The following is a 57,078-nucleotide window of genomic DNA, read 5'->3' on the forward strand; positions in this document are numbered from 1 at the left end:
GACGGGGACGGGGGCGGGCGGGGACAGGCGGAGGCGGACGGGGATGAGTACGCGTACTCATGCGGCCCCCCGCGGGCGGCGGCACGCTACGCGCATGACCACTCCATCGATACAGCGGCCGACGACCACCGCCTTCTTCGTCCAGTCCGCGATCTCGTTCGGGCTCTCCCTGGTGGCCCTGATGGTGGGCATCGTCAAGCTGCCCGTGGGCGCCTGGGAGCGGGGCTTCCTCGGGCTGGGGCTGGTCTTCGTGGTCTCGTCGGCGTTCACGCTGGCCAAGTGCGTACGGGACCGGCAGGAGGCCGAGGAGGTCACCAACCGGGTGGACAAGGCACGGATCGACAAGCTCATGGTCGAGCAGGACGTCTTCAAGCCCGGCCAGGTGTGACGCCGGGGGCGTCGACGCCGACCGTGTCGGGGCGCTCGCCCAGCAGGTAGCGGGCGCCCGCCCCGCTCCCCGCCGCCGCGTCGCCGGGGTTGTAGAGGCCGCACTTGCGCAGGCTCAGGCAGCCACAGCCGATGCAACCGGTCAACTTGCGGCGCAATTCCTCCAGTTCGGCGATCTGCTGGTCGATGCGGCGGGTCCAGGTGCGGGCGACGCTGTTCCACTGGGCCGCGTTCGGGGCGCGGTCCTGCGGCAGCTTGGCCAGGGCGGCGCTGGTCTCCTCCAGGGAGAGGCCGACCACCTGGGCCGCCCGGATGAAGGCGACGCGCCGCAGGGTGGCGCGGGTGAAGCGGCGCTGTCCCCCGCTGGTGCGCTCGGAGTGGATCAGTCCCAGTTCCTCGTAGTACCGCAGCGCGGAGGCGGCCAGCCCGCTGCGGCCGGCGAGCTCCCCGATCGGAAGGCGGTCATGGGGTGAAGTCATGCCCGAAGATTAGCGCTTGACTTCAAGTGCGCTTGAAGTTGCAAGCTTCCTGCCATGACGAAAACGACCACGGACACGCTCCGGGACACCACCACTTCGCCGGCCGGCGACTTCTCCGCACTCCCCGGCCTGATGAGCCTGATGACCGGGGACGAGAAGCACGGCCCGGCCGCCACCTCCACCCTCGACGCCCTGTGGGTGCTCTACGACCGGGTGCTGCGCGTCTCCCCCGCCACCGCCGAGGACCCGGACCGGGACCGCTTCCTGCTCTCCAAGGGGCACGGCCCGATGGCCTACTACGCGGTGCTCGCCGCGAAGGGCTTCTTCCCCACCGCGTGGCTGCCGGGCTTCGGCTCGTACGACTCGCCGCTCGGCCACCACCCGGACCGGCTGCTGGTGCCGGGCGCGGAGATCGGCAGCGGTTCGCTGGGGCACGGGCTGCCGCTGGCCGTGGGCACCGCGCTGGGCCTGGGCGCCCAGGGGCGCACCGGCCCGGCGGTCTGGGTGCTGATCGGCGACGCCGAGCTGGACGAGGGCAGCAATCACGAGGCCATCGCGTACGCGGGCGCCGCCGGCCTGTCCCGGCTGCACGCGCTGGTCGTCGACAACTCCTCGGCGACACACGGCTGGCGCGGCGGGATCGCCTCGCGCTTCGAGGCCGCGGGCTGGTCCACGACGACCGTGGACGGCCGCGACCACGAAGCGCTGTACGCGGCCTTCACCCAGCCCCACCCGGACCGGCCGCTCGCGGTGGTCGCCCGGGTGGAGCCCAAGGAGTACGCGGGCGATCCGAAGCCGAAGACGGAGGCCACGTCGGAGGCGGAGCCGGAGCCGCGCGGAGAGGCCGCCTGAGCCGCGTCCGTACCTCTGTCCCTCTGTTCTTCCGGCGCCCGTCGCCCGTCGTTCTTGTCCCGCACCCGTATCGCATTCCCTGACGACTTCGAAAGGTCTCCCTCCCATGGACACCATGCGCGAACGTTTCGCCTCGGTCACCACCCGGCTCCTGGACGAGGATCCCCGGCTGGCGGTCGTACTCGCCGACATCGGCGTGGACGGCTTCCGCACGGCCGCCGAGCGCCACCCCCGGCGGGTGGTCAACGTCGGCATCAGGGAGCAGCTGCTCATCGGCGTGGGCGGCGGTCTGGCCCTGACCGGGCTGCGGCCCATCATGCACACCTTCGCCAGCTTCCTGGTGGAGCGGCCCTTCGAGCAGCTGAAGCTGGACCTCGGGCACCAGGGCGTGGGCGGGGTGCTGGTGAGCGCCGCCGGGTCCTACGACTGGCCGGCCGGCGGCTTCACCCACATGGCGCCGGGCGACATCGCCCTGCTGGACAGCCTGGACGGCTGGACCGTGCACGTCCCCGGACATCCGGACGAGGCCGAGACGCTGCTGCGGCACGCCGCCGCGGCCGGTGACGACAAGGTCTACGTACGGCTGTCCGTACAGAGCAACGAGGCGGCACGGCCGGTCGACGGGGCCCGCTTCCTGACGCTGCGCGAGGGCCGGGGCGGCGTCGTGCTCGCGGTCGGGCCGATGCTGGACAACGTCCTCGCCGCCACCGAGGGCCTGGACGTGACCGTGCTGTACGCCTCGACCGTGCGGCCCTTCGACGACGCGGCGCTGCGTACGGCGGTGGCCGGGGCGACGGCGGCGGACGTGGTGATCGTGGAGCCGTACCACGACGGCACCTCGACCCGGCACGCGAACGACGCCCTGGCGCACGTGCCGCACCGCGTCCTCGGCCTGGGTGTCGGCCGCCGGGAGCTGCGCCGCTACGGGCAGATCGACGAGCACCTGGCGGGGCAGGGCCTGGACGCGCGGTCGCTGCGCGAGCGGATCACCGGCTTCCTCGCCGGGTGAGGCCGGTCCGGCAGGACGCCCGGCGCCTACACCCGCTCGTCCAGCCAGGCCAGCAGGTCCCGCTGCACCTCGTCGCGGTTGGTCTCGTTGAGGATCTCGTGGCGGGCCCCGGGGTAGGCCCGCCAGGTCAGATCGCGCAGGCCCAGATAGCGGAAGTCCTCCAGGAGCTCGGCGACGTGCGTCAGCCGCTGGTGGCAGGGGTCCTGGTCGCCGACCGCGATGTGGACGGGCAGCCCGAGCGGCATCCGCGCCAGGTTGCGCGGGTCGTTGACCTTGCGGACCGCCCGTACCCAGTCCAGCGCCAGCCCGGCGCTGAAGGGGAAGCCGCAGTGCTCGTCGGCCACGTAGCGGTCCACCTCGGCGGTGTCACGGGAGAGCCATTCGAAGCCGGTGCGGGGCTCGTACGGGTCGTTGAAGGAGCTGAAGAGATGCGGGACGAAGCCGGAGCGGGCGGCGCGGCCGTGCTCGGCGATCTCCACCTCCAGGGCGGCGGTGCCGGTCTCGATCTCGGCACCGGGCAGGCTGCGGAAGGTGCCGGTGAGGACCAGTCCGGCCAGGTCGGCGCCGTACTCCTGGGCGTAGTCGCGGGCCAGCATCGAGCCCATGCTGTGGCCCAGCAGGACCAGTGGCAGGCCGGGGTGGGCGGCGCCGGCCCGGCCGCCGACGTGCTTGAGGTCGGTGACGATGGCGCGCCACCCGTCGTCACCGGCGACTCCGGGGCCGCCGGTGGAAGCGGCGGTGGCGCCGTGGCCCCGGTGGTCGGAGGCGATCACCGCATAGCCGTGTCCGGTCAGGAAGCGCGCGAACCGGTCGTATCTCCGGGCGTGTTCGGCCGCTCCGTGAGCGATCTGCACCAGGGCGCGCGGCCGGTCCGACTCCGGCAGCCAGGTGTACGTGGCGACGCGGACGCCGTCCGCGGCCTGGTGGAAGTCCTGCTGTACGGGCTGCATGACGCACTCTCCTGACTGCCGGGACGGCGTACGGAAGGCAGCGCGGCGGAGGCGGGCGCGCCGGGCCCCGCCACCGGGAACCGCCATCGCGGGTCTGCGGCCCCATCCTCTCCCCCACTCCCTCCCCCGGGCCCCCGACACCCCGGCCACCTCTGGGACGCACCTCAGACACTCCCAGGTAAGTGTTGACCTCCGGCCGTCCGCGCGTGACACGATCAGTCGTCCCCCCGTCGGCGACCCACCCGCGCAACCCCCCACAGCTGGAGGACCGTTGGACACCACGCACAGATCCGAGGAAGCTTCCCCGGCCGCGCGCCCGCCGCGGCCCTTTTCGCGCCGCAGGTTCCTGCAGGGGACGGCCTCGGCGGCGGCGGTCACCGGCCTGGCCGGGCTGCCGGGCCCGCTGACCGGTGCGGCCCACGCCGCCGACGCCGCCGGCCTGCCCACCCTCTCCTTCACCGCCGCCACGAACGGCGCCGCCACCCTCTCCCCCGCCGGCGACCGGCTGATCGCCGAGATCCAGAACGTCCTGTGGTCCGTGCCGCGCGGGGGCGGCGAGGCCCGCGCGCTGACCCCGCCCGATCTGGAGCCCACCCGGCCCGTCTTCTCCCCCGACGGCAGCCGGATCGCCGTCTGCGCCTACCGCGGCGGCGGCTTCCACCTCTGGACGCTGCGCCCCGACGGCACGGACCTGCGGCAGCTGACCGACGGGCCGTGGGACGACCGCGGCCCGGCCTGGTCGCCGGACGGCACCCGGCTCGCGTTCGCCTCCGAGCGGGGCGGTGATCCGGTGGCGGGCAGCCCGTACCGGATCTGGGTCCTGGACGTGCGGACGCGCAAGCTGACGCAGGTCACGGGGCGGGCCGGGCAGCGGGGCCCCCTTCAGGACAGCGCGTGGGAGGACTTCGACCCCACCTGGTCGCCGGACGGCGCACGGCTGTGGTTCGTGCGCGGCACGGCCTCGGAGACCGCCCTCGACAGCCGTACGGTCGCGTCCGTACGGGCCGACGGCGGCGGCGAGGTCACGGCCGAGCACACCGACACCTCCGGCGGCCAGATCATGGTCCCGGCGGTGGCGCCCGCCGCGAAGGGCGGCGCGGCCCGGCTCGCCTATCTGCGCACCACCGAGCGCCCCGGCGCCACCTGCGCCCTCGTCGTGGACGGCGCGCAGGTCCCGGTCGACGGCGACGTGGAGCCCGTACCGCCGCGCTGGATCTCGCGCGAGGAGCTGCTGCTGACCGTCGGGGGGCAGTTCACCGTGCTGCGGCCCGGCGCGCCGGACGACGCGGAAACGATCGACTTCAAGGCCGAGCTGCCGGTGCGCCGCCCCCGCTACGAGGTCAAGGACTACGGCTTCGAGCGCACGGGCGTCCGGCCGGTCCGCGGGGTGCACCTGCCCGCGCTCTCCCCCGACGGGCGGCAGGTGGCCTTCGCCGCACTCAACTCACTCTGGACCGTGCCCACTTCGGGCGGCCGGCCGCGCCGCCTCGTACGGGCCGACCCCACCCGGTACGTCCTCGGACCGAGCTGGTCCCGGGACGGCCGTTCCCTGCTGTACGCCGACGACCGCGACGGGCTGTTCGCGGTCCGCCGGCACGACCTGGCGACCGGCGCGGAGACGGTGCTGGCCGAAGGCGGCCGGGTACAGCCCGCGCTGTCCCCGGACGGCGGACGGCTGGCCGCGATCGACATGTCGGGCAATCTCGTCGTACGGGACCTGGCGGCCGGTACGGAACGGGTGGCCGCCGAGCCGCTGGGCGGCGGCGGTGTGCCGGGCCGGCCCAGCTGGTCGCCGGACGGCCGCTACCTGGCGTTCTGCGACCGCAACCGCCTCAACCGGCGCTTCCGCGAGGGCTACAACCTCATCCGGATCGTCGACACCCGCACCGGAAAGGACCGGCTGCACACCCCGGGCCCCGGCACCACGCTGCCGTCCATCGCCGACCGCTACGACTCCGGGCCGGTCTGGTCCCCCGACGGCCGGTGGCTGGCGCTGATCGCCGAATCCGCGCTGTGGGTGTTGCCCGTACGGCCGGACGGCACGCCCGACGGCGCCCCGCGCCGGCTGACCGACGAGAGCGCCGACCACCCGTCCTGGTCCGGCGACTCCCGTACGCTGCTCTACCTCTCGGCGGGCAGGCTGCGGCTGATCGGGCTGCACGGCGGCCCGGCCCGTACGGTCAAGGTGGCCCTGGACCACCGCGGCACGCGCGCCCGGGACACGGTCGTGCACGCGGGCCGGTTCTGGGACGGGACCGGCGAGGAGGTGCGCGAGGACGTCGACGTGGTGGTGCGGGACGGCCGGATCACCGGCGTCGAACCGCACGGCCGGGCGGCGGGACGGCGCGCCGCGCGCCGCGTCGACGCCTCCGCGCGGACGGTGATCCCCGGGCTGTGGGACTCGCACACCCACCCCTGGCAGACGACGTACGGCGGCCGGCAGACCGCGCTCCAGCTCGCCTACGGCATCACCACGGCCGTCTCGTTCGGCGGATTCTCCTACGAACAGGCCCGTATCCGCGAGGCCGTCACCGCCGGCACGCTGGCCGGGCCGCGGCTGCTGGCCTGCGGCGAACTGCTGGACGGCAGCCGCGTCGCATACAGCATGGGCCGCGCGCACAGCACGCGCGAGGGGCTGCGCCGGTCGCTGGAGCGGGGCGCCGCACTCGACTGGGACTTCGTCAAGACGTACGTACGGGCCCCCGGCTGGATCATGGCGGAAGCCGCGCGCTTCGCGCACCAGCGGCTGGGGGTGCGCTCCGGCAGCCATCTGCTGTCGCCCGGCGTGCAGCTCGGCCAGGACCTGACGACCCATCTTCAGGCCACCCAGCGCCTGGAATTCGGGCACGCGGTCTCCGCCACCGGGCACGCGTACGAGGACGTGGAGGAGATCTACACCGCCACCGACTTCCACCTCATCGCCACCCCGTTCACCGCGTCCGTCCTGCTGGGCGCCGACCCCGGGCTCGCCGACGACGCCCGGGTCACGACGCTCATGCCGCCGTGGGACGCCGCGCTGGTGCGGGAGAACGCGGGCCACCGGCCCACTCCGAAGCAGCTGGGCGACATCGAGACCGAAGTCGGCGTCTACCGGCGGGTGCTGCGCGGCGGCGGGCTCGTCGCGCTGGGCACCGACCAGCCGCTGACGGCGGTCGGCCTCCACCTGCATCTAGCACTGCGCGCCCTGCACCGCTACGGGCTCACCCCCGCGCAGGCCCTGCGCACCGCCACCGCGCTCCCGGCCCGCGTCTTCGGCGCGGACCGGGACCTGGGCACGCTGGAGGAGGGCAAGCTGGCCGACCTGGTGATCGTGGACGGCGACCCGTTCACCGACTTCGACTCGCTGGTGCGTACGGCCGCGGTGCTGCGCGGCGGGCGGCTGTACGAGCAGCAGGACCTGGTGGCGGCCTTCCCCGCGCCCACCACCCGCGCGGTCCGGGCCGCGGCGCGGGAAGCGGACTGGCTGGCGGTGGGTCGGCGGCACCGGCGCGATTCCTGCTGCGGGGGCTGAGGCGCCCGGGGGCGGGCGTCCTCACTCCTCCTTGGTCTGGCCCCGCTCGAAGTAGTCCACCAGCACCGGGTCCAGCGGCGGCACCTCACGCGGGGTGCCGCCGTCCCGGAGCGAGGCGGTGGCCAGGGCGCCCGCCGCCACCGCCATCCGGGCCGCCACCGGTGAGGTGTCGGTGCGCCCGCCGTGCCGTACGAACCGCAGGAACTCGTCGACCAGCAGCGGGTCGGCGCCGCCGTGCCCCGCCTCGTCGTCCGTCTCACCGGCCGGCAGCTGGTAGACCGCGTCGGCGTCGGCGCGGTAGCCGGACTGGCGGGAGTTCCACACCCGTACCGAACCGCCCGGCCCGTCCCCGAAGTTCTCCAGGCGGCCCGCATCCCCGATGACGGTGTAGTTTCTCCAGTAATCGGGACTGAAATGACACTGCTGGTAGGCGGCCAGCACCCCGTTGTCCAGGCGCATGTTGACCAAGGAGACGTCCTCGACGTCGATCCGCGGGCTCAGGCCGCGCTGGCTCCTGGGCGGCCAGTGCGCGTCGTGCTCGATCCAGTCCTCGGGGCGGGGTTCGCCCGGTGCCCGCCGCATGTCCGGATCGTCGTACACCATCAGTTCGCCCAGCGCCTGCACCTGGCGCGCATAGCCGCCCGCGAGCCAGTGCAGCGCGTCCAGGTCGTGCGCGCCCTTCTGGAGCAGCAGGCCGTTGGTGTGGCGCCGCTCGGCGTGCCAGTCCTTGAAGTAGTAGTCGCCGCCGTGCCCGACGAAGTGGCGTACCCATACGGTCTGCACGCGGCCGATGTCGCCGCGGGTGATCAGTTCCCGCATCAGCCGGATGACCGGCATGTGGCGCATGTTGTGGCCCACGTACAGGCGGGTGCCGGTGTCGTGGGCGGTCCGCAGGATCGTGTCGCAGTCCTCGACGGAGATCGCGAGGGGTTTCTCCACGAAGACGGGGCGGCCCGCGCCTAAGGCCTGGCACGCCAGGTCCGCGTGGGTGTGGTCGGGGGTCAGGACGAGCAGCGCGTCGAGATCCGGGTGGTCCAGGAGCGCGCGGTGGTCGGCGAACGCCTCGGCGCCGGGCAGGCGCCGGGTCGCGTACGCCAGCGCGTCCGGGTCGGTGTCGGCCACCGCGGCGACCCGGGCGCCGTACCCCGGCCGGTGGGCGGTGAGCGCGAGGTCGCCGCGCAGGCCGAATCCGATGACGCCCAGACGCAGGTCGTCGGTCATGAGGTGCCTCCTCGATCGGACGGACTCCATGGTCGGCGGGGTACGGGACCAAGGAACGGCGGGTGGGGAGGGGCCCCGGGCCCCGCCTTCGCGCCGACCTTCGCCACCCTCCGGAGAACACCGCCGGACGTGCTCCCCGCACCGTAGACCACAGGGGTGGTGAATGTGTTCTTCGCACTCCTATTGCTCGCATAAATGCACGGAGTTGATGTTTTATGCGCCGTGCAGCAGGTATGCCAACGGGTATTGCACGAGGTAAGCAACCGATGACGGTCCGGAACGGCACGGCAGGGGACCAGGCGACCGGCGGCGTACGCCCGGAGCGCGCCGTCCGGCGAAGCAAGCAGCAGCACCGCGCGGGGGCGTTCAGCCAAGGAGGCTCGTCTTGCATCGCTACTTCACCGACCAGCGGCACGAAGCGCTCCGGCGCCGGGTGCGGGACTTCGCCGAGCGCGAGGTCCGGCCCCGGATAGCCGGGATGGAGGCGGCCCGCACGGTGTGCCACGACCTGTCGCGCCGGATCGCCCGCCAGGGCTGGATCGGCGCGACCGTGCACCGCGCCTACGGCGGGATGGGCGCCGGACACCTGGCCAAGACCCTCATCATCGAGGAGCTGTCGCGGGTCAGCGGCGCCATGGGCGCCATGGTGCAGGCGTCCCAGCTCGGCGCCGCGAAGATCATCCACTTCGGCAGCGAGGAGCAGAAGAAGACCTGGCTGCCGGCCATCGCCGCGGGCGAGTGCCTGCCGACCATCGCGGTCACCGAGCCGCAGTCGGGCGGCCATGTGCTCGGCATGACCGGCACGGCGGTCCGCGACGGCGACGCCTACGTCCTCAACGGCCGCAAGATCTACGTCGGCAACAGCCACGTCGGCGATCTGCACGGCGTCGTCCTGCGCACCGGCGAGGGCTCCGCGGGCCTGTCGGCGTTCCTGGTGGAGGCGGACCGGCCGGGCGTCCGGGTCGGCGCGCAGCGGCCGGCGATGGGGCTGCACGGCTTCGGCTTCGGCGAGCTGTTCTTCGAGGACTGCCGGGTGCCGGCGGCGAACCTTCTCGGCCGCGAGGGCGACGGGCTGGCCGTCGCCTACTCCTCCAGCGTGCTGTACGGCCGGCCGAACCTGACCGCGGTGTCGCTCGGCATCCACCAGGCCGTGCTGGACGAGACCTCGCGGTTCTGCACCGAGCGGGAACGATACGGCAAGCCACTGGCGGACCTCGGCACCGTCAAGATCAAGCTCGGCCGGATCCAGTCCCGGCTGCTGCTCGCCCGGCTGGCCGCGTACCACGCCGTCCACCTCCTCGACCAGGGACTGCCGTGCGACGCGGAGCTGATGAACGCCAAGCTGGTCAACGTCGAGAGCGCGCTGGAATCGGCGCGCGACGCGATGGACATCCACGCCGCCTGCGGGCTGTTCACGGACCGGCCGGTGGAACGCTACCTGCGCGACGCGCACCACATCCTCGCCCCGGCCGGGACCTCCGACATCCAGCTGCTGCGCCTGGGCGAGCTGGCGCTCGGCACCGCCAAGGGCGAGTGGTCCACCCGACTGGCGGACGTGGTGCGCATGGAAGCGGCGGAAGAAGACACGGACGAGGGGGCAGCGTCCGCTGCCCGCTCGTGGGAGCGGACAGAGTTGCAGCCGGCCGGTTAGCGCCCCGTGGGGCCACTCCCCGGTCAGCGCCCCGTGGGGCCACACCGTACGCCGAAGCCCGTGCCGCTCCTCCCGGCAGCTGCGTCCGGAAGGGGCGGTACGGCCTTCGGTTCCGTGGTGCGCGGTCTCAGCCTTCCTCGGTGTGCTGCCGCTCCATGCGGTGGATCTGCTCGACGAGTTCGGCCGCCATCGACTTGATGGTCTCCAGGCCCTCGCGTCCCCACGGGCGGCGTTCGAGGTCCACCACGCAGACCGTGCCGAGCCCCATGCCCGTACGGTCGATGAGCGGGGCGCCCAGGTAGGAGCGGATGCCGATCTCGTCCACGACCGGGTTGCCCGCGAAGCGCGGGTAGTCGCAGACGTCCTCCAGCACGAGCGCCTTGCGGCGGACGATGACGTGCGGGCAGTAGCCGTGGTCGCGGGCCATCACCCGGCCGGGCTGCGCGCTGGGTGGGGCGGGGCGCAGTTCGACGGGCGCCTGGTCGCTTTCGGGCGTGTAGAGCCCGGCGAAGTACTGCCGGTGCTCGTCGATGAAGTTGACCATGGCGTACGGCGCCCGGGTCGTCCGGGCCAGCTTGCGCGCGAACTCGTCGAAGGCGGGCAGCGGCGCGTCGCCGATGCCCAGTTCGCGCAGCCGGGCGACGCGGGCCGGCGCCTCGTGGTCCTCCGGGGTGAGCAGCAGATGGCGCGTGGGGTCGTAGGAGGCGTACGACGCGCGCGGGACGGGACGGGTCACGGGAGCTCCGGGGTGGCGGCGAGGGCGGGGGACAGCAGGTGCTGCACGAGCGAGACCAGGACGTGGGTGGATGAACTGCACTGGCGCGCGTCGCAGAGCACGACCGGGGTGCCGGGGTCGAGGTCCATGGCGGTGCGTACCTCGTCCGGCTCGTAGTGGTACGCGCCGTCGAACTCGTTGACGGCGACGACGAAGGCGATTCCGCGCCGTTCGAAGAAGTCGACGGCGGCGAAGCACTGGTCCAGGCGGCGGGTGTCGGCGAGGATGACGGCGCCGAGCGCCCCGTTGGACAGTTCGTCCCACAGGAACCAGAAGCGTTCCTGGCCCGGGGTGCCGAAGAGGTAGAGGACGTGCTCCCCGCGGCCGAGGGTGATGCGGCCGAAGTCCATGGCGACGGTGGTGGTGTTCTTGTCCTCGACGCCCGCCAGGTCGTCCGTGCCCACACCGACCTGGGTGAGCAGCTCTTCCGTGCTGAGCGGTTCGATCTCGCTGACCGCCCCGACGAAGGTCGTCTTGCCCACGCCGAAGCCCCCGGCGACGAGGATCTTCAGCGCCAGCGGGAAGGGGTCGGCGGCGGGGGCCGGCACCGCGAGGGCCGGGCGGCCGGACGTGCGGCCGGCGGACGGGAGCCGGGCATCGGCGGACAGGGCGTCAAAGCCGTTTGCGTAGTCCATGCAACACCGCCTCCAGCAGGGCTCGGTCGGTACGGTTCGGGGAGTCCGGCACGCAGACGCCCACCGGTACGGGCGCGCGGGCGGCGAGCGCCCCGCACTCGACGAGGTCGGCCAGCAGGACCTTGGTGATCACGGCGGGCAGACGTATGTGCGCGGCGATCTCGGCGACCGACACCGGGCCGCCGCACAGCCCGAGCACCTGCGCGTAGTCGGGTCCCTGGCAGGTGGCGGGCCGTTTGCCGGTGGCTATGACCATGGTCAGCAGGTCGAAGTGCGCGGTCGGCCGGGTCCGGCCGTTGCTGACCGTGTACGGACGGATCAGGCGGCCGGCCTCGTCGTCCAGCCACGGGATCTCGCGGCCCGCCCTGCGGCGGCGCCGTACGCCCATGCTCAGCGACCGCCCGCGCGGGTCTGCTGTCGCACCGGCGTCGCGAGGTAGGGCCGCACGCTCTTGACCAGCATCCCCATCTCGTAGCCGAGGACCGCGACATCGGCGTCCCGGCCGGCCAGCACGGCCAGGCACGCGCCGGACCCGGCCTTGGAGACGAACAGGAAGGTGCTCTCCAGCTCGACGACGACCTGGAGCACGTCGTCGCCGTTGCCGAAGCGCACCCCCGCGCTGCGGGCGAGGGAGTACAGGCCGGAGGAGAGGGCGGCCAGGTGGTCGGCGCTGTCCGGGTCGAAGCCGTGGGCCGCTTTGACCAGCCCGTCGGAGGACAGCAGAAGCGCGCTGGTCGCATGCGGTACGCGGTTGACGAGTCCGGTCAGCAGCCAGGACAGGTCGGTGTGCTGGCTCCCGTGCAGGGCATGGGCCTGCGTGTGCACGTCACTCACCATGGTCGCGGTCGTCTCCTCGGCGGGGGTCGGTCCTGTCGTGGCCGGCTTCGGTACCGGCCCGGTAACTGTCGAAACCGTCGTGGTCGGCGGGACTGCCGTAGCTTTCGTCGGCGAGGCTGATGCCGCGCCGGAACGCGGCCATCAGACCGGGGTCGTGTTCGGGTTCGGGCCTGCCGTCGCGGCGCCCGGCGGAGGGCAGGATCGGGTCGCCGCGCAGCTGCGGCACCAGGTGCTCCTGCTTGCGGCGGCGCGGCAGGCTGGGGCGGTCGCCGTCGTCCGCGGCGGGCGGGGCGGGCGGCATGAGGAGCGGGCCCGGGTCGGCCGCGGCGGGCGGGACGGGGTGGTGCGGGTCCGGGTGCCGGTCCGCGCCGGTGAGGGGGTCGGGGGCGCGGTGCGCACCGGTCGGGTACGGTCCGTCGGCCGGTGCCGCGGTGGCGTGCACGGCGCGCGTCCCGGCGTGCGGGGTGTCGGTGGCGCTGGGCCACACGCCGTCGCCGTACACGATGTCCGGGTACGCGCCTTCGGCGGTCCCGGCCACGGGCGCACCGTGTGCGGCCTGGACGAGGCGCCGGCGCGGACCGCGCGGGGCGTCGCCGTCCTCGTCGTACGGGCTGCGGTACCCGGACGTGTCGGCGCCGACGAGGGTGCGCGGCTCCGGGACCGTCAGGTCGACGTCCCCGGCGTCCGCGAACGGCTCGTCGCCCTGCCCCCGCTCGGTCTCCGGGCCGAGCAGGCCCTTCGGTACGACGAGGACGGCCTGTACGCCGCCGTAGATGTTGCTCTGCAGGCGGACCACGATGCCGTGCCGCCGAGCGAGCGAGGAGACGACGAAGAGCCCGATGCGGCCGTCGCTCAGCAGCTCGGCCACGTCGACGTGGTCGGGGTCGGCGAGCAGTCCGTTCATCCGGGTCTGCTCGTCCAGGGACATGCCCAGGCCGCGGTCCTCGACCTCGACGGCGAGGCCGGCCGTGACCAGCTGGGCGCGCAGCAGGACGCTCGTCTGGGGGGAGGAGTAGACGGTGGCGTTCTCGACGAGTTCGGCGAGCAGGTGGATGACGTCGGCGACGGCGTGGCCGCGCAGTGTGCCCTCGATGGGCGGCACCAGCTTGATCCGCGGGTACTGCTCGACCTCGGCGATGGAGGAGCGCAGCACCTCGGTCATGGTGACCGGGCGGCTCCACTGGCGGCGGGAGATGGCGCCGCCGAGGACGGCGAGGTTCTCGGCGTGGCGGCGGATGCGGGTGGCGAGGTGGTCGACGTGGAAGATCGACTTGAGCAGGTCGGGGTCCTCGACCTGGTTCTCCAGCTCGTCCAGCAGCTCAATCTCGCGGTGGACCAGGGACTGCAGGCGCCGGGCGAGGTTCACGAAGACCTCGACCTTCTGCTCGTTGCCGCTGGCGTTGCCGCGGGCGATGGCCACGCCCTCCAGGACCGCCGCCTCGGCCGCCCGGCCCGCCTCTGCCACCTCGTGGGCGAGCAGGTCGAGGGCATCGCCGGCGGGCGGCACCGCGGCCGGTTCGCGCTCGGGCTGCTGCAGCCACTCGCCCTCGCGGACGTGGTCCAGCAGGTCGTGGAGGTCGTGGCGGCCGCGGGCGCAGACCTCGCGCAGGCGCGCGTAGCGGGCGACGGCGGCGCGTGCCTCGTTGTTGGCCGCGGTGCCGGCGGCCGTCACGACGGCGCAGACCACGGCGCAGGCGCCGAGCAGTACGGTCCAGTCGCGGCCGGTCAGCTCGGTGCCGCCGACCCGTACGACGAAGGCGGTGGCGGCCGAGCAGGTGGCAGCGACCAGGAGGCAGGGCACGGCGGCAAGCCGCACCAGGCGGGCCCGTATCGCCGAGTCGGCGGCCGTTTCCGGGAACGCGGCCCGGCCGTGCCGCCCGCCCTCCCGCTCCCGGCGCCGGGGGCCCGCCGGCGCGGACTCCGCCCCCTGGGGGGAGCCCGGGGAACCCTGGATCTCCTGGATGGCAGGAGTCCCCTGGGGGAATGCAGCAGGCATCGGCGCCCTCCGGATCGGCCGTCGGCTGTTCGCGGAGCACGCACGCTAGTTGTTACGGGGGTGGGGCTTGGGCGCACTTCAGCGTTTCGCTACCCCACGCCACCTCCCCCCGAGGGGCGCCACCGCACGCCAGTACGCATTCGCCCGAACTCCCGTTCAGCCAACCCGGTTTGCGCCGACGCCGCGGCGCCCGGCCGACGGAGCGTGCGCCGGCCGCGCACGCTCCGGCCGAGTGTGCCCCGTTGCCCCGACGTCACGTGATCAGACGCCGCCCGCGGCCGGCTCCGGCCGGCGGGCGCAGCGCCCCGCCGGATGCCGGGGAGATCACGCAGACGGGCAGGCAGCCGGCGGCCCGGCCGGGCGGTCCGCCGTGACCAGCCACGACGTACTGAGCAGCCGTACGGTGCCGTCCGCCGCCTCGTGGGCCCGCAGGTGCTCGGTCAACGTACGGCGGGCCCGGGTGCGCGCGGGCGCGTCGGCCTGCTCCATCAGGTGACGGCCGGGCCCGGTGCCCAGCACGAACTCCGCCGCGTCCGCGGCCCCGTGGCCCCACTCGCCGTACGCCTCCACCTGCCTGATGGCGACGCCGGTGAATCCGGCCGCGGTGAGGACTTCGCGGATGCGGTCCGGGGCGGCCAGGGAGAACATGCCGGGCAGCCCCGGCCGCCCGAAGTCACCGACCGGCACGATGTCGCGCAGCGACGCCACGGCCGCCACCCACTCGTTGAGCGCGGCGTCGGCCGGGCAGACGAACGCCAGGCGGCCGCCGGGCCGCAGCGCCCGGCCTACGTTGCCGAACGCCGCGACGGGATCGGCGTAGAACATCACGCCGTAACGGCTGATCGCCGCGTCGAACGCGCCGGGCCCGAAGTCGTATGCCTGCGCGTCACCCTGTACGAACGCAACGTTGGCGACGCCCTCCCCCTCCGCGCGGGCCCTCGCTCCGGCCAGCATCGGGCCGGACAGGTCGAGCCCCACCGCGTGCCCCTCGGGCGCCCGGAGCGCGGCGAGGCGCGTGGTCTGTCCCGAGCCGCAGCCGAGGTCCAGGACCCGGCTGTCTCCGGCGATCCGCGCGGCGTCGAGGAGCGGGGTGTTGAAGCCCGCGTTCACGGCGTTCCAGCGGTCCTGGTTGCGTGCCCAGTGGGCACCTTCCGGACCGTTCCAGGCCTGCGCCTGCTCGGTGTTGACGATGTACGACACGGGTGCCTCCGCTTCCGGACGACGAGAATGGGCGCGTGCCCAAACAGTATGGGCACGCGCCCAAACCCGCAATCTCCCGTATCATCGACGCAGTTGACCGCCTCGGAAACGGGGCGACGGCCGGGCGACGGAAGCGAGGACCGAGGACCATGTCACCGCGCGGAGTGGCGACACCGGACGTGAGCGAGCGGCTGTTCGCGGCCGCCGAACGCATCGTGGAACGGGACGGCCCCGGCGCGCTCACCAGCCGGGCCGTCACCACGGAGGCGGGCTGCGCCAAGGGGCTGCTGCACGCGCGCTTCGCGGGGTTCGACGAGTTCGTGGCCGAGCTCTGCCTCAACCGGTTCGCGCGTACGGCCGCGAAGGCGCGGGCCCTGTCCGGGCTCGTCGGCCAGGGCACGGTGGCCGGAAACCTCGAAGCCGTCACCCTCGCGCTGTTCGAGTCCGGCGGCCCGTCCCTGTCCGGCCTCGCCATGGCCCGCCCCACCGCCACGCTGCGCATACGCGAGGCCCTGGAGAGCGGAGCCCCCGGCTTCCACGCGATCCAGGAGGCCGTCACCGGCTACCTCAGGGCCGAACAGCACCTCGGCCGCGTGGCGGAGACCGTCGATCCGGACGCCGTGGCACTCGCCGTCGTCGGCGCTGCCCACCACCTCCTGATGACCGGCTGGCCGGGTGCGCCCGCCCCACAGCCCTCGATGTCACGGCTGGTGAAGGCGTTGGTCGGGGGATAGAGCGGTTCCGCCGGGCCGCCCGTGTACTCGGTACACCGGCTTCGTGTACTCGGTACACCGGCTGGCCGTGTACTCGGTACACTGACGGCATGGCATGCCGTATCAGCGAGTTGGTCATCGAATGCGCCGACCCCGAACGGCTCGCCGCATTCTGGAGCGAGGTCCTCGGCTACGTCGAACTCGGCCGGGAGGACGACGGAAGCATCGAGATCGGCCCGCCCGGCACCGGCTTCGGCGGCCCGCGGCCCACCCTCGTCCTCAGCTCCGGCAGCGACCCGCTGCCCGGACAACTCCGCCTGCGCATCGACGTCAACGCCACCGACCGCGACCAGGACGCCGAGCTGGAGCGCCTGCTCGCCCTCGGCGCCAGGCCCGCCGACAGCGGCCGGACCGGCACCGGGAGCCGGCGCGTTCTGGCGGACCCGGAGGGCAATGAATTCTGCCTTCTGCGTGGCCGGGTCCGGTCCGAGTAAGCGGGGATTGCGTAGTGCGCTACGTACCGCCACCACCGCTTCCGCCGCCACAGGGCGTGTACCGCGTCCCCACCCCCGCGCGCGAACCCCATGGCAGAGTGAGCCGCATGCCCAAATTCGCCTGCGCGTCCATATCCGCATCCGCGACCCGGCAGCGAAGACGGCTCAGTGCCGCGCTTCTTCTCGCGAGCGCCGCCGTTTCCCTGACCGCTTGCGGAGAACAGCGTGTCGTGGTCGGCGCACCGAGTGCAGCGCCCAAACCGGCCACCAGTGCCGGCCCTAATTCCACCCTCGGCGTGCCCCCTTACGTGGAACCCGGTTCCCATGACGGCGCTCCGCACTACAACGACAATCACGCCGGGCGCCGCCCCCGCGCCATGTCCCCGGCGAGCGAGAAGGACGCCCGGAAGGAAGCCGACCGCATCGAGCCCGTTCTCGAACGCCTCCGGACGCAGAAGAAGTGGGATGCCGAGAGTGTTCGCGCGGCCGTGCTCGGGCTCGGGTACCAGGAGCGGCGGGCCGGTGCCACAGGTCCGCCGCACGACATGACGCTTGAGGTACGCGGTATGGAACCGCGCTTCGACACCGACCATTACGTCACGCCCGAAGGCGCCCGGATCGGCCTGCGCGTACGTGAAGACGCCTGCGTCACCGCTTTCGTGCAGAAGACCAATTACCAGGTGAGCGTCAACGGGCCGTACCTGGAAACCGGCTGCTTCGAGCCGCCCTTCGCCCACTGACGCCGGCGGCCACCCACCGGTACGGCACCGGGCCCGCCGGTACGGCACCGGGCCCACCGCCCGGCGCCACCACCGCGGTGCAGCGACCGGCTCAGGCGCTGTCGGTCCGCAGGTCCGCCTTCTTCCGGGGGCGGGCGACGGTGGGCTCGCCCATGATGCGGCTCCCCGCCGCCACGTCGCCGAGCACCAGCGCGTGGGCGCCGATGAGGGCGTCGTCGCCGATGGACAGCGGGCCGAGGACGGTCGCGTTCACACCGAGCGTGACCCGGTCGCCGACCTCGGGGTGGCGCCGGTCGCCGCCCGGCCGCAGCTTGTCCCGCCACCATCCCACCGCGCCCAGTGTGACCTGCTGGTAAATGGTGACGTCGTCGCCCAGGACCGCGGTCTCACCGATCACCACGCCGGTGCCGTGGTCGATGAACAGCCGGCGGCCGATCCGTGCGCCCGGGTGGATCTCGATGCCGGTCAGCACCCGCGCGCAGCTGGTCAGCACGCGGGCGGCTATCCGGTGCCGTCGGCGGTACAGGTGGTGCGCGACGCGGTGGATCCACAGCGCGGGCAGCGTGGAGTGGAAGACCGCTTCGGCCCGGGAGGTGATCGAGGGGTCGCGGGCCAGCGTCGTCTCGATGTCTTCCAGCATGCGGGACAGCGGGCCGGCTCCGGTACGCCGGCCGCCGAATGGGACGGCGGCCGCTTTCGCTTTCCGGTCGGGAGGCTGCGTCCGGCCGGGCTGTGCCCCGTCGGGCTGCGGCTGAAGCATGGCTCAGTTCCCCATGCTTTCTGCCTTCTCCCAGTCCTCCTTCGACCCGGCGTCCGCGAAAACCGTGACCACGGTGTCGTCGGGGCCGAGGTTCTTCGCCTTCTCGCGCGCGATCAGCCAGCTCGCGCCGGCCGACGAACCGATCCTGGTGCCGGTCTCCTTCCAGAAGTCGTACATCGCCGTGAGCGCTTCGCGGTGCGAGACCTGGGCGCTCTCGAATTCCGGGATCAGTTTCTCCACGAACGGCTGGCGCATGCCGTACGTCAATCCGCCGGCCCCGGCGAATTTCGGCTCGGCGTTGGGCGGTTCGGGCGTCCCGTAAGGCAGCTCGGCCGGAGTCACGCCGATGACGCAGAGCCCGGGGGCGATACCCCGCAGCGCCCGGGCCACACCGGCGATCATTCCTCCGCTTCCGACCGCCCCCACCACGGCACCGGGGCGCACACCGTCGAGCTGGCCCACGATCTCCCGGCCGGTGAAGAACTGGTGGGCGGCGACGTTCGCCATGTTCCGGTGCTGGGCCAGCAGCGTCCAGCTGGGGTCCTCCGCCGCGATCTCCGAGGCGCGCTGCATGATGGCGAGCGGGAATTCGGATGCCGGCACCAGGTCGATGGCGGTTCCGTGTTCGGTCAGGTGGGTCAGCAGGCTCTGCGGTACGGAATCCGGCATCACGGCCCGTACGGGAATTCCGGTGACCGCGTTGAGCCCGGTCAGCGCGCGGGCCATGTTGCCGCCCGAGCAGTCCACGACCTTCAGCGGACGGTCCTGGCCCACGTGCGCGTTGATGGCGCGGCAGAGCATCGAATACGCCGGGCGGTCCTTGGCGGAGCCGGACGGGTTGCGGAATTCGTACTTGGCCATGATCTTCGCCCCGCCGGGCGGCCCGGGCACCTCGACGAGCGGGGTACCGCCCAGCGTGGCCCGGAATTCCCGCAGCCCCGGGTACTGGGCCAGCGCGGTGGTCTCGTCGACCGCCGCCTCCAGCGGCTCGGTTACGGAGAGGTCGATCTGAGGCGGTTGTGTCGCCATCGGGCTCACGATCCCTTCGCCGATTCGCGGCGTGCGCGGCCGGTTCCGCGCTGCCGTGGCACCGTGCGGGCGAACGCACGGCCGGGTAGATGCTCAGGGAGGCCGGGAGAGGTGTCAACGAAATGGGGGTGTTCAAGTCGACAGGGGCGTAACGGCAGTTCAGCAGCGCGCGCTTTTGCGTGCGCCGCTCCCGGCGTGCTCGCGCATTGCGGTGGCTGACACGGCTCCTGGAGGGCGGCCGGATCAGCTTGTGGCAAGAGGAGGTGCGGTGCGGCCCGCAGCGGCGGCCGGACGGCCCGTACGACCGCTTTCCGGTACGCGTACGACCGCTTTCCCGTACGCGTACGGCCCCGTTCCCGTACGCGTACGACCGCTTTCCTGCTCAGCCTTCCGACGCGCGTCCGGCCATTTCCCGGGCGAACTCCTGCCAGATACGGGCGCACTGGTCCGCCATGTCGGCAACGGCTGCGGCGCGGTGCGGCGGAACCCCGTCGACGAGGGATTGCCAATGGGCCATCGGAATTTCATGGGAACTGAGTAGCCGCAGCAGTGCGCGCCCCATGTCGGTGGAGCGCAATGCGGGGTCCTGTTTCAGGGGGCGTAGCCGCTCGGGCCACGTCGGGTGCGGTATCTCCGGGCCGGTGCCGCGCTTCCCGGTGTCGGCACAGGGCTCCACGTCACCGGAATCAACCACCCGCCGTACCCCGCCACGCGCCCCCGGCACCGGGTCCTGCCCATTCTTCAGGCGTTTGCGCACGTCCTGGGCCGTGCCCAGGGATATCCCCGCGCGGCTGGCGATCTCCCGCAGCGACGCGTGCGGCCGCTCGCCGATCAGCTTGACGGCGTGGAGCCGCCCTTCGGCGACGCTGGTGGGGTACGTGCGGCCGTCCCGGCCCAGCCGTCCCCCGCCGTCGTTCAGGCGGGGATTTTCCTCAGCTGAACGGCGCCGGACGGCGCCCACCGTCTTCGGGGACAGGCCGGACACCTCGCCGATCGACCGGTCCGACCACTGCGGGTAGGCGCGCAGGATGCGGGCGGCCGCCGCCTTGCGGTCGGCCAGTGGCAGCGGAAGGCCGTGTCCGACGTTCGACCGGACCGCCAGGACGAAGCACTCCTCCTCCGTGCCCTCGAAGAACTCCACGCGGATGTGCGTACCGCCGCGCAGGAGCTCGGCCTGCACCCGGTGCGCCCCGTCGAGCACGCGCATCGTCGGGTGGTGCACCAGGATGGGCGGCAGCAGCGAGGCGTCCAGCATGGCCAGCGTCCTGACGTGTTCCGGGTTCTGGCCGCCGCTGCGCAGGGGGCAGGAGACGTCCAGTGCGCTGATCGGCACGGTGACAGCCCGGCCTTGTCGTACGGCACCGGGCCCGGACGCGGCCGGTGCGGCCCGTAAGACGGACTCGACGGTCATCCCACCGCTCACCTTCCCCCTGGCCGGCAGTCCCGTGCACCCATCAAAGCCGGACGCCCGGGACACCAGAAGGACGGGCAGCGGTCAGCTGGGTCAGGTCACGGTCAGAATGGTCAGTGTCGATGCTGACCGGGGTAGGGCGGTCAGACGCCGCGGGGTGCCAGCCGGTGCGCGTCGTGGCGGGCCGCTGCCGCCACGGGCCGGTGCGGATCCTCTCCGGGAATCCGCACCGGCCCGGTTCCCGGTCTCGGGCCCCGGCCTCTCCGCGCGTCAGAACTTCAGTTCGTGGTTCTCCAGCCAGCTGTTGAGCTGCACCATGAATTCCAGCCCGATACGGTACGGCCAGCCGTCCGCCTTCTGCTGCCGGACGCCGCCGTGGTCGATGAGGGAGTGCACCGGCGCGTTGGAGTCGGCGGCCAGTTTCTCGAACTCGGCGCGCAGCGCGGCATCGTAGCGCGGGTCGTGGCTGATCGGGTAGGCGCTCTTCTTGCGTTCCACGATGCTTTTCGGAAGAAGGTCGCGGGTGGCCGCCCGCAGCAGGCTCTTCTCCCTTCCGTCGAAGAATTTCATCGACCACGGCACGTTGAAGGTGTATTCGACGAGCCGGTGGTCGCAGAACGGCACCCGTACTTCGAGGCCGACGGCCATGCTCATCCGGTCCTTCCGGTCGAGCAGCAAGGGCACGAAGCGGGTGACGCTGAGGTAGCTCACCTCCCGGATCCGCCGCTCCCCCGCGTCTTCGCCGGGCAGGACGGGCACCTCGGCCAGGGCTTCGCGATAGCGCTGGGCGCGGTATTCCCCGATGCCGAGGTCGGCGATCAGTTTCGGGTCGATCAGCCCGGACAGCATGGGGATCAGGTCGTATCCCGCGGCCACCCAGGGGAAGGTCTTCGCGTCGCGCAGTTCGGGAGCGTGGAACCACCCGTATCCGCCGAACAGTTCGTCGGCCGCCTCTCCGGACAGGGCCACCGTCGAGCGGGCGCGGATCGCCCGGAACAGCAGGTGGAGCGAGGCGTATCCGTCACCGAGCATCGCGGCGGGCGAGTCGTACGCCTTCGGTACCAGGGCCCGGGTGCGCGGGTCGGTGAGTTCCTCCAGGGAGATCACCAGATTGGTGTGGTCGGCGGCCACATGGCCGGCCATTTCCGCGGCGAAGGGGGCGTCCGGGGAACTGTGGACCACGTTGGCGGTGAAGTCCCGGTCGTTTCCGGCGAAATCGACGGAGAACGAGCGCACCGGCCCGGCGCCGCGCGCGGCGAGCGAACGGGCGGCGAGCGCGGTCACCGCGCTGGAATCCAGCCCGCCGGAGAGCAGGGTGCACAGCGGGACATCGGCGATGAGCTGGCGCTCGACGATGTCTTCGAGCAGTTCGCGCACCGTCCGTACGGTGGTGTCCAGGTCATCGGTGTGTTCACGCGCCTCAAGTGCCCAGTACCGCTGGGTACGCAGTCCCGCGCGGCCGAAGCGGAGCAGGTGGCCGGGGCGCAGCTCGTACATGCCGTGGAAGATCGCGTGCTCCGGGGTTTTGACGCAGGCCAGCAGCTCGCGCAGTCCGTCCTGGTCCACGACGGGGCGTACCTCGGGATGGGCGAGTATCGCTTTGGCCTCGGAGCCGAACAACAGCCCGCGCCCCGTCGGGAAGTAGTACAGCGGCTTGATGCCGATCCGGTCGCGGACGAGCACCAGTTCCTCACTGCGCGCGTCCCAGAGGCCGAAGGCGAACATTCCGTTCAGTTTGTCCACCATGCCCGCGCCCCATTGCAGGTAGGCGTGCAGAACGACCTCGGTATCGCTTTCGGTGCGGAACCGGTGCCCGAGCGCGCGCAGTTCCGCGCGCAGTTCGCGGTAGTTGTACACCTCGCCGCTGTACGTGACGGCCGCCAGCGTGCGCCCGTCGTGCTCGACGGTCATCGGCTGGACGCCGCCTTCGAGGTCGATCACCGCGAGGCGCCGGTGGCCGAGGCCGATGTGGGTGCCCGTCCAGTATCCCTGCGCGTCCGGCCCCCGACAGGCCATCGTGTCGGCCATGCCCCGCAGCACGTCCCGCGCGCCGTTCATATCACGCTCGAAGTCCACCCAGCCCGTTATGCCGCACATGACATCCTCACTCTCTCTTCGGTTCGGAGTTGGGCCGGCCGGCTGCCGGATGCAGCGCCGGTCACCAGGTGACCGGGAATTCGTGGATACCGTAGATATCCGCGTCGTGCTTGAACGGCAGTTCGCCGGTCGGTATCGCGGAGCGCAGTGTCGGTATGCGCCGCAGCAGGGTCGAGTAGACGATCTCCAGCTCCATACGGGCGAGATTCTGGCCCAGGCACTGGTGGGCCCCGAAGCCGAACGCCAGTTGGTGACGGGCTCCGCGTCGCAGGTCCAGCGCGTCGCCGTCGGGGAACACCGCAGGGTCACGGTTGGCCACGTTGCACAGCGCCACCAGGACATCGCCCGCTTTGATCAGGCTGCCGCCCAGTTCCACGTCCTCGGTGGCCACGCGCGTGGGAATGAACTCGGCGATGGTGAAGTACCGCAGGAGTTCTTCCACGGCGGCCGGGATTTTGCCGGGGTCCGCGCGCAGGGCGTCGGCGTCCTCGGGGCGGTCGAGCAGGGCCATGGTGCCGAGCGAAATCATGTTCGCGGTGGTCTCGTGTCCGGCGACCAGCAGCAGAAAGGCCATACGCGCCAGGTCTTGGTGCCGGTACGTCCCCGCCTCGCGCAGTTTCACGATCTGGCGCCCGAGGAGGTCGTCGGTCGGCTCGGTCTCCTTCTCGCTGATGAGGTCGCCGAGGAAATCGATGAGTTCGTCCAGTGCGCGCAGCCGCTCCTCGGCCGAGGCGCCACGCAGCAACAGCATGTGGGACCGGCTCTGGAAGAAGTCGTGGCCTTCGTAGGGCACGCCGAGCTGCTCGCAGATCACCAGCGAGGGAACGGGGAGGGCGAGCGCGCTGACCAGGTCCGCCGGTTGCGGGCCGGCCAGCATCGCATCGATGCAGTCGTCCACGATCTGCTGGATCCGTGGCTGCAAAGCCTTCATCCGCTTCAGGGTGAATTCGCCGGTCACGGAACGGCGGACTTCCCGGTGCTCCGTACCGTCCATGGAAATCATCGTCCGGCGGAAGTTGCCCGGCTGCCCGTCGACCTGGAACGGAAATCCCTGCTTCTGCCGGTCGGCGCTGAAACGGGCGTCGTTGAGCATGGTGCGGATGTCGGCATGGTTGCTCACCGCCCAGACCGGCGCACCCGGCGCCAAGGTCGCAAGGGTGACCTTGACGGGGTGCCCGTGGTGCTGGAACGCGATGTGCTGCGCATTCGGTGAGTAGGGGCAGCCGCGGGAGATTTCCAGTTCCTCTACGGCTTCCGGTACTTGTACGTGTACTTGTTCTTGTACCTGTACCTGTTCGTGTACCTGTACCTGTCCGGGTACCTGTACTTGTCCTTGTCCTTGCTCGGTCACTGTCGAGGCATGTTCCGTACTGGTCACGGGTTTCCCCTTCTCGGTTACGCCGGGGGACACATTGCCGGGAACGCGGCGCGCTGCGCTCAGTCCTGGCCCGCCGGCTCGCCGTGGCCCTGCCACGGCCGGGCGAGCGCGACCAGGGCCACCGCGGCGATCAGGACGCAGCCCAGGACCACGACGGCCGTCGACATGGCGGTGGTGTTGCCCAGCACGCCGGGGAGCGGCGCGGCCGCGGCGCCGAGTACGAACTGGGCGCCGCCGAGCAGGCCGGAAGCGGCTCCGGGGGCGTCGCTGCCGACCGCGAGGATGATGGTCGTCGCGGCGGGCAGCAGCAGCCCGAACCCGGTGGTCAGGCCGAACAGGCAGGCCCAGGTGGTGGGGAACGTGCTGATGCCGAGGGCGAGCAGTCCCACCAGGACGGCCAGGGAGACGACGCTGACGGCCACTCCGACGGCGAGCAGACTGTTGATGCGGACGCGCCCGGCCAGGCGTCCGAAGACGGTGCCGGCCACCACGGTGCCGACGGCGTTCACGGCGAAGACGAGGCTGTAGCCGGTGGGCGACAGGCCGTAGATGTTCTGGAAGACGAAGGGCGAGCCGCTGATGTACGCGAACAGGGCGCCCAGTCCGCACCCCATGACGAGCAGGTAGCCGACCAGTTCGCGGCGCCGGAGCAGGCCGCCCATCGCGGCGAGAACGGCCCGCAGGCCGCCGGTCCGGCGCCGCTCGGCGGGCAGCGTTTCGGGCACCCACGACCGGATCGCCAGCAACAGCAGCAGCCCCGTCAGGGCCAGCGCCACGAACACCAGGCGCCATGAGCCGATATCGAGGATGAGGCCCCCGATCACCGGCGCGAGCACCGGCGCGGTCGAGCCGATCACGCTCAGCGTGGTGAGCCGGCGCGCCGCGTGGGTTCCGGAGAACCGGTCGCTGACGACCGCCCGTCCGATGACGATCCCCGCGCCGCCGGCGATCCCTTGCAGCAGCCGGGCCAGGTCGAAGATGGCGATGGTCGGGGCCACCGCGCAGACCAGGGAGAACACGGTGAACATGCCGGAACCGGCGAGGAGTAACCGTCGGCGCCCCATGGCGTCACTGACCGGGCCGAGGACGATCTGGCCGATGGCGAGCCCGATGAGGCAGGCCGTCAGGGAGAGCTGGACGGCCGTCTTGGAGGTTCCGTACGAGCTGACGATCTCGGGGAAGCCGGGTGCGTACATGTCGATGGCGAACGGCGAAACCGCTGAGAGCCCGCCGAGGACGATGATGAGTCGCCCCGTTCCGGTCCGGGCGGGCGCGGACTCGATGCTGACAGTCATCGGTCTCCATCCGAAGTGCCTGAGGGATATCTGAAGAGTAAGGTAAGCCTAACCTTACTTCTACCCCGACTGACGATCCGGCCACGCCCGGAGCCGGCTCGCCGACACCTGCCGGGCTCGCGCCAAGTCATCGCGCCTATACGGAACTTGGCAGCGAGAAGACAGCGGTCAGTGCGGTGCCGCCGATGGCACTCCACAGGGCGGCACCGCCGGAACCGACGTGCCGGCGGTGCGAACGCTCCTCGCCATACCTTCCGCCCCGGGACATCGCCATGGTGTGGAGCGCGGAGCCTGCGGATGTGGAGCGCGGTGCTCATCCGTAACGGAAGCGCGGTCCGCACCCGCCTCGGGAACCTGTCACTCCCCCGCCGCCGGACGTCCTCCCACCCGATCGTCCGCCTACCCGATCGTCAGGAGTGCGCCCGCCTGAACCGTGCCGGACTGGTGCCCCGGTCGCGCCGGAAGGCGTACCCGAAATTGCTGGGCGAGGCATAGCCGATCTCGTGGCCGATCCGGGCCACCGGCCAGTCGGTCTCCACGAGCAGCGCGGCGGCCCGGTCGAGGCAGCGGCGCCGGTGGTACTCCATCACCGACGTCCCGTACAGCGCGCGGAACCCGGTGGCCAGACGCCGGACCGACATCGACGACGCGCGGGCCAGCTCGGCCAGCGTCGGCGGTGCGTGGCGTGCCCGCCACAGCAGGTCGGGGACGCGGCGCAGCGCGGCCACCTCGTGGTCGTCCAGGACGAGGGATTCCTGGACGTCCGCGGGCGGCGCGGTGACGGTGAGCCCGTCGATCAGCGCGGCCATCGCCGCCACGACCCGCGACTCCATGAACAGCAGCCGCCCCGGGGACGAGCGCCGGTGCAGGAAGATCTCCTCCAGCGGCCCGGCCGCCGGGCGCAGCGCGGCGGACCGGCCCAGATACCGTTCGCGCGCGACGTGGTCCGGCCCGACGGCCGGCAGGGCGCCCGCGCCGAGACCGCCGAGGTGGGACTCCAGCCCGGTCCAGGTACCGGTGATCGACACGGCCCGGTACCGCTCGCCGTCGCCGTGCGCGATGACGCCGTCGGTGGCGCACCGGGGGCTCAGCGACACCGAGTCGGCCCGCAGGTCGCCCGCGCCGGTGCTGGTCTCCGTGATGTGCATGCGCCCGTCGACGCAGTGCTCCAGCTCGAAGTGGTCGCCCGGGAAGGCGAACCGGACCTGGTGCCCGCCGGCGAACGCGACGTCGTACCGCAGGATGTGGAATCCGCTCCGCAGCGGCGTCACCTCGATCGTGCCGTCGCCGACCTCGGGACGCAGCCGGTGCCGTACGGTGCCGTCGCGGCACGCGTCGGACTGGGCGATCGACGCGAAGTACGCCGCGTACGCCGCGTCCAGCGCGCTGGAACCGGCCGCGCCGGCGATCTGGTGAACCGGGGTCACAAGATCAAGGTTAGCCTTCCCTCAGTACTTTGCCCATGTTCAAGAAGCGGGCTTCCCGGCCGCCCGCCGTCTCGGCAACCTCATCCGTGGCCGACGGCACCCGAGCCACAGCGCGGGCCGGGATGCGTCGGCGGGGTGTGGCGCGGAGGCGGTGCGTACAGCAGCCTTCGAGGGGCACGCGGACAGGTGTCCGAGGGTGCACCATCAACGGAAGGAGTCGTCGTGTCGTTCCTGTGGGCCGTCATCGCGGGGCTCGTCATCGGGCTGCTGGCCAAGCTGGTCGTGCCCGGGCGGCAGCCCGTCCCCCTGTGGCTGACGATCATTCTCGGCATGGTCGGCGCCGTCGCCGGCAACGCGCTCGCCACCGCCTTCGGCGTGCGCGACACCGGCGGTATCGACTGGATCCGCCATATCTTCCAGATCGGCATCGCAGCCGTCCTGCTCGCCGTCATCACCCCGCTGTGGGTCAAGCGGCGCGCCTGACACGCCGTACGGGCCGGCTCCGGCGGGCATCACGCCGACGGGGCCGGTCCGTTCCGGTGCGGGCACGGTGACTCCGGCCGTACCCGCGCGGCATGACCGCCTACCGACGGGCCCCCGTCCCCCACACCCGTCGCACCCTTCTCACTCCCGACTCACCCCGCCACCTCGAACGCCTCGGCGGCCGGCGTTCGGGCGGGCCAGGACGGCCAGCCGTGCACCGGCGGGAGGGCCACGGCCCGCCACCACGGCTCCACCACGGGCTCGTCGGCGGGCTCGAAGGGGCGGCCGGGATGCGGAACGGCGCAGGGGAATCCGGCGGCGCGGGCGGCGTACATGGTGCGTTCGGCGGGTTCGGCCCAGGGGTGGGGGGCGAGGTTGAAGGTGCCCCAGTGGATGGGCAGCATCAGGCCGGTCGGCCGGCCGCCCTGGAGGTCCAGGTGGGCCCGGGCCCCCTCTTCGGGGGTCATGTGCACGTCCGGCCAGAACTCGCTGTAGGCGCCGATCTGGATCATCGTCGCGTCGAACGGGCCGTGTGCCGCGCCGATTTCGGCGAAGCCGGGGAAGTAGCCGGTGTCGCCGCTGTGGAAGATCCGGTTCGCGGGGCCGGCCACCACCCAGGACGCCCACAGGGTGTGCTGCGGGCCGCGCAGCCCGCGACCGCAGAAGTGCTGTGCGGGGGTCGCGGTCAGCGTCAGGCCGCCGACCTCGGCCGATTCGTGCCAGTCGAGTTCGGTGATGCGTTCCTCGGGGACGCCCCACAGTTCGAGGTCGGCGCCGATGCCGAGCGGTACGACGAAGCGGGTGCCCGTACAGATCAGGGCCTTGACCGTCGGCATGTCGAGGTGGTCGTAGTGGTCGTGCGAGATCACCACCGCGTCGACCGGGTCCAGCCCGCCGAGCGGGACCGGCACCGGGTGCAGCCGCCTCGGCCCCGCCCAGGTGAACGGTGAGCAGCGCTCGCCCCAGACCGGGTCGAACAGCACCCGGTGCCCGTCGATCTCGGCGAGCACGCTCGAATGCCCCATCCACGTCAGCCGGAGCCCGGAGGCGGGCGGCTCGCCCCAGTCCGCCGCGGTGGGCCGGTGCACCGGGATCCGGCCGACCGGCATCCGGCGCAGCCGTCCCTCGCGGGCGAACTGCGTACGGGCCATCGGCAGCGCGGAGCCCGGGAGCAGCTGCCGGGTCGGTGCGGGATTGCGGAACTGGCCGTCCACGAACTGCGGGGACCGGCGTATCCGCGCCAGCCGCTCCCCGGTGGGCCAGGCGCCGAAGACGGCGGGTCGGCGCAGGGTGTACCGCCCGGCGGCGCGCGGGTCGGACGGGGTCTGGCGGCGGGGTCGGTAGCCGGGCACGGCACCTCCATGGTTCGGGGCGGTAACGCTGTCAACGGGTCGCCGCGCAGTGAACGGACCGGCGCGGCGACGGGTTCCGGCGCACCGGCGTCCGGGCACGTGGCACCGGCCGCGGCTGCCGCGACGCCCGAACACGTCACGTGTTCCCCAACCGTTGCCAACCACGCGGCCGGGCGGCGCATTCCGGGACGGGCGGAGTGGTTTCCGGTGCGCCCCGGTTCCCGCCTCACGATGCGGCCGTACCTGTCCATCACCCCTGTGCGGCCGGCCCGTACGGCCCTACCTTCATGTCATGGCCCAGACCTGTCCGCCGGACCACGACGATTCCTCGGGCGGCGGGAAGCCTCCTCCAGCAGAACCGGCCGGGCCGACCGGGCCCGCCCTATCGGCCCAACCCACCCAACCGGCCGAACCCGCCGAACTCCCCCCGCCCGTGGCCCGCGCGGCACCACATCTCTTCCGGCCGGGAGTGCGGCTGGTGGCCGTGCCGCTGGTGGTCACGCTCGGGCTGCTGGTGATCGCCGGACTCGGCACCGGTCTCGTGGGGCGGTTCCGGGCCGCCGAGTCGCCCGAGGCGCGCGCCTTCACCAAGCTGCTGGAGTTCGACCTGTGGAGCGCGCTGGTCGGCGCCTCGATCGCGCTGTACGTGGCGGTGGCGTACGCGATGGCGTACGCGGTGCACCGGCGCTGGCGGCACCCGGTCGACCGGCCCGCCCCCTGGGCCGTGGCCGTACTGGCGGTGGGGGCCGCCTTGTTGATGGGCGCGGTCTTCGGCGTACTGCGCTTCTTCACGCCGCCCGGCACCATGCCCGTACCGCTCGACGGGCTGGCGTGGCGCGTTCCGCTGCTGCTCGTCCTGGGGATGCTGGCGGCGGCGCCGGGTGCGGTGGGCCTGTGGGACGTACAGGCCGGGCTGCTGCGGCTGAGCCGGCGGATGCCCACCGAGCCGGGCGTCCTCGCGCCCGCGGGGGCGCTGCGGGAGCTGGACCGCGCGTGGCGGGACGCGGTGCGCTTCCTGACCGGCGGCAGCCTGATCATCTCGACCGCGGTCGTCGACGCGGGCGCGCTGCGTAACGCCCTGCTCGCCCACGGCGTGCCCGAGAAGACCTTCCCGGCGTCCTCCGTACTGCTCTACGGGGCTTTCTTCAGCGTGATGTTCGCGCTGGTCTTCCTGCCGGTCGTGGTGCTGTGGCGGTCGGTCGCGGGACGCCTGGTCGAGGTGACGGTCCGTATCCCGGAGGCGGACGAGCTGACCGAGGACTGGATCGCGCGCCGGGCCCGGCTGGTGGCCTTCCTGCGCCTGGATCTCTCGCTGCCGAAGGTGCTGGCCCCGGCGTTCGGCATCCTGGCGCCGCTGGCCACCGGCGCGATCAGCCTGTTCCTGCCGAGCGGGGGCCAGTGACACGCGTACGCGCGTGGGGTCCGCCGGATACGGTCAGGCCCGGTCAGGCCGCCCGCCGCAGCGGCACCACGGCCGTCGGCGGGGCGCTGAGGCCGGGCCGGCGCGGCAGCAGCATGGTGCGCAGGACCAGGCGCGGGGCCACCAGGCGGAACGACGGCGCGGTCAGGCAGAGGACGTCGCGGAAGGCGGCGCCGAGGACGGGGTCGGTGACCGCGCGCAGGGCGAGCCGCTGTACGTACCAGGAGCTCAGCCGCTCGCCGAGGCCCGCGCGGGCGTCCGGGCCGCTCGTGAACGGCCGGTCGGCGCCGACCGCGAGGGTCCAGGCGGCGTCGGTGGCGCGCGCCACCGCGCGCTGTGCCTCCTTGGTGAGCCCCGGGCGCAGGCCGCCGCCGGCGTCCAGGGTGCGGCGCAGCGCCAGGGCGCCGAGCGCGGCGACCGACATGCCCTGCCCGTAGACCGGGTTGAAGGTGCAGTTGGCGTCGCCGAGGACGACGAAGCCCTCGGGGACGGCGCCGGACCGCTCGAAGTGCCGGCGGCGGTTGGCGGTGTCGCGGAAGCCGTAGATGGGCGAGACCGGTTCGACGTGCGGCAGCAGGCCGTGGATGTACGGGTCGCCGATCGTGGCGGTGAAGTCGGCGAAGCCCTGGTCGTCGGTGGGCGGGTGGTGGCCGCGAATGCCCGCGGCGGTGAGGAGCCAGGTGCCGTCCTCGACGGGTACGTACACGGCGCCGCGCGGGGACCCCGGCCAGCCGGGGATGTTGATGCCCATGTCCGGGGCGCCGGCCGGGCCGGTGGGGCGGAACATGCGGGTGGCGTAGGCGATTCCGGCGTCCACGGTCTGCTGGCGCGGCGCCGGACGGCCCAGTTCCGCGTACCACTGCGGGGCCTTGGAGGAGCGTCCGGAGGCGTCGACGACGAGCGCCGCGCGGAGGCTCCGCTCGGCCGGGCCCGCTTCGCCGGTCCGGCCGCCGCCTCCCCGCCGTGCCCGTACCCGTACGCCCGTCACCCGTCCCGCGTCGCCGGTGAGGCCGATGGCCTCGGTCGCCTCCAGCACCTCCAGACGGGTCGCCGACGCGGCGGCGGCCCGCAGTACGCGGTCCCGTACGACGCCGTCGATCACCGGGCGGGTGACCGACAGGCATCCGTGGCGCCGTTCGTCGAAGCGGTGCTGCCACCCCACGACCGTACGGGTGACCAGGTCGCGCGGCGGGTAGAGGAGGCGCGCCCCGGCGTCGGTGAAGGCCCGGCCCGTGCCGGGCAGCAGTTCTTCCAGCGCGCGCAGGCCGCCGCTGAGGAAGACGTGCAGGTGGCGGGCCTGAGGGACGCCCTTGCGGAAGGCGTGGCCGGTCGGATAACGGTCGCGTTCGACGACGGTGACCGCGTCCACGTGCCCGAGCAGGGCGGTGACGGCGAGCATCCCGGCGAGCCCGCCGCCGATGACGACGGCATGCCGCTCCGCTCCCCCTGCGACGGCCTCCGGCATCTGCCCCACCCCGTCCCGTACCCGGGTGACCGGGCACGCTCCGGCTGTCACCGGCACCGGTCGCGCGGCCACCGCGCTTCCACCCGTCCGAGTTTTCTCACCTTCAGCGCACCGGGCGGCGGTGTCAACCACCGCCCGGAAAAGGAGGGCCTAAACCCCCCGCGTGGCTGTCGCGGCCCGGCGCCGTTCCTCTCAGCCCTGCTTCCGGCCCACCCCGCCGTAGAAGATGATGTTGTTCAGCTCCTGCGGGCCGGGCGGCGGCCCGTCCGGCCGCCACAGCGGTACCCGTACGACCCCCGGTTCCAGCAGGTCGAACGGACCGAAGAGCGGTTCGACCTCGGCCTTGGTACGCAGGTTCAAGGTGGCCGTGGCGTTCTTGTAGACGTCCAGGACGCCGTCCCGCGCCTGCTCGTCCGTACGGCCCTGCTCGTACGCCTCGTACGGCTCGCCGGTGGCGTGCGAGAGCACCAGGACGCTGCCCGCGGGCAGTGCGCGCGCCAGGGTGGCGACGATGCCCGCCGGGTCCTCGTCGTCGCGGACGAAGTGCAGGACGGCGACCAGCAGCAGCGCCACCGGCCGGTCGAAGTCGATCAGCTCGCGCACCGTCGGGTGGCCGAGCAGGGCCTCCGGGTCGCGCACATCGGCCAGGACGAACCCGGTGTCCTCGGTGTTGGTCAGCCGCGCCCCGGCGTGGGTGGCGACGATGGGGTCGTTGTCCACGTAGACGACCCGGACGTCCGGCGCCGTCTCCCGGGCCACCTCGTGGGTGTTGGGCGAGGTCGGGATGCCCGTACCGATGTCGATGATCTGCCGGATGCCGCCGGCGACCACCTCGCGCACCGCGCGGTGCAGGAACGCCCGGTTGGCGCGGGCGCTCAGCCGCACCTGCGGGTGCACCTCGATGACGCGCCGCGCGGCCTGGCGGTCGACCTCGTAGTTGTCCCGGCCGTCCAGGTAGTAGTCGTACATCCGGGCCGGGTGCGGCCTGCTGGTGTCGATCTCCTCGGGCGTGAAGGCCGCCGCGTCCTGGAGCCCCTGCGAGCCGTCCTCGTCCCACGAGCCGACCACGGCCCGGGAGAATTCCGCTTCCTTCACGCCGTCCTCCGATCGGTGCCGCAGCCGCACCCGCAGGGCGCCGCGGTGAGCAGGAAGTCGGCCGCGCCCGCCTTCGCGCCCTCGATGAAGCTCTTGATCTCGCGGTGGGTGTAGATCAGGGCCGGGCCGGCCGGGTCGGTGGACTGGCGCAGCGCCACCCGGCCGTCCCCGAGCCGCAGCGCCTCCACGCACTCGCCGCCGTTGCCGCCGCTCCACGGCTTGTGCCAGCCGTCGCTGCCCAGGTCGGTGGCGGGCATGCCGTTGTAGATGCGTATGCGATCCATGGTTCAGATCTCCTTGCGAAAGCCGCCCAGAAGGGCCTCGGTGGTCTGTGCCGGCGCGGCTTGCGCGCACATCCGGTCCAGTGCCTCCAGAAAGGTCGAGACGTCGTCGCGCTGGTCGAAGTACACGGCGCCCACCAGGTTCTCGGCGTACGCGATGTCGGGCAGCTCCGGGATCGGGAACCGGAAGATGCTGAACGGCCCGTACATCGAGGGGTGCGGTCCGGCCGCGAACGGGATGATCTGCAGCCGGACGTTGGGCAGGGCCGCGGCCTCGGCCAGCCGCGCGATCTGGTCGCGCATCACCCGGGGGCCGCCGATCGGGCGCCGGAAGACCGTCTCGTCCATGACGACCCAGAGCATGGGGGCGTCCGGGCGGGTGAGCAGCGACTGCCGCTCCATGCGCAGCGCGACCGAGCGGTCGATCTCCTCGCGTGGGGCGTGCGGCTGGCCCGCGCGCAGCACGGCGCGGGCGTACTCCTCGGTCTGCAACAGCCCCGGGACGTAGTGGGGCTGGTAGCCGCGGATGAGGGTGGCCTCGCTCTCCAGGCTCACGTACGCGCTGAACCACTCGGGCAGCACGTCCCGGAAGTTGTGCCACCAGCCCGGCCGGTTGGCCTCGCGGGCCAGCTTCAGGAAGCCGTCGATCTCGTCCTGGTCGGTGACGCCGTAGGTCGCGAGCAGCTTCTCCACGTACGGGATCTTCAGGCCGACCTCGGCCTTCTCCATGCGCCGTACGGTGGCGTGCGTCACATCGAGGGCGGCGGCCGCCTGCTCGTAGGACAGCCCCGCCTTCTCACGCAGGTCCTGCAGCCGCTTGCCGAGCACCACCCGCAGGACGGTCGGAGCGCCACCCGACCGTGCATCCGCCACTTCTGATCCCCTCCAACCAACATGAGTGATCAGCAGTGTGTCATGTCGTCAGCAGACCCGAACAGACTGCGCTTGCGATTCTGCAAATTACACATTGATCCTTGCCATCGGTGAGCAACATCGCACATAGTTGCGGAGTGGCTTCCTCCAACAACGCTCCTTCGTTAGGGCGCTGTGGCGGCTTCGTCGCCGAGCGTCTCCGGGACGCGTTCCACTTGCCGGCGCGCCGCACCTCCGTACCGGAGGCGCGCAGACGTGTTCTCGCTGTGCTGCACGAGTGGGGCGCGGCAGAACAGGTCCGTGATGACGCCGAGTTGGTGGTGTCGGAGCTGTTCACGAACGCCGTACGGCACACCGACAGCGAAAAGGTCGGCTGCGAACTGACGGTCCTCGGCGCGTTCCTGCGCGTGGAGGTCACCGACCAGGGCTGCGGCGGCTCCACGCCGCACGTGCAGCCCGGCAGCGTGGACAAGGAGTGCGGCCGGGGCCTGTTCCTCGTCGGCGCCCTCTCCGAGAGCTGGGGCGTGCGCCCCGACCCCACCGGCCACGGCCGCACCGTCTGGGCCGACCTGCCGTACGGCGCCCCCGCCGCACACTGAAACCGCCGCCCGCACTGGGATGCGGGCGGCGGCGTGGTGCGCGGGGGCAGGCGGGGGATGCCCTACAGAGGGAGCAGATCGGGCCGCTTCGGCTCGACGTGGTCACCGGAGGACTCGCCGCGCAGACGGCGGCCGATCCACGGGACCAGATGCTCACGCGCCCAGTGGATGTTGTCCCGGCGCGCCTCGGCGGCGGTGCGCTCCGCCTCCGGGGGCCACGCCTGGTCCGGGTCGGCCGGCACGTCGAGCCCGAGCACCTGCGCGGCGCGCAGCGCGACCCGCGTGTGCCCGTCGGCCGACAGGTGCAGCCGGTCGTCGCTCCAGGCCCGCCGGTCCTGTACGGACTTCAGCGACCACAGGTCCAGGACCGGGCAGTCGTGACGGTCGGCGATCGCCCGTACGTGAGCGGTGTACGTCGCGATCTTGCCGCGCAGGTGCCGCAGGACCGGGATGCCGCGGGTGTCGAACCCCGTGCAGAGCAGCACGGTGCCGACCGTCTCCCGCAGGTCGGCCACGGCCGCCTCGTACCGCTCGGCGACGGCGTCCGGGTCCGACCCCGGACGCAGGATGTCGTTGCCGCCGGCGCAGAACGTCACCAGCTCGGGCGCGAGCTCCCTGGCGCGCGGCACCTGCTCGGCGATGATCTGGTCCAGCAGCCGCCCGCGGACCGCGAGGTTGGCGTACCGGAAATCCCCCTCCGCACGCCGGTCCGACAGGAGAACCGCCAGCCGGTCCGCCCAGCCGATGTACGCCCCGTCACGGCCGGGATCCCCGACCCCCTCGGTGAAACTGTCCCCGACGGCTGCGTACGACCCGATGGCGCCGTCTGCGCCACTGCTCATCTTCTTCGAATCGTCTGCCACGTCAGGACATACTTCACCCCGGGAAGTGACTTACGCCACCGTAACCAGGGGTTGACGTGGGGTGATTAATGCCACCTGGTCAAATTCTGCTCAAGTCGGAATAAGGAATGGCAAGAGTAAACAGTGTTTTTCGGCCGGTCGGGGGGCGGATGTGGTGGCCGGGGAACGTACCCGGCAGAGCGGGCCGGCCGATCACCGAGGTCGGGCCGACACGGCAGGCCGGAGCGCGGGCGCGACAGGCGGTACGCGGCCGTCCCGGCGCCCCGGACACCCCGCCACCGGCCCGGTTACCGACTGCACCCATGTCGTATCGTCGGAGTGGCCCGCCTCGTCGACGAGCAGCGTCGGCGACCGATTTCGAGGAGCGCCCGTGACGCAGCAGACCCCGGAGGTCCCGTCGACCGACTCCGAGCTCGCGGAGGTACGCAACTTCCGTGACGTGGGCGGCCTGCCGACCGTGGACGGGCGCCGGGTGCGCAAGGGGCGGCTGTTCCGCAGCGGCCACCTGGCGGCGGCGACCGAGGCGGACGCCGCCTTCCTCGCCGGTCTCGGACTGCACACCGTCTTCGACTTCCGCAACGCCGCCGACATCAAGCTGGAGGGCCCGGACGTCACGCTGCCCGGCGTACGGAACGTGAACATCCCGCTCACCGACCCCGCCGACGGCGCCGAGTTCTGGGCCATGGTGCGCGACGGCGAGCTGGGCCACCTGCGTACGGCGCTGGGCGAGGGCAAGGCGGCCGGCCGGATGGCCGAGACGTACCGCCACATCATCACCACCCGCACCGCCGACCACAGCCGCGTCCTGCACGCACTCGCCGAGGACAGCGTCCCCGCCCTCATGCACTGCGCGGCCGGCAAGGACCGCGCGGGCCTGTCCATCGCCGTCGCCCTCCTCGCCGTCGGCGTCGAGCGCCCGGCCATCGAGGCGGACTACCTGGAGTCCAACGCCGCCCACCGCCGCTACAAGGTGCGCCGCTCCGACAACTCGGCGGCCGGCATGTCCTCCGAGATCATGGAACTCCTCGCCCCCCTCTTCGACGCCCGCGCCGAATACCTCTCCGCGGCCTTCGACGCCATCGAAACGACCTGGGGCTCGACGGAGACCTACCTGACCGAGGGCCTGAAGCTGTCACCCGCCACGCGCGAGCGGCTGCGGTTCCAGTTGCTGGAGGACTGAGCGGTACTGCCGGCGTGGGCGGCCGAAGTGAGCCGCCCCCGGCCTTCCTGCCCACGTCCGTGCCCGGCGAAGGACACGACAAAAGGGCACGATGAATGCCCCCATCATCTGGATCCTCCTTTCCGCGCGGCGCATGATGAAAGCAGCGGCAAGGAGGCACAGCCATGAGCAATCATCGCCGCTTCATCACGGCACCATTCATCGCAGCGACGGCAGCCGCCGGGCTCCTCATGACCGCCGCGTGCGGCAGCACCGACAACGGCAGCACACCCGCGCCGGCGGACAAGTCCGCTTCCGGATCGTCGCAGCAGGAGAAGAAAGCGGATTCCCCCGCGAAGAGCGAACGCGCGGATCTCACCCGCTTCCGGCTCGATGACCGCTCGCAAGCCGGAATCACCAATATCTGGATCGTGTGGACGATCAAAAACACCAGCGCAAAGAAGTCCAACTACCAGGTCGACTGGGAAGCGGTCGACTCCAGCGGCACCCGCGTGGCCAACAGCACGGAATACATAACCGACGTTCAGCCCGGCCAGACGACGACCGGCGAAGACATCACGACACTCCGCAGCACACAGGGCATCAAGCTCAACATCACCAGCTTCGACCGCACCGCGGCGTACTGACCGGGGGGGATCATGGGCTTGATCAACAAGACCAAGGCCGAGACGGCGGAGCAAGCGGCGCGCAACGCGATCGAGAAGGGCCGCCACGTCTTCGTCTTCAAGTTCATCGAGGCGATGACCAACAGCATGGCCACCGGCCCGATGACCGGGCTCAACGACCAGATCGAAGCCATCGAGAGTTTGGGCTGGCGCATGGAACATCTGGCGGTCGGCGAGGGCAAAGCGCTCTCCGGCGAGCGTCTGGCCATCGTCTGCCTGTTCCGGCGCTGACCTGCCCGCCCACCCGCCCGGCCGGATGGTCCCAACCGCCCCACCCGGCCGGCGGAAGACCTGTTTCACCCACCCTGCAAAGCCTGCTTCACCAGCGTCCTCCCGAAATCCCACATCAGCCCCCCGCCCCGGTGCGCGTCGTCCATCACCTCCGTGAACGCGGTCACGAAGCGGTCGACCTCGCGTTCGCCGATGGTCAGGGGCGGAATCAGCTTGATGACCTCCAGGTGGTCGCCGGAGACCTGGGAGAGAATGCGGTGGCGTTGGAGGAGGGGGACCACGACCATTTGGGCGAAGAGGCCTTTGCGGGCGGCTTGGAGCATGGTCCAGTGGCCGCGGAGTTTCAGGGAGCGGGGGCGGCCGAATTCGATGCCGATCATCAGGCCGCGGCCGCGGACGTCGTGGAGGAGTTCGTAGCGGTCGGTGAGGGCGGCCAGGCGGGTACGGAGCAGGTCGCCGGTGTGGCGGGCGTTGGCGACGATTTCCTCGTCCTCCATGACCGCGAGGACCGCCAGGCCCGCGGCCATCGCCTGGGCGTTGGAGCCGAAGCTGGCGGAGTGGACCAGGACGCGGTCCATGGAGGAATAGACCTTTTTGAAGATCCAGTCCTTGCCCAGCGTCGCGCCGACCGGGACATAGCCGCCGGACAGGGCCTTGGCCACGCACACCAGGTCCGGTTCGACGCCGTCCTCGTGCTGGTAGGCGAAGAAGTCGCCGGTGCGGCCGAGGCCGGTCTGCACCTCGTCGGCGATGAGCAGGGCCTTGTGGCGGTGCAGCAGGTCCTGGGCGGCGCGCAGGTAGCCGGGGGGTGCGGGGTGGACGCCCTTGCCCTGGATGGGTTCGATGATGAGCGCCGCCACGTCGCCGCGGCGCAGTTCGCGTTCCAGGGCCGCGAGGTCACCGAGTTCGACGGCGGTGTCCGGCAGGAGCGGCGCGAAGCCGTCCCGGAAGCCGTCCTCGCCGTTGACCGAGAGGGACCCGGTGGTCAGGCCGTGGAAGGCGTGGGTGCAGTACAGAACGCGGGGTCTGCCGGTGGCGTAGCGGGCGAACTTCAGGGCGGTCTCGACGGCTTCCGTACCGCTGTTGCCGAAGAAGACGCGGTCCAGGTGGGGGGTGTGGGTGAGCAGCTTCTCGGCCAGCAGGCCGGGCAGGGGCTGGCAGTCGAAGCGGGTGAGGTCGGCGAGCCCGGCGTCGAGGACGTCGTGCAGGGCCTGCCGTACGACCGGGTGGTGGCGGCCGAGGCCCATGACGCCGAAGCCGGCGAGCATGTCGAGGTAGTCCTGCCCGTCGGCGTCCCAGAAGTACGCGCCCTCGGCCCGCTCGTAGACCTTGTCGAAGCCGATCGTGTGCAGCATGCGCGGCAGTTGGTGGTTGATGTGCTTGGCGTGCAGGTCGTAGCGCTCGGCGCCGCGCTCGGCGAGCAGCTTGGTCAGGTCGAATCCGGTCACGGGCCGTTCTCCGTCACGAGTCGTTCTGCATACGGGCGGTGCTCACGGGCGGTGCTTACGAGCTTCGCTCACGGGCTCTGCTCACGGGCTCTGCTCACGGGCCAGGAAGGCGCTGATGCGCCCGGCGATCTCGGCGGGGGTGAGTCCGATGTCGGCCAGCACCTCGCCGCGCTTGGCGTGCGCCAGGAACTGTTCGGGGATGCCGAAGGTGCGCAGCGGTACGTCCACGCCCGCGTCGCGCAGCGCCTGGCCGACCGCGGCGCCCACTCCCCCGCTGCGGCTGTTGTCCTCCACGACCGCCACCGAGGCGTGGTCCGCCGCGAGCCGGGCGAGCGCGGGATCGACGGGCTTGACCCAGCGCGGGTCGACGACCGTGACGCCGATGCCGCGCTCGGCGAGCAGTTCCGCGGCCCCCAGGCAGACCGGCGCCATCACGCCCACGGAGACCAGCAGGACGTCCGCCCGCCCGCCCCGGGCCAGCACGTCCACGCCGCCGATCCGCTCCAGCGCCGGCACCGGCTCGCCCACCGACTCCTTCGGGAAGCGCAGGACGGTGGGCGCGTCGTCCACGTCGACGGCCTCGCGCAGTTCGGCGCGCAGCTGCTCGGCGTCGCGCGGCGCGGCGATCCTGAGGCCCGGGACGACACCGAGGACGGACAGGTCCCACATGCCGTTGTGGCTCGGCCCGTCGGTGCCGGTCACGCCCGCCCGGTCGAGGACGAAGGTGACGCCGCACCGGTGCAGCGCCACGTCCATCAGGACCTGGTCGAAGGCCCGGTTGAGGAAGGTGGCGTACACGGCCACGACCGGGTGCAGACCGCCGGTGGCCAGGCCGGCCGCGGAGACCGCCGCGTGCTGCTCGGCGATGCCCACGTCCCACGTACGGTCGGGGTAGGCCGCCGCGAACTTCCCGAGGCCGACGGGCTGGAGCATCGCCGCGGTGATCGCGACCACGTCCGGGCGCTCCGCGCCGATCCTCACCATCTCGTCGCCGAAGACGGAGGTCCACGACGGCGGGCCGGGCGGCGCGACGGGCGCGCAGGTCAGCGGGTCCATGGCACCGACCGTGTGGAACCGGTCGGCCTCGTCCTCCAGGGCGGGCCGGTAGCCGCGCCCCTTCTCGGTGAGGCAGTGCACCAGTACGGGCCCGCTGAACCGGGCGGCGCGGCGCAGCGCGGACTCGACGGCGGCGATGTCGTGGCCGTCGATGGGGCCGACGTACTTCAGGCCCAGGTCCTCGAACATGCCCTGCGGCGCGAAGGCGTCCTTGAAGCCCTTCTTGGCGCCGTGCAGCGACTCGTACAGCGGACGGCCCACCACGGGGGCCCGCTGCACGATCTCCTTGCCCCAGGCGAGGAAGCGCTCGTAACCGTCGGTGGTGCGCAGGGTGGCCAGGTGGTTGGCGAGGCCGCCGATGGTGGGGGCGTAGGAGCGCTCGTTGTCGTTGACGACGATGATGAGGGGGCGGTCCTTGGCGGCGGCGATGTTGTTGAGCGCTTCCCAGGCCATGCCGCCGGTCAGCGCGCCGTCCCCGATGACGGCGACGACATGATCGCTCAGGCCGCGTACCTGGTTGGCCTTGGCGAGGCCGTCGGCCCAGCCCAGCACGGTCGAGGCGTGGGAGTTCTCGATGACGTCGTGCTCGGACTCCTCGCGGGAGGGGTAGCCGGACAGTCCGCCCTTGCCGCGCAGCTTGGAGAAGTCCTGACGGCCCGTCAGCAGTTTGTGGACGTACGACTGGTGGCCGGTGTCCCACAGGATGCGGTCGGCCGGCGAGTCGAAGACCCGGTGCAGGGCGATGGTCAGTTCCACCACTCCCAGATTGGGGCCCAGGTGGCCGCCGGTCCGTGCCACCGCGTGCACGAGGAACTGCCTGATCTCCTCGGCGAGTGCGCCGAGGACGTCCCCGGGTAGCGCCTTGAGGTCGCGCGGCTCGCGGATCTGTTCCAGCATCGACATGCTTCGTCCCCCTCTACGGGTACAGCCGGTACGGCTCTACGGGTTCAGCCGGTACGGTTCAGCCGACGACGACGTCAGGGGCGCCGGGCACCACTCCCTCGGACTCCAGGCCCGCCGCGATCTTCATGGCCTCTTCGATGAGGGTCTCCACGATCTTCGACTCCGGCACGGTCTTGATGACCTCGCCCTTGACGAAGATCTGCCCCTTTCCGTTGCCGGACGCCACACCCAGGTCGGCCTCACGGGCCTCACCGGGACCGTTGACGACGCAGCCCATGACCGCGACCCGCAACGGCACCTCCATGCCCTCCAGACCCGCGGTCACCTCGTCGGCCAGCTTGTACACATCCACCTGGGCACGCCCGCAGGACGGACAGGAAACGATCTCCAGGCGGCGCGGGCGCAGATTCAGCGACTCCAGGATCTGCAGCCCCACCTTGACCTCCTCCGCCGGCGGCGCCGACAGGGAGACGCGGATGGTGTCGCCGATGCCCTCCGACAGCAGCGCGCCGAAGGCCACCGCCGACTTGATCGTGCCCTGGAAGGCCGGACCGGCCTCCGTCACACCCAGATGCAGCGGGTAGTCGCACTGCGCGGCCAGCTGCCGGTACGCATTGACCATCACGACCGGGTCGTTGTGCTTGACCGAGATCTTGATGTCCCGGAACCCGTGCTCCTCGAACAGCGAGCACTCCCACAGCGCCGACTCCACCCCGGATTGACCCGGACGGCCGCGCACCCCGCCTCGATCGCGGCGAAGACGTACTTCGGCTGGAAGTGGATGTCCGCGATCACCGGGATCTGCGACTTCTTCGCGATGACCGGCAGCGCGTCCGCGTCGTCCTGCGAGGGGCAGGCGACCCGGACGATCTGGCAGCCGGAAGCCGTCAGCTCGGCGATCTGCTGGAGCGTCGCGCCGATGTCGGCCGTGTTGGCCGTGGTCATCGACTGCACCGATATCGGCGCGCCGCCGCCCACCGGCACCGGCCCGACCTGGATGCGGCGCGAGACGCGCCGCCGGGCCAGCGGCCGGGCCGGTATCTCGGGCATGCCCAGTGCGACACCGGCGGCGGACGGACCGCCTCCGGGAGGTTCACCGGTACGCATCACGTCACCCGCGGTTGGCCGCGACGGTTTCGCGGGCGGCCCGCAGGGACTCCTTCAGGGAGCCCATGGTGGCGAGGACGGCGGTGGGCTCGTAGCCGCAGTGCGCCATGCAGTTGGCGCAGCGCGGGTCCTTGCCGCGGCCGTACTTGTCCCAGTCGGTCTCCTCGATGAGCTGCCGGTACGTGGGCACGTACCCGTCGCTCATCAGGTAGCAGGGGCGCTGCCAGCCGAAGAGCGAGTAGTTGGGGATCGCCCAGGCCGTGCAGGGGAAGTCCGCCTTGCCCTCCAGGAAGTCCAGGAAGAGCGGACTGTGGTTGAGCCGCCAGCGGCGCCGGTTGCCGCCCGCGAACGCCTTCTTGAACAGTTCCCTGGTCTGCTCGACACCGAGGAAGTGCTCCTGGTCGGGGGCCTTCTCGTAGGCGTAGGCGGGCGAGAGCATCATTTCGTCGACCTTGAGGTCGTCGTTGAGGAAGTTGAGCACCTCGATGATGGTCTGCGGGGTGTCGGTGTTGAAGAAGGTGGAGTTGGTGGTGACCCGGAAGCCGCGCCGCTTGGCCTCCTTGATCGCCTCGACCGCCTCGTCGAAGACGCCTTCCTTGGCCACGGACTCGTCGTGCCGTTCGCGCATGCCGTCGATGTGCACCGCGAAGGCGAAGTACGGCGAGGGGGTGAACTTGTCCATCTTCTTGCGCAGCAGCACGGCGTTGGTGCACAGGAAGACGTACTTCCGCCTGGCCACCAACTGCCGCACGATCTCGTCGATCTGCGGGTGCATCAGGGGCTCGCCGCCCGCGATGGAGACCATCGGCGCGCCGGACTCCAGGACCGCGCCGACCGCCTGGGCGACCGGCATGCGCTGTTTGAGCACACCGGCCGGATGCTGGATCTTCCCGCAGCCCTCGCACTTGAGGTTGCAGGCGAAGAGCGGTTCCAGTTCCACGATCAGCGGGAACTTCTCCCGCTTGCGCACTTTCTGTTCAAAGAGATACGTACCGACCCTGATGGACTGACGGAGCGGCATGGCCATCTGGCTCACCTCCTGGGGAGCTGCAAAGAACGGTGCCATTCGAAGAAAACAGGAAGGATGGAGCGCAGCACACGGAAGGCTGACATTCCACCGCGCAAAGTGCCGATTCGGACAAGTTCATGTTCTGGAGCGTCCACGATCACCCGGACGGCCGCAACCGGACGGCCGCCGTCCCGGGTCGCGGCCGCCAGCGTCGCGGCGGACTCCATGTCCACCGCTACGGCGCCCCCGGCCCGCAGCCCGGCCCGCTCCGCGCCGCGTACGACGTGGTCGGAGCCGCGCAGCAGGCCGGTGTGCACGGTCACGCCGCGCTCCTTGAGAGCGCGCAGCAGCGGGCCGCCACCCGAGCAGGGCACGTCCGGGTCACCGGGCAGATGGCCCCGGACCGCGTCGGCGACGACCACGTCCCCCGGCCGCATGCCGGGGACGAGGCCGGCGCAGAAGCCGGTGGCGACGACCGGGACCCGCGCGGTGGCGGGCCCGTCCCGCAGGACGTGCCGGACGGCGTCCGTCGCCGCGCGCGGGCCCATGCCCGTACGGAGTGTGACCACGGGCGCGGGCGCGCCGCTGTGGTCGCCGCCGCGCAGCGCGAACCGCTCGATACCGAGCGCGCAGGCGAGCAGCAGCGGCGGCGGCCCGTCCGGCGGGACCCGCAGGCCCTCCCGGGCGGCCTTCGCGCTGCGCGACACGGGCATCAGACCCCCTGGGACGCGCCGGCCGGTCCGCCGTTGACGTAACGGCCGAGGGCCGTCAGCGGGAAGACCTGCCGGTACAGGTGGTAGTTGATCGAGAAGTCCCAGGGGAAGCCCGTACCGGTGAAGTACGGCTCGTCCCAGGACCCGTCGGCGCGCTGCGTATCGGCCAGCCAGCGCACCCCGCGCGCGACCGCCGCGCTCTCCCGCTCGCCCGCCGCGAGCAGCGCCATCAGCGCCCACGCGGTCTGCGAGGCGGTCGACTCGCCGCGGCCCGCCCACGCCTTGTCGTGGTACGAGCGCTGGTCCTCGCCCCAGCCGCCGTCCTCGTTCTGTACGCGCTCCAGCCAGCGCACGGCGCGGCGCACCGCCGGGTGCGAGGCCGGGATGCCCGCGGCGGCCAGGGCCGGGAGGACGGAGCCGGTGCCGTAGACGTAGTTGGTGCCCCAGCGCCCGAACCACGAGCCGTCCGCCTCCTGTTCGGCGAGCAGCCAGCGGATGCCGCGGCGGACCCGCGCGTCGTGCGTCATGCCGAGGTCGGCGGCCATCTCCACGACGTGGGCGGTCACATCGGCCGACGGCGGGTCGATGACCTCGCCGAAGTCGCAGAACGGCAGCCGGTTGGGGAACGGGCTGGTGTTGTCGGCGTCGAAGGCGGCCCAGGCGCCGTTCTTGGACTGCATGCCCAGGTTCCAGCGCACGGCGCGCCGTACGGCGGCGTCGACGCGCTCCGGGTCCGGGTGCTGGATGCGGCGCAGCGCGAGGACGACCTCGGCGGTGTCGTCGATGTCCGGGTAGTTGTCGTTCTCGAACTCGAAGGCCCAGCCGCCGGAGGGCAGTTCCGGCCTGCGTACGCTCCAGTCGCCGGGCCGGCGGATCTGCTCGGCGAGCATCCAGTCGGCGGCCTTGACCAGTTGCGGATGGTCGGCGGGCAGTCCGGCGTCGGCGAGCGCGATGGCGGCCAGGCAGGTGTCCCACACCGGGGACTGGCAGGCCTCGATCATGCGGACGGGGGCGCCGTCCGCGTCCTCGCGCCATACGGCGAAACGGTCCAGCGACTCCAGGCCCTGCCGCAGCACCGGGTGCTTCAGGTCGTACCCGAGCAGGTGCAGCGCCATGATCGAGTAGACGGCCGGCGGCTGGATACCGCCCCAGCAGCCGTCGTTCTCCTGGCGCTCGATGATCCAGCTCGCCGCGGTCCGCAGGGCCGCGCGGCGCAGCTTGCGGACGGCGACCTTCCGGTACAGGTGCAGGCCCTTGTCCAGCCGCTGGAAGATGCCGTCCCAGGTGGTCGGCGGGGCGAGCGGCCGCGGCGGGTTCGGGCGGGCCGGGTCGGCGTGCAGCTCGTCCAGGGCGAACGGCGCGGGCCGCACCGGGCGCACGGAGCCGACGATCGTCAGTGCCACGATCGTCTGCCGCGCCCAGCACGCGAAGTCATAGATGTTGAGCGGGAACCACTTCGGGAAGTAGATCAGCTCGGGCGGCAGGTCGGGCAGGTCCGACCACTTCCACCAGCCGAACAGGGCCAGCCAGATGCGGGTGAAGACGCGGGAGGCGGCGATGCCGCCGTGCTCGCGGATCCAGGCGGCGGCCCGGGCCATGTGGGCGGCGTCCGGCTCGTCGCCGGCCAGCCGCAGGGCGACGTACGCCTCGATGGTGGCGGACAGTTCGCCGGGCCCGCCGTGGAAGGTGGCCCAGGTGCCGTCGTCGCGCTGCTGGCCGCGGATGTGCCGGGCGGCGGCGTCGGTGATGCGCGGGTCGCCGATTCCCAGGAACTGTCTGAGCAGCAGGTCCTCGGCGTCCATGGTGACGTTCGTTTCCAGGTCGCCCTTCCACCAGCCCGCGGTGTCCTGGACGGACAGCAGGTAGTCGGTGGAGCGGGCCGCGGCGCGGCGGGCGGCGGCGGTCGTGCTCGGTGGGGCGGCCGGGTCGTGCTCGGTGGTCTCGGCGGTGGCGTCGCCGGCCGAGGGGCTCCGGGGCGGCAGCGCCCCGGTGCTTCCGTCGGTCGTCGCTGTCATGGCTTCCCCTTCTGCAGTGAACTCTGTGAAGCGTGCTCAGGGATTCCGTCGGCCGGCGCCTGCGTGTCCGCGGGCAGGGAAGGCACCGGCCGGCGACTGCGATCTAGATCGGGTCGATAGGGATCATCTCTCTCGTACGACGACGAAGTCCGCGAGCGCGACGAGCTGCGCGCGGACCGGTGCGGGCATGTCCACCTCGTCCAGTGCGGCGATGGCGGTGGCGTGCTGGCGGCGGGCCTCCTGGGAGGTCCACTCGCGGCCGCCGGCCTCCTCGATGAGGGCCGCGCGTGAGGCGAACTCCTCCTCGGTGAAGTCGGCGATCTCGTCCTCGCTCTTCTTCGCGTCCGCCGCGAGGATGCCGGCGAGGCGTTCGGCGGCCGGATTGTCGGCGTCCAGGGCGGCGACGACGGGCAGCGACTTCTTGCGCTGCCGCAGGTCGCTCCAGGTCTGCTTGCCGGTGGCCTCCGGGTCGCCCCAGATGCCGAGCAGGTCGTCGACGGCCTGGAAGGCGAGGCCGAGGTGGTAGCCGTAGCGCTCCAGGATGTCGGCGGTGCGGTCGTCGGCGCCGCCGAGGACGGCGCCGATGGAGACGGCGCAGGCCAGCAGCGCGCCCGTCTTGTTGCCCTCCATCTCCAGGCACTCCTGGACGGTGACCCGCTCGCGGTGCTCGTAGGAGATGTCCTGGGCCTGGCCGTCGATGAGCTTGCGGGTGGCGACGGTCAGGCGGCGGGTGGCGCGGCCGGCCTCGACCGTGCCCAGCTCCAGCAGGATCTCGTTGGCGAGGGCGAACAGCGCGTCGCCGACGAGGATGGCCTGGGCCGGGCCGTGCACCTTCCACACCGTGTCGCGGTGGCGGCGCTGCTCGTCGCCGTCCATCAGGTCGTCGTGCAGCAGCGAGAAGTTGTGGACCAGTTCCACGGCGACCGCGCCCGGCACCCCGACCTCCGGCGGCTGTCCCGCGGCCTGCGCCGACAGCAGCGCGAGCGCGGGGCGCACGGCCTTGCCGCCGTCGCCGTCCGCGGGCCGTCCGGCGGCGTCGATCCAGCCGAAGTGGTACGCGGCGACGGTGTCCATGGGAGACGCGAGCCGGTCCACGGCGGCACGCAGCACGGGAGTGGCGAGCTGCCGCCCGCGCTCCAGCAGCGCGGTGACGCTCTCGGTGTCGATAGCTGGGGAAGCCGGATTCACGGTTTCTCCTCTGTTTCCGGTGCTCGTGCTCGTGCGAGCGCTCGTACTCGTGCTCGTGGTCATGCCACCTCCTGGGGCAACTGGCCCTGGGGGAAGCCGAGTTCGGTGAGTGCCTCGCGAACGGCGCCGAGGCCGCTGCGAACAGCGCTTTCCATGGTCGCGGGCCACCCGGTGGCGGTCCACGCGCCGGCCAGATACAGGCCGGGGTTCTGTGTGCGGGCGGCGGGGCGCAGCCGGCCGACGCCCGGGGCGGGGGCGAACGTCGCGGTGCGTTCGCGGGTGACGAAGAAGTCCCGGACGCCGGCGCCGCGCGCGGCGGGCAACAGCCGTGCCAGCTCCGGCAGATAGCGCTCGCGCAGCTCGGCCACCGGCCGGTCGATGTCGTCCTGCGCGGCGGACTGCGAGACGGCCAGGTACTGGCTGCCGGCGCCGCCGGGCAGGGCGGCGAGCCCGGAGGATTCCGTACGGTCGAAGACCCACTGCACGGGCGAGCCCAGCGCGGCGAACAGGGGTTTCCTGAGCACCGGCCGGTCGTAGACGACGTGCAGGTTCAGGATCGGCGCCGTGCCGATGTCCAGCAGCCGGTCCTGGTCGTCGAGGCTGCCGGCGGGCAGCAGGCCGTGCGTCTCGCGCTGCGGCAGGGCCAGTACGACGGTGCCGGCGGTCAGCTGCTCGCGGCCGTGCGGGCCGTTGTCGACCGTCACGCGCCAGGACCCGTCCGCGGCGCGGTCCAGGCCGCTCGCGCGGGTGCGCAGCTCGACGCGGACGCCCGCCTTCTCCAGGGCCTCGCGGGCGAGCGTGTCGTGCACCTCGCCGAGCGGCACCCGGGCCCAGCCGATGTCGGCGGCGCTGTTGTCGGACAGCAGGCCGGTCTTGAAGACCATGGCGGCCAGGCCGAGCGAGGCGTCGCCGGCCCGGGCGTTCAGCGTCGCGACGCCGACCAGGTCCCACAGCGCCTCGACGGCGCGCGGCGACTGGCCGTGCCGGCGCAGCCAGGAGGCGAAGTCCACGCCGTCCAGCCGCGGGTCCTGGGGGTCGAGCTTCTTCAGGGCCAGCGCCGCGCGGCCGACGTTCGCCCGCTCGGCGAGCGAGAGGTGCGGGTAGGTCGCCAGGCTCCTGGCCAGGTGCAGCGGTACGGGCAGGGCGGTACGCCGCAGCCGCCCCAGCCGCAGGCCGTCGGCGTCCAGCACCGGGACGTCCATGCGGTCCTGGAGGGGCACCAGGCCGCGGGCGCCGACCCGGCCGAGGAACCAGTCGTACGCGGTGCAGCAGCGCAGGTAGACGTGCTGGCCGTTGTCGACGCTCAGCTCACCGGCCGCGGACTCGCGGCGGAAGGAGAAGACCAGGCCGCCGAGCCGGGGCCGGCCCTCGACGAGGGTGACGCGCAGCCCCGCGTCGGCCAGCGTCAGCGCTGCCGTGATACCGGCGAGACCGCCCCCAATGACCACCGCAGCCGCCCCATCGGGACGGCCTGCCTCATGTGCATCGTGCCGGTCGGGCCGCATCGGTTGCGATGTCATTCGCCCTCCCTGATTACTGTTGTCAGGGACGCAGCGGCCCGGCGGAGGGTTGCCCACCGCTTGGACCCCGGCCCAGGCCCTGAGCTGGGCTCGTCGGCCCCGTCCGGCTCCCGCACCGTCATCCGCGCCTCCTCGCGGGCGGCCGGCCCGCCGCCCGCGCCGCCTGCCGGCGGCCGATCGCCCGCGCGTCGAAACCCGAGAGCCCGCGCACGGCCACGAACGCCTTCTCCCGGCCGGGCAGCGAGACCCGGCCGCGCAGCACCGCCTCCGGGTCGGCCGCGATCCGCGCGAGCAGGCGGTGGTAGATCCCGGCCATCGCGGCCACGCAGGCGCCGCTGCGCCGGTCGAGCATGGGCAGCAGCCTGAATCCCTGGTCGAACAGCGCGCGGGCGCGCCGTACTTCGAAGTGGACCAGTCCGGTGAAGTCGGCGCCGGGCGGCGGGACCGGACTGTGGAAGCCCACCGAGCAACCGAACTTGGCGAGATCGTCGGAAGGGAGGTACGTACGGCCGTTTCCGGCGTCCTCGCGAACATCTCTCAGGATATTGGTCAGTTGCAGGGCCAGCCCGAGCGTATCGGCGTACTCGGCGGCGCGTGCGGTGTCCGGTGCGCCGGAAACCGTGCCGAACACCCCCAGCGAGAGGCGGCCGATCGCGCCCGCGACACAGCGGCAGTAGACCTTCAGGTCGTCCCAGGTCTCGTAGGTCTCGCCGCGCACGTCCATCAGGACGCCGTCGATCAGCTCGTCGAGCCCGCCGAGCGGGATGGGAAACCGCCGGGAGGCGTCGGCCAGCGCCACCGCCACCGGGTCGGTGTCGTCCTCGTCGACCGCGCCGTCCTGGATACGGGCGAGCAGGGCCCGGGTGTCCTCCAGCCGCCGCTCCTTGGCGTCGTCCGCCAGCGGGCCGTCGCCGATGTCGTCGACCCGGCGCGAGAAGGCGTAGAGCGCCGACATGGCCTGGCGCTTGTCGGTCGGCAACAGCCGGATGCCGTAGGCGAAGTTACGTGCCTGCTGCCCGGTCACGGCCTCGCAGTAACGGTACGCAGCGAGCACCGGCGCGGACGCGTGTGCGATGTCCTCCACGGTCCGACTCACCCCTTTCTTCGCAATGTCGCCCGCACCTCGCGCAGCAGGCTGAGCTTGGTCGGCTTGGGCGGTCCAGGGAGTACGTCGTGGTCGGCGGCCGCCACCGCCTGGAGCGCGGCGCGTCCGCCGCCGACGAAACCGGCGAGCAGCAGCTTGAGCCTGCCGTGGACGCTACCCACCAGCGGGGTGCCTTCATTCAGCAGCGCGCGGGCGCGTTCCGCCTCGTACGCGATGAGCGCGCGCACCGGTGCGCCCCCTGTCGGCGCGGCGAGATCCCGCTCGGTGACACCGAAGCGTTCCATGTCCTCGCCCGGCAGGTAGACCCGGTCCCGGCGCAGGTCCTCGGCGACATCCTGGAGGTGCTCGACGATCTGCAGTCCCGTGCAAACCGCGTCCGAGGCCCGGATGCGCTCCGGGCTGGCGGTGCCGGTGATGCCCAGGACGAGCCGGCCGACGGGGTTGGCGGACAGCTCGCAGTAGGCGACCAGGTCGCCGTACGTGGGGTAGCGGCCGACTCGCTGGTCCTGCCGGTTGGCCTCGATCAGGCCGAGGAAGGGCTCGGGGGTCAGGCCGCAGCGGCGCACGGTGGGGCCCAGGCGGCGCATCAGGGGGTGCAGCGGGCCGGGCGCCCGGTCGCTGAAGACGCGGTGGAGGTCCGCCTCCAGCGCGTCGAGGAGAGCGAGGCGGTCCTCGCCCTGCTCACGGTCCAGGCCGAGCCGGACGGCGTCGCCGCCGCCGGGTGCCAGGTCGCCGTCGCCGATGTCGTCCACGAGGCGCGCGAAGCCGTAGACGGCCATCAGGTCCTGCCGCCAGGCGCGGGGCAGGAAGAACGGCGCCACCGGGAAATTCTCGTGCGCGGCCTGGTCCAGGACGGTGCGCGACTGCGCGTCGTCGTCGCGGGCGCCGTCCGGCACCCGCTGCCGGACGAGGACGTCGCGTGCCCGTGCCATCCCTCGGCTCACCGGAGGCTGCCCGGCGCGCTTCGGGGCCGGAGAGTTCCAGTAGCCATTGCCGTCACGCCTCCCGTTCTACACCGCCAAGCCAAAACATCCCATTTCGGACACGCCGCATGCCGCGACCGGCCCGATCGGACCCCGGTCGCCAGGACGGGTGCACATCGCCCGACTTGTGCCACTTGTGCTGTTCAGTACCCGTACAGCTTACGCCGTACGTCTCTCCGGCGTCCGAGGGGGTACCGAACCGCGAAGCAACGATCCGGTCAACATCCAACCGGCCCGAACTGTTCCCGATTCCGGCCCAGTTGACCATCTGTTAACGATCACCAGACCCACGGACAACCTTTCGCCGCCGGTCCGGCAACGATCAACGGCCCCCGCGAGCCGGACTCGCGGGGGCCGTGCGACGCGCTGCGGGCTACTTGCCCGTCTCCTTCTCGTACGCCTTGATCACCTCGTCGGTCGGGCCGTCCATCAGCAGCTCGCCCTTCTCCAGCCACAGCACCCGGTCGCAGGTGTCCCTGATCGACTTGTTGTTGTGGCTGACCAGGAAGACCGTGCCGGCCTCCTTGCGCAGCTCGCGGATGCGGGCCTCGGAGCGCTTCTGGAACGAGCGGTCACCCGTCGCCAGCGCCTCGTCGATCATCAGGACGTCGTGGTCCTTGGCCGCCGCAATGGAGAAGCGCAGCCGCGCCCCCATGCCGGAGGAGTACGTGCGCATCGGCAGCGAGATGAAGTCGCCCTTCTCGTTGATGCCGGAGAAGTCGACGATGCTCTGGTACCGCTCGTGCACCTGCTCGCGGGACATGCCCATCGCCAGGCCGCCGAGGATGACGTTCTTCTCGCCGGTCAGGTCGTTCATCAGGGCCGCGTTCACGCCCAGCAGCGACGGCTGGCCGTGCGAGTAGACCTTGCCGCGCTCCGCGGGCAGCAGGCCGGCGACGGCCTTGAGCAGCGTCGACTTGCCCGAGCCGTTCGAGCCGATCAGCCCGATCGACTCGCCGCGGTACGCGGTGAAGCTGACGCCCTTGACCGCGTGTACCTCGCGCACCCCGGTGGAGGGCTTGCGGCGGATGATGCGGTTCAGGGCCGCGGTGGCGCTGCCCTTGCCCGCTCCGGTGCCGTACACCCGGTACACGATGTGCAGGTCGTCCGCGATCACGGTGGGAACGCGGGTTGTGTCCGCCGTCTGCACGGCGCCCTCTTGCTCAGCCACGGCCGTAGCGCTCCTCAGCCTTCCAGAAGTACACGAAGCCGGCGATGCCCATCACCAGCGCCCAGCCCACGGCCAGCGGCCACACGTGCGGGGGCAGCTTGTCGGAGGTGAAGCTGTCGATCAGCGCGAAGCGCATCAGGTCGATGAAGACCACGGCCGGGTTGCAGTCCAGCAGGACGTGCACGAAGGCCGGGACCGCCTTCTCCTTGAGGATCACGTCGATGCTGAACATCACGCCGGACGCATACATCCACGTCCGCATGATGAAGGGCATCAGCTGCGCCAGGTCGGGGGTCTTGCTGCCCAGGCGGGCCATGACCATCGCGAGCCCGGTGTTGAAGACGAACTGCAGCACCAGCGCCGGGATCGCCAGCAGCCAGGACCAGGTGGGCACCTGTCCGTAGCCCAGCAGGATGAGGACCAGCACCCCCATCGAGAACAGCAGCTGCTGGAGCTGCATCAGGCAGAACGAGATGGGCAGGCAGGCGCGCGGAAAGTGCAGGGCACGCACCAGGCCCAGGTTCCCGGAGATCGCGCGGGTGCCGGCCATCACCGAGCTCTGCGTGAAGGTGAAGATGAAGACGCCGGTGACCAGGAAGGGCACGTAGTCCTCGACCCCGCGGCTGGTGCCGATCAGCAGGCCGAAGATGAGGTAGTAGACGAGCGCGTTCAGCAGGGGCGTCACCACCTGCCAGACCTGGCCCAGCTTCGCCTGGCTGTACTGCGCGGTCAGCTTCGCGCTGGAGAAGGCGGAGATGAAGTGCCGCCGGTCCCACAGCTGCCGCACGTACTCCGGCAGGCTGGGGCGGGCCCCGCTCTGCGTGAGCCCGTACTTGCGGGCCAGCTCGGCACGGGACAGCCCGTCGTCGGATGTTGGCGGGGCACTCATGGCGACCGCACTGTCGTGCGTAGTCTCGCTCACTGTTGACACTTTCGTCCTCAAGGTGCGCTGCCGGGGCCGTGCCCCGGGTTCGCGCCTGATGCTCTCAGATACGAGCTTGTCAGATGACGGGAGGGCGGCCCAGCCGGGTCAGGCGCCACACGGTACGCCACTTCATGGGACGCCTGGGACCACAGGATGTGGACCAGCCCTCCTTGAAGCCGCCCAGCCAGGCACGCAGGGCGGGCCGCGAGGGCCGCCGGGCCAGGGTGAGCAGGAACCAGACACCGAGATAGACCGGAACCAGCGGAGCCGGGAGGTTGCGGCGGGCCAGCCAGACCCGGTTGCGGGCCACCATACGGTGGTAGACCGCGTGCCTGCTGGGGGCGTGGGTGGGGTGCAGCAGCACCATGTCCGACCGGTAGTCGATCATCCAGCCCGCGTCCAGGGCCCGCCACGCCAGGTCGGTCTCCTCGTGGGCGTAGAAGAAGTCGTCGGGCAGCCCGCCGACCTCCTGGAAGACCTGCGTACGGACCGCGTTCGCGCCGCCGAGGAAGGTGGTGACGCGGGAGGACCGCATCGGGTCGGAGGCCCGCAGCCGCGGCACGTGCCGGCGCTGCGTCTCCCCCGTGTCCGGGTCCGCGATGCGGAAGCTGATGATGCCGAGCTTCTTGTCGCGGGCGAACGCCTCGCGGCACAGTTCGGCCGTGTCCGCCCGGTCGAGCAGCCCGTCGTCGTCCAGGAACAGCAGCACGTCCATCTCGCCGCCGCCCGGTCCGAACGCCTCGATGCCGACGTTGCGCCCGGCCGGGATGCCGACGTTCTCCGACAGCTCCACGGTCCGTACGCCCTCGGGCAGCGGCGGCAGCGGCGAGCCGTTGCCGACGACCACGACCTCGATGTGCTCGCCGTGCTGCTTGGCGACCGAGTCGAGCAGCGCGCGCAGCTCGTCGGGGCGGTTGCCCATGGTCAGGACGACGGCGCCGACCTTCATCTCTCGCGCCCCCGTCACTTGAGCCTGCTGGAGGCGAGGATGGACACCAGGTGCAGCACGGTCTGCAGGAGCGCGATACCGGCCATCACCGCGACACCGAGCCGCGAGAAGAACAGGTCGCCCCGGACCGCGTCCACGACCGCCAGCAGCAGGATCACCAGCGACGCCTCGATCCCGAGGATCAGCCGGTGGAACTTCAGCGCGGCGGCCGCCTTGCGGGCCAGCGCCATGCCGGACGAGCGCGGCTCGGACGCCGCTTCCTTGACCGGCGGCAGTCCGCCCTGGTGGCGGGCCACGCCGACCAGGTCGGTCTCGGCCTTGATCAGGATCGCGCCGAGGGCGGCGAGGGTGCCGAGGAAGGCCCACAGCCAGTCGATCCGCCCGGAGCCCCACAGGTCGGCGGCGCGCAGGCCGAAGCCGACCAGCACGGCGGCGTCGGTGAGGTAGGCGCCGACCCGGTCGAGGTAGACCCCGCCGAGCGAGAACTGCTTCTTCCAGCGGGCCACCTCGCCGTCGACGCAGTCGAGCAGCAGGTAGAGCTGGACCATCACCACCCCGAGCACGGCCCCCCAGACGCCCGGCACCAGCAGGGCCGGGGCGGCGAGGACGCCGCAGAGGGTCATGACATAGGTCAGCTGGTTCGGCGTGATCCTGGTGTTCACCAGGTACCGGTCGCAGCGCAGCGAGATCTCCCGCATGTACAGGCGACCGGCCCAGTGCTCACCGCTGCGCCGGTCCTTGACACCCGCGGGGTGCACGACCGGGCGGAGTTCAGCTACTGACGGCTTGTGCATAGTCGGCGTAGGCGTCCCTGATCTGGTCGGTGGACAGGTCGAGGTGTTCGAGGATCGTGTAGCGGCCCGGGCGGGTCTGCGGCGCGTACTCGACGGCCCGGACGAACTCCTCGTCGCTGAAGCCGATCTCGCCGGGCGTCACCGGCAGGCCGTGCCGCCTGAGCACCTCGATCATCAGCCCGCAGGTCTCCTTGTCCCCGCGCAGGTGCGTGGCGAAGGCGGCACCGAGGCCGCACTGCTCGCCGTGGCTCGCCGCCCGCTTGGGGTAGAGGAGGTCGAAGGCGTGGTTGATCTCGTGGCAGGCGCCGGAGGCCGGGCGGCTGTCGCCGGCCACCGACATGGAGATGCCGGTCAGGACCAGGCCCTCGGCCAGCACCTGGAGGAAGCCGTCGTCGCCGACGCCGCCGGGGTGGCGCAGCACGGCCTCGCCGGCCTGGCGTGCCATGGCGGCGGCCAGCCCGTCGATGTCCTCGCCGGTCTCGCGGTGCGACAGCTCCCAGTCGGCGACCGCGGAGATGTTGGAGATGGCGTCGCCGATCCCGGACCGTACGAAGCGGACCGGGGCCTCGCGGATGACGTCGAGGTCGATCACCACGGCGATCGGGTTGGGCACGCCGTACGAGCCGCGGCCCGCGTCGTTGTCGAGGGTGGCGACCGGCGAGCACAGGCCGTCGTGCGAGAGGTTCGTCGCGACGGCGACCAGCGGCAGGCCGATCCGGGCCGCCGCGTACTTCGCGCAGTCGATGATCTTGCCGCCGCCCAGGCCCACGACCGCGTCGTAGTGGCCCTTCTTCATGGCGTCGCCGAGCTTGATCGCTTCGTCCAGCGTGCCGCCGCCGACCTCGTACCAGTCGGCGCCGGGCAGCATCGGGCACAGCCGCTCCCGCAGCCGGGCGCCGGAGCCGCCGCTGATGGCGACGGCGAGCTTCCCGGACGCGGAGATGCGCTGGTCGGCCAGCAGGCCCGCCAGGTCGTCCAGTGCGCCGGCGCTGATGTCGACGACGACCGGGGACGGAATCAGGCGGGTCAGTACCGGCATGCGATCTCACGGCCCTTCGCGAGGTCGTCGTGGTTGTCGATCTCGACCCACGCGACCTCGCCGATCGGCGCCACGTCCACCTTGAAGCCGCGGTTGACCAGCTCCTGGTAGCCGTCCTCGTAGTACAGGTCGGGGTCGCGCTCGAAGGTGGTCTTCAGCGCGTCCGCCAGCTCCTCGGCTGCCGAGCCCTCGATGAGGGTGACGCCGATGTACTCGCCGGTGGCCTGGGCCGGGTCCATCAGCTTGGTGATCTTCTGGACGCCCTTCTCGGGGTCCACGACGACCTTCATCTCCTCGTCGGCGAGCTGCTTGACCGTGTCCAGCGCGAGGATGATCTTCTTGCCGTCGCCGCGGGCGGCGAGCAGGGTCTTCTCGACGGAGACCGGGTGCACGGTGTCACCGTTGGCGAGGATCACGTCGTGCTTGACCGCGTCCCGGCCGCACCACAGGGAGTAGGCGTTGTTCCACTCCTCGGCCTTGTCGTTGTCGATGAGGGTGAGCTTGAGGCCGTACTTCTCCTCCAGCGCGGCCTTGCGCTCGTACACGGCCTCCTTGCGGTACCCGACGATGATCGCGACCTCGGTCAGGCCGATCTCGGCGAAGTTGCCGAGCGTCAGGTCCAGGATGGTGGTGTCACCATCGACCGGCACCAGCGCCTTGGGCAGGGTGTCGGTGTAGGGACGCAGACGCCGTCCGGCGCCGGCGGCCAGCACGAGGCCGATCATGCGGGTTCTCCTTCATCGTGTACGGCGGGTGCTCCGGAGGACACCCAGAAACGGATGCTCTCGGCGAGCACCAGCAGCGCCAGGACCACTGCCAGGGCCGTCAGCGCGATTGTGAAACCTGTCGAGTGCAGCAGGGCCGCGAGGAGGACAACGACCAGCGTGCGTCCCTCGTGCCCGCCGGCGGCCCGCACCAGCCAACGCGGCGGGGCCCCGGCGCCCACACGGATGCGGTAGACGGTGTCGTAGTGATGGTAGGCGACCGCCGCGACCAGCCCGAACGCCGCGGGCAGCGCCTGGTCGGCGCCGGAGCGGGCCGCCACGACCAGGATGGCGACGTACTCGCCCGCCCGGAACAGCGGCGGGACGAGCCAGTCGAGCGGGCCCTTGAGCGGGCGGGCGACGGCCTGGCCGGAGAAGAGGGCGTAGATCACCGCGATGACCACGGTCGTCCACGTCACGGGCTCGTCCTGGAGGATCACCCAGGTCAGGAGGCAGGCGGCGCCGAGGAACGCCATGACGGGGGCGGTGAAGGCACCGCCACTGCCGCCCCGGGCGAACAGCGCGGCGAGGGGCCCGGAGTCCGCGAGGTCGGCGAGTGCGCCCGCCGCCCGGTCGGTCCGGCGGGCCCGCCGCGTCAGCGAGCGCAGCACCCGGCCCGCGGTGGTGTAGCAGGCGGCCAGGGCGCAGCCGATGAGCAGCGCGTAGAAGACGATGCGCGGGGTGGTGCAGGCGGTCAGCACGGCGATCATGGCCCAGCGCTCGCCGATGGGCAGCACGATCATCCGGCGCACCCAGACCGTCCAGCCGACGCTGTCGAGCCGGTCGGACAGGGCCGCGGTGGGGCTGGTGTTGCCGGTGGCGTCGTGGTTCGCCTCGTTGAAGGAGAAGTCGACGACATGCCGGCAGGTCTGGAGCACCATGGCCCCCAGAGCCAGCGCCCACACGTCGTCGCCGCCGCGCGCCGCGCCGAGCGCCAGGCCCGCGTAGTACGCGTACTCCTTGGCCCGGTCGAAGGTCGCGTCGAGCCAGGCGCCCATCGTCGAGTACTGCAGCGAGTAGCGGGCGAGCTGTCCG

Annotated in this window: 52 protein-coding genes and 1 pseudogene (1 of these 53 only partly in view); 14 read left to right on the forward strand and 39 right to left on the reverse strand. The window is 72.0% G+C overall.

Annotated elements, in window-relative coordinates; translation table 11 throughout:
• The first annotated feature begins 94 nt into the window (after positions 1–94).
• Positions 95–388: a YiaA/YiaB family inner membrane protein gene (locus IH45_RS0130350; RefSeq protein ID WP_030675677.1), complete on the forward strand. Its 294-nt coding sequence runs from the start codon at positions 95–97 to the stop codon at positions 386–388.
• Here IH45_RS0130350 and soxR read toward each other — a convergent pair.
• The gene (soxR, locus tag IH45_RS0130355) at positions 369–866 is read right to left on the reverse strand and encodes a redox-sensitive transcriptional activator SoxR (RefSeq protein ID WP_030675678.1); all 498 of its coding nucleotides are present in this window, start codon (positions 864–866) and stop codon (positions 369–371) included. The genes IH45_RS0130350 and soxR overlap by 20 nt on opposite strands.
• Positions 867–920: 54 nt before the next feature.
• Between soxR and IH45_RS0130360 the strand changes: the two genes are divergently transcribed.
• Entirely contained in the window at positions 921–1,718 is a 798-nt protein-coding gene (locus tag IH45_RS0130360) for a thiamine pyrophosphate-dependent enzyme (RefSeq protein WP_030675688.1), read from the forward strand.
• 106 nt (positions 1,719–1,824) lie between these two features.
• A complete protein-coding gene (locus IH45_RS0130365) occupies positions 1,825–2,727 on the forward strand; it encodes a transketolase family protein (RefSeq protein ID WP_030675691.1) in 903 nt (300 codons plus the stop codon).
• Positions 2,728–2,753: 26 nt separating this feature from the next.
• On the opposite strand, the gene IH45_RS0130370 is transcribed toward IH45_RS0130365, so the two are convergent.
• Positions 2,754–3,677: an alpha/beta fold hydrolase gene (locus IH45_RS0130370; RefSeq protein WP_030675693.1), complete on the reverse strand. Its 924-nt coding sequence runs from the start codon at positions 3,675–3,677 to the stop codon at positions 2,754–2,756.
• A 271-nt stretch (positions 3,678–3,948) separates the two neighbouring features.
• On the opposite strand from IH45_RS0130370, the gene IH45_RS0130375 reads away from it, so the two are divergent.
• Positions 3,949–7,188, forward strand: coding sequence for an amidohydrolase family protein (locus IH45_RS0130375; protein WP_030675696.1), 3,240 nt, complete (start codon positions 3,949–3,951; stop codon positions 7,186–7,188).
• Positions 7,189–7,209: 21 nt separating this feature from the next.
• On the opposite strand, the gene IH45_RS0130380 is transcribed toward IH45_RS0130375, so the two are convergent.
• The gene (locus IH45_RS0130380; RefSeq protein WP_030675700.1) at positions 7,210–8,409 is read right to left on the reverse strand and encodes a Gfo/Idh/MocA family protein; all 1,200 of its coding nucleotides are present in this window, start codon (positions 8,407–8,409) and stop codon (positions 7,210–7,212) included.
• A gap of 385 nt (positions 8,410–8,794) precedes the next feature.
• On the opposite strand from IH45_RS0130380, the gene IH45_RS0130385 reads away from it, so the two are divergent.
• Positions 8,795–10,060 (forward strand): acyl-CoA dehydrogenase family protein, encoded by a 1,266-nt coding sequence (locus IH45_RS0130385; protein ID WP_032918680.1) that lies wholly within the window; start codon positions 8,795–8,797, stop codon positions 10,058–10,060.
• 127 nt (positions 10,061–10,187) lie between these two features.
• Here the strand turns inward: IH45_RS0130385 and IH45_RS0130390 are convergent, their stop codons facing one another.
• The 6 genes from IH45_RS0130390 to IH45_RS0130415 form a co-directional block, all read right to left on the reverse strand.
• The gene (locus tag IH45_RS0130390; RefSeq protein WP_030675706.1) at positions 10,188–10,796 is read right to left on the reverse strand and encodes a GAF domain-containing protein; all 609 of its coding nucleotides are present in this window, start codon (positions 10,794–10,796) and stop codon (positions 10,188–10,190) included.
• Positions 10,793–11,470 (reverse strand): GTP-binding protein, encoded by a 678-nt coding sequence (locus IH45_RS0130395; RefSeq protein ID WP_234440733.1) that lies wholly within the window; start codon positions 11,468–11,470, stop codon positions 10,793–10,795. The genes IH45_RS0130390 and IH45_RS0130395 overlap by 4 nt, the downstream gene beginning before the upstream one ends.
• Positions 11,448–11,858, reverse strand: a complete 411-nt coding sequence (locus IH45_RS0130400; protein WP_030675710.1) for a DUF742 domain-containing protein — start codon at positions 11,856–11,858, stop codon at positions 11,448–11,450. The genes IH45_RS0130395 and IH45_RS0130400 overlap by 23 nt, the downstream gene beginning before the upstream one ends.
• Positions 11,859–11,860: 2 nt before the next feature.
• Entirely contained in the window at positions 11,861–12,307 is a 447-nt protein-coding gene (locus IH45_RS0130405; RefSeq protein ID WP_030675712.1) for a roadblock/LC7 domain-containing protein, read from the reverse strand.
• Positions 12,297–14,303: a sensor histidine kinase gene (locus IH45_RS0130410; protein ID WP_050515292.1), complete on the reverse strand. Its 2,007-nt coding sequence runs from the start codon at positions 14,301–14,303 to the stop codon at positions 12,297–12,299. Before IH45_RS0130410 ends, IH45_RS0130405 begins: the two co-directional genes overlap by 11 nt.
• A gap of 324 nt (positions 14,304–14,627) precedes the next feature.
• Entirely contained in the window at positions 14,628–15,503 is an 876-nt protein-coding gene (locus tag IH45_RS0130415) for a class I SAM-dependent methyltransferase (protein WP_030675718.1), read from the reverse strand.
• Between the two features lie 149 nt (positions 15,504–15,652).
• On the opposite strand from IH45_RS0130415, the gene IH45_RS0130420 reads away from it, so the two are divergent.
• The 3 genes from IH45_RS0130420 (at position 15,653) to IH45_RS0130430 (ending at position 17,450) form a co-directional block, all read left to right on the forward strand.
• Positions 15,653–16,237 carry a TetR/AcrR family transcriptional regulator gene (locus IH45_RS0130420; RefSeq protein WP_030675721.1) on the forward strand — a complete coding sequence of 195 codons (585 nt, stop codon included), beginning with the start codon at positions 15,653–15,655 and terminating at the stop codon, positions 16,235–16,237.
• Between the two features lie 89 nt (positions 16,238–16,326).
• On the forward strand, positions 16,327–16,710 hold the full coding sequence (locus IH45_RS0130425) for a VOC family protein (protein WP_030675725.1): 384 nt from the start codon (positions 16,327–16,329) through the stop codon (positions 16,708–16,710).
• Positions 16,711–17,006: 296 nt separating this feature from the next.
• Positions 17,007–17,450 (forward strand): hypothetical protein, encoded by a 444-nt coding sequence (locus tag IH45_RS0130430; RefSeq protein ID WP_234440734.1) that lies wholly within the window; start codon positions 17,007–17,009, stop codon positions 17,448–17,450.
• A gap of 91 nt (positions 17,451–17,541) precedes the next feature.
• On the opposite strand, the gene epsC is transcribed toward IH45_RS0130430, so the two are convergent.
• From epsC to IH45_RS0130465, 7 genes are all read right to left on the reverse strand, one after another.
• A complete protein-coding gene (epsC, locus tag IH45_RS0130435) occupies positions 17,542–18,090 on the reverse strand; it encodes a serine O-acetyltransferase EpsC (RefSeq protein WP_234440735.1) in 549 nt (182 codons plus the stop codon).
• Between the two features lie 123 nt (positions 18,091–18,213).
• Positions 18,214–19,239, reverse strand: coding sequence for a PLP-dependent cysteine synthase family protein (locus IH45_RS0130440; protein ID WP_050515295.1), 1,026 nt, complete (start codon positions 19,237–19,239; stop codon positions 18,214–18,216).
• 382 nt (positions 19,240–19,621) lie between these two features.
• On the reverse strand, positions 19,622–20,650 hold the full coding sequence (locus IH45_RS0130445) for a ParB/RepB/Spo0J family partition protein (RefSeq protein WP_030675735.1): 1,029 nt from the start codon (positions 20,648–20,650) through the stop codon (positions 19,622–19,624).
• Positions 20,651–20,920: 270 nt separating this feature from the next.
• Positions 20,921–22,747 carry an asparagine synthase (glutamine-hydrolyzing) gene (gene asnB / locus IH45_RS0130450; protein ID WP_030675738.1) on the reverse strand — a complete coding sequence of 609 codons (1,827 nt, stop codon included), beginning with the start codon at positions 22,745–22,747 and terminating at the stop codon, positions 20,921–20,923.
• Between the two features lie 61 nt (positions 22,748–22,808).
• On the reverse strand, positions 22,809–23,867 hold the full coding sequence (locus IH45_RS0130455) for a cytochrome P450 (protein WP_234440736.1): 1,059 nt from the start codon (positions 23,865–23,867) through the stop codon (positions 22,809–22,811).
• A 317-nt stretch (positions 23,868–24,184) separates the two neighbouring features.
• Positions 24,185–25,420, reverse strand: coding sequence for a multidrug effflux MFS transporter (locus IH45_RS0130460; RefSeq protein WP_030675742.1), 1,236 nt, complete (start codon positions 25,418–25,420; stop codon positions 24,185–24,187).
• 410 nt (positions 25,421–25,830) lie between these two features.
• Complete coding sequence (locus tag IH45_RS0130465; protein ID WP_030675744.1) at positions 25,831–26,847, reverse strand: helix-turn-helix transcriptional regulator; 1,017 nt, start codon at positions 26,845–26,847, stop codon at positions 25,831–25,833.
• A gap of 222 nt (positions 26,848–27,069) precedes the next feature.
• Between IH45_RS0130465 and IH45_RS0130470 the strand changes: the two genes are divergently transcribed.
• Complete coding sequence (locus tag IH45_RS0130470; RefSeq protein ID WP_030675745.1) at positions 27,070–27,330, forward strand: GlsB/YeaQ/YmgE family stress response membrane protein; 261 nt, start codon at positions 27,070–27,072, stop codon at positions 27,328–27,330.
• A 152-nt stretch (positions 27,331–27,482) separates the two neighbouring features.
• Here the strand turns inward: IH45_RS0130470 and IH45_RS0130475 are convergent, their stop codons facing one another.
• Positions 27,483–28,682 carry an MBL fold metallo-hydrolase gene (locus IH45_RS0130475; protein ID WP_030675747.1) on the reverse strand — a complete coding sequence of 400 codons (1,200 nt, stop codon included), beginning with the start codon at positions 28,680–28,682 and terminating at the stop codon, positions 27,483–27,485.
• A gap of 478 nt (positions 28,683–29,160) precedes the next feature.
• Here IH45_RS0130475 and IH45_RS0130480 point away from each other — a divergent pair, with 478 nt between their 5' ends.
• Positions 29,161–30,084, forward strand: a complete 924-nt coding sequence (locus tag IH45_RS0130480) for a hypothetical protein (protein WP_030675749.1) — start codon at positions 29,161–29,163, stop codon at positions 30,082–30,084.
• A gap of 43 nt (positions 30,085–30,127) precedes the next feature.
• Here the strand turns inward: IH45_RS0130480 and IH45_RS0130485 are convergent, their stop codons facing one another.
• The 4 genes from IH45_RS0130485 to IH45_RS0130500 form a co-directional block, all read right to left on the reverse strand.
• Complete coding sequence (locus IH45_RS0130485) at positions 30,128–31,567, reverse strand: NAD(P)/FAD-dependent oxidoreductase (protein ID WP_030675752.1); 1,440 nt, start codon at positions 31,565–31,567, stop codon at positions 30,128–30,130.
• Between the two features lie 192 nt (positions 31,568–31,759).
• Positions 31,760–32,635, reverse strand: coding sequence for an SAM-dependent methyltransferase (locus tag IH45_RS0130490; protein WP_050515299.1), 876 nt, complete (start codon positions 32,633–32,635; stop codon positions 31,760–31,762).
• A 23-nt stretch (positions 32,636–32,658) separates the two neighbouring features.
• Complete coding sequence (locus IH45_RS0130495) at positions 32,659–32,946, reverse strand: DUF397 domain-containing protein (protein WP_030675759.1); 288 nt, start codon at positions 32,944–32,946, stop codon at positions 32,659–32,661.
• A 3-nt stretch (positions 32,947–32,949) separates the two neighbouring features.
• Positions 32,950–33,816, reverse strand: a complete 867-nt coding sequence (locus IH45_RS0130500) for a helix-turn-helix domain-containing protein (protein ID WP_030675760.1) — start codon at positions 33,814–33,816, stop codon at positions 32,950–32,952.
• Positions 33,817–33,953: 137 nt separating this feature from the next.
• Between IH45_RS0130500 and IH45_RS01000000144265 the strand changes: the two genes are divergently transcribed.
• Positions 33,954–34,415, forward strand: a complete 462-nt coding sequence (locus IH45_RS01000000144265) for an ATP-binding protein (RefSeq protein ID WP_234440738.1) — start codon at positions 33,954–33,956, stop codon at positions 34,413–34,415.
• Positions 34,416–34,477: 62 nt separating this feature from the next.
• Here IH45_RS01000000144265 and IH45_RS0130510 read toward each other — a convergent pair whose 3' ends face one another.
• Positions 34,478–35,278 (reverse strand): SGNH/GDSL hydrolase family protein, encoded by an 801-nt coding sequence (locus IH45_RS0130510; RefSeq protein ID WP_030675764.1) that lies wholly within the window; start codon positions 35,276–35,278, stop codon positions 34,478–34,480.
• A 370-nt stretch (positions 35,279–35,648) separates the two neighbouring features.
• Here IH45_RS0130510 and IH45_RS0130515 point away from each other — a divergent pair, with 370 nt between their 5' ends.
• From IH45_RS0130515 to IH45_RS0130525, 3 genes are all read left to right on the forward strand, one after another.
• Positions 35,649–36,458, forward strand: coding sequence for a tyrosine-protein phosphatase (locus IH45_RS0130515; protein WP_030675766.1), 810 nt, complete (start codon positions 35,649–35,651; stop codon positions 36,456–36,458).
• Positions 36,459–36,622: 164 nt separating this feature from the next.
• Positions 36,623–37,084, forward strand: a complete 462-nt coding sequence (locus IH45_RS0130520) for a hypothetical protein (RefSeq protein ID WP_030675768.1) — start codon at positions 36,623–36,625, stop codon at positions 37,082–37,084.
• Between the two features lie 18 nt (positions 37,085–37,102).
• Entirely contained in the window at positions 37,103–37,354 is a 252-nt protein-coding gene (locus tag IH45_RS0130525; RefSeq protein WP_158813320.1) for a hypothetical protein, read from the forward strand.
• A 65-nt stretch (positions 37,355–37,419) separates the two neighbouring features.
• Here the strand turns inward: IH45_RS0130525 and IH45_RS0130530 are convergent, their stop codons facing one another.
• From IH45_RS0130530 to IH45_RS0130610, 17 genes and pseudogenes are all read right to left on the reverse strand, one after another.
• Positions 37,420–38,802 carry an aspartate aminotransferase family protein gene (locus IH45_RS0130530; protein ID WP_030675772.1) on the reverse strand — a complete coding sequence of 461 codons (1,383 nt, stop codon included), beginning with the start codon at positions 38,800–38,802 and terminating at the stop codon, positions 37,420–37,422.
• A gap of 81 nt (positions 38,803–38,883) precedes the next feature.
• Complete coding sequence (gene dxs / locus IH45_RS0130535) at positions 38,884–40,761, reverse strand: 1-deoxy-D-xylulose-5-phosphate synthase (RefSeq protein WP_030675774.1); 1,878 nt, start codon at positions 40,759–40,761, stop codon at positions 38,884–38,886.
• Between the two features lie 58 nt (positions 40,762–40,819).
• Positions 40,820–41,868 (reverse strand): annotated as a pseudogene (locus tag IH45_RS01000000144270) (flavodoxin/ferredoxin-dependent (E)-4-hydroxy-3-methylbut-2-enyl-diphosphate synthase).
• A 4-nt stretch (positions 41,869–41,872) separates the two neighbouring features.
• Positions 41,873–42,895 (reverse strand): adenosyl-hopene transferase HpnH, encoded by a 1,023-nt coding sequence (hpnH, locus tag IH45_RS0130545; RefSeq protein ID WP_030675775.1) that lies wholly within the window; start codon positions 42,893–42,895, stop codon positions 41,873–41,875.
• A 5-nt stretch (positions 42,896–42,900) separates the two neighbouring features.
• Positions 42,901–43,590 carry a phosphorylase family protein gene (locus tag IH45_RS0130550; RefSeq protein WP_050515296.1) on the reverse strand — a complete coding sequence of 230 codons (690 nt, stop codon included), beginning with the start codon at positions 43,588–43,590 and terminating at the stop codon, positions 42,901–42,903.
• Positions 43,590–45,605, reverse strand: a complete 2,016-nt coding sequence (shc, locus tag IH45_RS0130555; protein ID WP_030675779.1) for a squalene--hopene cyclase — start codon at positions 45,603–45,605, stop codon at positions 43,590–43,592. The genes IH45_RS0130550 and shc overlap by 1 nt, the downstream gene beginning before the upstream one ends.
• A 123-nt stretch (positions 45,606–45,728) precedes the next feature.
• Positions 45,729–46,856: a polyprenyl synthetase family protein gene (locus IH45_RS0130560; protein WP_078897851.1), complete on the reverse strand. Its 1,128-nt coding sequence runs from the start codon at positions 46,854–46,856 to the stop codon at positions 45,729–45,731.
• On the reverse strand, positions 46,853–48,298 hold the full coding sequence (gene hpnE, locus IH45_RS0130565) for a hydroxysqualene dehydroxylase HpnE (protein WP_050515297.1): 1,446 nt from the start codon (positions 48,296–48,298) through the stop codon (positions 46,853–46,855). Before hpnE ends, IH45_RS0130560 begins: the two co-directional genes overlap by 4 nt.
• A 133-nt stretch (positions 48,299–48,431) precedes the next feature.
• Positions 48,432–49,409, reverse strand: a complete 978-nt coding sequence (gene hpnD / locus IH45_RS0130570; protein WP_050515298.1) for a presqualene diphosphate synthase HpnD — start codon at positions 49,407–49,409, stop codon at positions 48,432–48,434.
• Positions 49,406–50,350: a squalene synthase HpnC gene (hpnC, locus tag IH45_RS0130575; RefSeq protein ID WP_234440739.1), complete on the reverse strand. Its 945-nt coding sequence runs from the start codon at positions 50,348–50,350 to the stop codon at positions 49,406–49,408. The genes hpnD and hpnC overlap by 4 nt, the downstream gene beginning before the upstream one ends.
• A gap of 424 nt (positions 50,351–50,774) precedes the next feature.
• Positions 50,775–51,572 (reverse strand): ABC transporter ATP-binding protein, encoded by a 798-nt coding sequence (locus tag IH45_RS0130580; RefSeq protein WP_030675790.1) that lies wholly within the window; start codon positions 51,570–51,572, stop codon positions 50,775–50,777.
• Positions 51,565–52,494, reverse strand: a complete 930-nt coding sequence (locus IH45_RS0130585; RefSeq protein WP_030675793.1) for an ABC transporter permease — start codon at positions 52,492–52,494, stop codon at positions 51,565–51,567. The genes IH45_RS0130580 and IH45_RS0130585 overlap by 8 nt, the downstream gene beginning before the upstream one ends.
• 79 nt (positions 52,495–52,573) lie before the next feature.
• Positions 52,574–53,446: a glycosyltransferase family 2 protein gene (locus IH45_RS0130590; RefSeq protein WP_030675795.1), complete on the reverse strand. Its 873-nt coding sequence runs from the start codon at positions 53,444–53,446 to the stop codon at positions 52,574–52,576.
• A 14-nt stretch (positions 53,447–53,460) separates the two neighbouring features.
• A complete protein-coding gene (locus IH45_RS0130595) occupies positions 53,461–54,240 on the reverse strand; it encodes a CDP-alcohol phosphatidyltransferase family protein (protein WP_078575411.1) in 780 nt (259 codons plus the stop codon).
• The gene (locus IH45_RS0130600; RefSeq protein WP_030675797.1) at positions 54,218–55,279 is read right to left on the reverse strand and encodes an iron-containing alcohol dehydrogenase family protein; all 1,062 of its coding nucleotides are present in this window, start codon (positions 55,277–55,279) and stop codon (positions 54,218–54,220) included. Before IH45_RS0130600 ends, IH45_RS0130595 begins: the two co-directional genes overlap by 23 nt.
• Entirely contained in the window at positions 55,267–56,004 is a 738-nt protein-coding gene (locus tag IH45_RS0130605; RefSeq protein ID WP_030675799.1) for a phosphocholine cytidylyltransferase family protein, read from the reverse strand. The genes IH45_RS0130600 and IH45_RS0130605 overlap by 13 nt, the downstream gene beginning before the upstream one ends.
• On the reverse strand, positions 56,001–57,078 hold the 3' portion of the coding sequence (locus IH45_RS0130610; RefSeq protein WP_030675802.1) for a DUF5941 domain-containing protein. Its footprint extends 716 nt past the window's final position; 1,078 of the gene's 1,794 nt are visible here — the last part of the coding sequence; its start codon lies beyond the right edge, outside the window; the stop codon is at positions 56,001–56,003. The genes IH45_RS0130605 and IH45_RS0130610 overlap by 4 nt, the downstream gene beginning before the upstream one ends.

It is taken from the genome of Streptomyces rimosus subsp. rimosus, assembly GCF_000720725.1.
Lineage (GTDB): Bacteria > Actinomycetota > Actinomycetes > Streptomycetales > Streptomycetaceae > Streptomyces > Streptomyces rimosus_A.

Excerpts from the sequence above, each read along its gene's own strand:
- IH45_RS0130350 (WP_030675677.1), top strand. The coding sequence starts at position 95 with ATGACCACTCCATCGATACAGCGGCCGACGACCACCGCCTTCTTCGTC.
- soxR (WP_030675678.1), bottom strand. The coding sequence starts at position 866 with ATGACTTCACCCCATGACCGCCTTCCGATCGGGGAGCTCGCCGGCCGC.
- IH45_RS0130360 (WP_030675688.1), top strand. The coding sequence starts at position 921 with ATGACGAAAACGACCACGGACACGCTCCGGGACACCACCACTTCGCCG.
- IH45_RS0130365 (WP_030675691.1), top strand. The coding sequence starts at position 1,825 with ATGGACACCATGCGCGAACGTTTCGCCTCGGTCACCACCCGGCTCCTG.
- IH45_RS0130370 (WP_030675693.1), bottom strand. The coding sequence starts at position 3,677 with ATGCAGCCCGTACAGCAGGACTTCCACCAGGCCGCGGACGGCGTCCGC.
- IH45_RS0130380 (WP_030675700.1), bottom strand. The coding sequence starts at position 8,409 with ATGACCGACGACCTGCGTCTGGGCGTCATCGGATTCGGCCTGCGCGGC.
- IH45_RS0130395 (WP_234440733.1), bottom strand. The coding sequence starts at position 11,470 with ATGGACTACGCAAACGGCTTTGACGCCCTGTCCGCCGATGCCCGGCTC.
- IH45_RS0130400 (WP_030675710.1), bottom strand. The coding sequence starts at position 11,858 with ATGGGCGTACGGCGCCGCCGCAGGGCGGGCCGCGAGATCCCGTGGCTG.
- IH45_RS0130405 (WP_030675712.1), bottom strand. The coding sequence starts at position 12,307 with ATGGTGAGTGACGTGCACACGCAGGCCCATGCCCTGCACGGGAGCCAG.
- IH45_RS0130410 (WP_050515292.1), bottom strand. The coding sequence starts at position 14,303 with ATGCCTGCTGCATTCCCCCAGGGGACTCCTGCCATCCAGGAGATCCAG.
- IH45_RS0130420 (WP_030675721.1), top strand. The coding sequence starts at position 15,653 with ATGTCACCGCGCGGAGTGGCGACACCGGACGTGAGCGAGCGGCTGTTC.
- IH45_RS0130425 (WP_030675725.1), top strand. The coding sequence starts at position 16,327 with ATGGCATGCCGTATCAGCGAGTTGGTCATCGAATGCGCCGACCCCGAA.
- epsC (WP_234440735.1), bottom strand. The coding sequence starts at position 18,090 with ATGCTGGAAGACATCGAGACGACGCTGGCCCGCGACCCCTCGATCACC.
- IH45_RS0130440 (WP_050515295.1), bottom strand. The coding sequence starts at position 19,239 with ATGGCGACACAACCGCCTCAGATCGACCTCTCCGTAACCGAGCCGCTG.
- IH45_RS0130445 (WP_030675735.1), bottom strand. The coding sequence starts at position 20,650 with ATGACCGTCGAGTCCGTCTTACGGGCCGCACCGGCCGCGTCCGGGCCC.
- asnB (WP_030675738.1), bottom strand. The coding sequence starts at position 22,747 with ATGTGCGGCATAACGGGCTGGGTGGACTTCGAGCGTGATATGAACGGC.
- IH45_RS0130460 (WP_030675742.1), bottom strand. The coding sequence starts at position 25,420 with ATGACTGTCAGCATCGAGTCCGCGCCCGCCCGGACCGGAACGGGGCGA.
- IH45_RS0130485 (WP_030675752.1), bottom strand. The coding sequence starts at position 31,567 with ATGCCGGAGGCCGTCGCAGGGGGAGCGGAGCGGCATGCCGTCGTCATC.
- IH45_RS0130495 (WP_030675759.1), bottom strand. The coding sequence starts at position 32,946 with ATGGATCGCATACGCATCTACAACGGCATGCCCGCCACCGACCTGGGC.
- IH45_RS0130520 (WP_030675768.1), top strand. The coding sequence starts at position 36,623 with ATGAGCAATCATCGCCGCTTCATCACGGCACCATTCATCGCAGCGACG.
- dxs (WP_030675774.1), bottom strand. The coding sequence starts at position 40,761 with ATGTCGATGCTGGAACAGATCCGCGAGCCGCGCGACCTCAAGGCGCTA.
- hpnH (WP_030675775.1), bottom strand. The coding sequence starts at position 42,895 with ATGGCCATGCCGCTCCGTCAGTCCATCAGGGTCGGTACGTATCTCTTT.
- IH45_RS0130550 (WP_050515296.1), bottom strand. The coding sequence starts at position 43,590 with ATGCCCGTGTCGCGCAGCGCGAAGGCCGCCCGGGAGGGCCTGCGGGTC.
- shc (WP_030675779.1), bottom strand. The coding sequence starts at position 45,605 with ATGACAGCGACGACCGACGGAAGCACCGGGGCGCTGCCGCCCCGGAGC.
- IH45_RS0130560 (WP_078897851.1), bottom strand. The coding sequence starts at position 46,856 with ATGACCACGAGCACGAGTACGAGCGCTCGCACGAGCACGAGCACCGGA.
- hpnE (WP_050515297.1), bottom strand. The coding sequence starts at position 48,298 with ATGCGGCCCGACCGGCACGATGCACATGAGGCAGGCCGTCCCGATGGG.
- hpnC (WP_234440739.1), bottom strand. The coding sequence starts at position 50,350 with ATGGCACGGGCACGCGACGTCCTCGTCCGGCAGCGGGTGCCGGACGGC.
- IH45_RS0130590 (WP_030675795.1), bottom strand. The coding sequence starts at position 53,446 with ATGAAGGTCGGCGCCGTCGTCCTGACCATGGGCAACCGCCCCGACGAG.
- IH45_RS0130595 (WP_078575411.1), bottom strand. The coding sequence starts at position 54,240 with ATGCACAAGCCGTCAGTAGCTGAACTCCGCCCGGTCGTGCACCCCGCG.
- IH45_RS0130600 (WP_030675797.1), bottom strand. The coding sequence starts at position 55,279 with ATGCCGGTACTGACCCGCCTGATTCCGTCCCCGGTCGTCGTCGACATC.
- IH45_RS0130605 (WP_030675799.1), bottom strand. The coding sequence starts at position 56,004 with ATGATCGGCCTCGTGCTGGCCGCCGGCGCCGGACGGCGTCTGCGTCCC.